General features: G+C 58.4%; 52 protein-coding genes (2 of these 52 only partly in view). 30 read left to right on the top strand and 22 right to left on the bottom strand.

Annotated elements, in window-relative coordinates; translation table 11 throughout:
- The 3 genes in view from edd to pgi are tightly spaced (at most 11 nt apart) and all read left to right on the top strand, a layout consistent with a single transcriptional unit that may run on beyond the window.
- Positions 1-1,679 carry the 3' portion of a phosphogluconate dehydratase gene (gene edd, locus EK369_RS11420; RefSeq protein WP_127114366.1) on the top strand. It extends 124 nt beyond the left edge of the window, so the window shows 1,679 of its 1,803 coding nt (coding positions 125-1,803); its start codon lies beyond the left edge, outside the window; it ends in the stop codon at positions 1,677-1,679.
- An 11-nt stretch (positions 1,680-1,690) separates the two neighbouring features.
- Complete coding sequence (eda, locus tag EK369_RS11415) at positions 1,691-2,338, top strand: bifunctional 4-hydroxy-2-oxoglutarate aldolase/2-dehydro-3-deoxy-phosphogluconate aldolase (RefSeq protein WP_127114365.1); 648 nt, start codon at positions 1,691-1,693, stop codon at positions 2,336-2,338.
- Positions 2,339-2,342: 4 nt separating this feature from the next.
- A complete protein-coding gene (gene pgi, locus EK369_RS11410; RefSeq protein ID WP_127114364.1) occupies positions 2,343-3,950 on the top strand; it encodes a glucose-6-phosphate isomerase in 1,608 nt (535 codons plus the stop codon).
- Between the two features lie 15 nt (positions 3,951-3,965).
- Here the strand turns inward: pgi and EK369_RS11405 are convergent, their stop codons facing one another.
- Positions 3,966-4,580 (bottom strand): TetR/AcrR family transcriptional regulator, encoded by a 615-nt coding sequence (locus tag EK369_RS11405; protein ID WP_127114363.1) that lies wholly within the window; start codon positions 4,578-4,580, stop codon positions 3,966-3,968.
- 101 nt (positions 4,581-4,681) lie between these two features.
- Between EK369_RS11405 and EK369_RS11400 the strand changes: the two genes are divergently transcribed.
- Genes EK369_RS11400 through EK369_RS11385 form a run of 4 tightly spaced genes read left to right on the top strand, consistent with a single transcriptional unit; the run spans position 4,682 to position 11,010 of the window.
- Complete coding sequence (locus EK369_RS11400) at positions 4,682-6,247, top strand: trimethylamine methyltransferase family protein (protein WP_127114362.1); 1,566 nt, start codon at positions 4,682-4,684, stop codon at positions 6,245-6,247.
- A 10-nt stretch (positions 6,248-6,257) separates the two neighbouring features.
- Positions 6,258-8,303: an NADH:flavin oxidoreductase gene (locus EK369_RS11395; protein ID WP_127114361.1), complete on the top strand. Its 2,046-nt coding sequence runs from the start codon at positions 6,258-6,260 to the stop codon at positions 8,301-8,303.
- Entirely contained in the window at positions 8,303-9,034 is a 732-nt protein-coding gene (locus EK369_RS11390; protein WP_127114360.1) for an NAD(P)-binding domain-containing protein, read from the top strand. The genes EK369_RS11395 and EK369_RS11390 overlap by 1 nt, the downstream gene beginning before the upstream one ends.
- Complete coding sequence (locus EK369_RS11385) at positions 9,031-11,010, top strand: oxidoreductase (RefSeq protein WP_127114359.1); 1,980 nt, start codon at positions 9,031-9,033, stop codon at positions 11,008-11,010. The genes EK369_RS11390 and EK369_RS11385 overlap by 4 nt, the downstream gene beginning before the upstream one ends.
- Here the strand turns inward: EK369_RS11385 and EK369_RS11380 are convergent.
- Positions 11,007-12,221, bottom strand: coding sequence for an acyl-CoA dehydrogenase (locus EK369_RS11380; RefSeq protein WP_127114358.1), 1,215 nt, complete (start codon positions 12,219-12,221; stop codon positions 11,007-11,009). The two genes, EK369_RS11385 and EK369_RS11380, sit on opposite strands and share 4 nt — an antisense overlap.
- A gap of 237 nt (positions 12,222-12,458) precedes the next feature.
- Between EK369_RS11380 and EK369_RS11375 the strand changes: the two genes are divergently transcribed.
- The 7 genes from EK369_RS11375 (at position 12,459) to EK369_RS11345 (ending at position 19,637) form a co-directional block, all read left to right on the top strand.
- Positions 12,459-13,301 carry a LysR family transcriptional regulator gene (locus EK369_RS11375; RefSeq protein ID WP_127114357.1) on the top strand — a complete coding sequence of 281 codons (843 nt, stop codon included), beginning with the start codon at positions 12,459-12,461 and terminating at the stop codon, positions 13,299-13,301.
- A gap of 129 nt (positions 13,302-13,430) precedes the next feature.
- Positions 13,431-14,243: an enoyl-CoA hydratase family protein gene (locus EK369_RS11370; RefSeq protein WP_268920611.1), complete on the top strand. Its 813-nt coding sequence runs from the start codon at positions 13,431-13,433 to the stop codon at positions 14,241-14,243.
- A 68-nt stretch (positions 14,244-14,311) separates the two neighbouring features.
- A complete protein-coding gene (locus EK369_RS11365; RefSeq protein WP_127114355.1) occupies positions 14,312-15,466 on the top strand; it encodes an acyl-CoA dehydrogenase family protein in 1,155 nt (384 codons plus the stop codon).
- 13 nt (positions 15,467-15,479) lie between these two features.
- Positions 15,480-17,099, top strand: a complete 1,620-nt coding sequence (locus tag EK369_RS11360) for an AMP-binding protein (protein WP_127114354.1) — start codon at positions 15,480-15,482, stop codon at positions 17,097-17,099.
- Complete coding sequence (locus EK369_RS11355; protein WP_127114353.1) at positions 17,096-17,935, top strand: tryptophan 2,3-dioxygenase; 840 nt, start codon at positions 17,096-17,098, stop codon at positions 17,933-17,935. The genes EK369_RS11360 and EK369_RS11355 overlap by 4 nt, the downstream gene beginning before the upstream one ends.
- A 73-nt stretch (positions 17,936-18,008) precedes the next feature.
- A complete protein-coding gene (locus tag EK369_RS11350; RefSeq protein ID WP_127114352.1) occupies positions 18,009-18,407 on the top strand; it encodes a RidA family protein in 399 nt (132 codons plus the stop codon).
- Between the two features lie 249 nt (positions 18,408-18,656).
- Positions 18,657-19,637: an AbrB family transcriptional regulator gene (locus EK369_RS11345; protein ID WP_164726967.1), complete on the top strand. Its 981-nt coding sequence runs from the start codon at positions 18,657-18,659 to the stop codon at positions 19,635-19,637.
- A 69-nt stretch (positions 19,638-19,706) separates the two neighbouring features.
- On the opposite strand, the gene EK369_RS11340 is transcribed toward EK369_RS11345, so the two are convergent.
- Positions 19,707-20,342: a TetR/AcrR family transcriptional regulator gene (locus EK369_RS11340; RefSeq protein ID WP_164726966.1), complete on the bottom strand. Its 636-nt coding sequence runs from the start codon at positions 20,340-20,342 to the stop codon at positions 19,707-19,709.
- Between the two features lie 150 nt (positions 20,343-20,492).
- On the opposite strand from EK369_RS11340, the gene EK369_RS11335 reads away from it, so the two are divergent.
- The 3 genes from EK369_RS11335 to EK369_RS11325 are packed head-to-tail and all read left to right on the top strand — an operon-like array spanning position 20,493 to position 25,821.
- Positions 20,493-22,052 (top strand): acyl-CoA carboxylase subunit beta, encoded by a 1,560-nt coding sequence (locus EK369_RS11335; protein WP_127114349.1) that lies wholly within the window; start codon positions 20,493-20,495, stop codon positions 22,050-22,052.
- A gap of 11 nt (positions 22,053-22,063) precedes the next feature.
- The gene (locus tag EK369_RS11330; RefSeq protein WP_306461211.1) at positions 22,064-23,995 is read left to right on the top strand and encodes an acetyl-CoA carboxylase biotin carboxylase subunit; all 1,932 of its coding nucleotides are present in this window, start codon (positions 22,064-22,066) and stop codon (positions 23,993-23,995) included.
- Complete coding sequence (locus EK369_RS11325; RefSeq protein ID WP_127114347.1) at positions 23,992-25,821, top strand: acyclic terpene utilization AtuA family protein; 1,830 nt, start codon at positions 23,992-23,994, stop codon at positions 25,819-25,821. Before EK369_RS11330 ends, EK369_RS11325 begins: the two co-directional genes overlap by 4 nt.
- Positions 25,822-25,935: 114 nt before the next feature.
- On the opposite strand, the gene EK369_RS11320 is transcribed toward EK369_RS11325, so the two are convergent.
- From EK369_RS11320 to EK369_RS11260, 13 genes are all read right to left on the bottom strand, one after another.
- Positions 25,936-26,178, bottom strand: coding sequence for a hypothetical protein (locus EK369_RS11320; RefSeq protein ID WP_127114346.1), 243 nt, complete (start codon positions 26,176-26,178; stop codon positions 25,936-25,938).
- Positions 26,175-26,918 (bottom strand): sirohydrochlorin chelatase, encoded by a 744-nt coding sequence (locus EK369_RS11315; protein ID WP_127114345.1) that lies wholly within the window; start codon positions 26,916-26,918, stop codon positions 26,175-26,177. The genes EK369_RS11320 and EK369_RS11315 overlap by 4 nt, the downstream gene beginning before the upstream one ends.
- Complete coding sequence (locus tag EK369_RS11310) at positions 26,875-28,437, bottom strand: cytochrome D1 domain-containing protein (RefSeq protein ID WP_127114344.1); 1,563 nt, start codon at positions 28,435-28,437, stop codon at positions 26,875-26,877. The genes EK369_RS11315 and EK369_RS11310 overlap by 44 nt, the downstream gene beginning before the upstream one ends.
- Entirely contained in the window at positions 28,412-29,626 is a 1,215-nt protein-coding gene (nirJ, locus tag EK369_RS11305) for a heme d1 biosynthesis radical SAM protein NirJ (protein ID WP_127114343.1), read from the bottom strand. The genes EK369_RS11310 and nirJ overlap by 26 nt, the downstream gene beginning before the upstream one ends.
- A gap of 4 nt (positions 29,627-29,630) precedes the next feature.
- The gene (gene ahbB, locus EK369_RS11300) at positions 29,631-30,116 is read right to left on the bottom strand and encodes a siroheme decarboxylase subunit beta (protein WP_127114342.1); all 486 of its coding nucleotides are present in this window, start codon (positions 30,114-30,116) and stop codon (positions 29,631-29,633) included.
- A complete protein-coding gene (locus EK369_RS11295) occupies positions 30,113-30,565 on the bottom strand; it encodes an Lrp/AsnC family transcriptional regulator (RefSeq protein ID WP_206198077.1) in 453 nt (150 codons plus the stop codon). Before EK369_RS11295 ends, ahbB (EK369_RS11300) begins: the two co-directional genes overlap by 4 nt.
- Complete coding sequence (gene ahbB, locus EK369_RS11290) at positions 30,562-31,560, bottom strand: siroheme decarboxylase subunit beta (RefSeq protein ID WP_127114341.1); 999 nt, start codon at positions 31,558-31,560, stop codon at positions 30,562-30,564. The genes EK369_RS11295 and ahbB (EK369_RS11290) overlap by 4 nt, the downstream gene beginning before the upstream one ends.
- 3 nt (positions 31,561-31,563) lie before the next feature.
- Positions 31,564-32,709, bottom strand: coding sequence for a cytochrome D1 domain-containing protein (locus tag EK369_RS11285; RefSeq protein WP_127114340.1), 1,146 nt, complete (start codon positions 32,707-32,709; stop codon positions 31,564-31,566).
- On the bottom strand, positions 32,706-33,041 hold the full coding sequence (locus EK369_RS11280; protein WP_127114339.1) for a c-type cytochrome: 336 nt from the start codon (positions 33,039-33,041) through the stop codon (positions 32,706-32,708). The genes EK369_RS11285 and EK369_RS11280 overlap by 4 nt, the downstream gene beginning before the upstream one ends.
- Positions 33,034-33,801, bottom strand: a complete 768-nt coding sequence (gene cobA, locus EK369_RS11275; RefSeq protein ID WP_127114338.1) for a uroporphyrinogen-III C-methyltransferase — start codon at positions 33,799-33,801, stop codon at positions 33,034-33,036. Before cobA ends, EK369_RS11280 begins: the two co-directional genes overlap by 8 nt.
- A gap of 229 nt (positions 33,802-34,030) precedes the next feature.
- Positions 34,031-34,447, bottom strand: a complete 417-nt coding sequence (locus EK369_RS11270; protein WP_127114337.1) for a cupredoxin domain-containing protein — start codon at positions 34,445-34,447, stop codon at positions 34,031-34,033.
- A gap of 71 nt (positions 34,448-34,518) precedes the next feature.
- On the bottom strand, positions 34,519-36,318 hold the full coding sequence (locus EK369_RS11265) for a NapC/NirT family cytochrome c (RefSeq protein ID WP_127114336.1): 1,800 nt from the start codon (positions 36,316-36,318) through the stop codon (positions 34,519-34,521).
- A 193-nt stretch (positions 36,319-36,511) separates the two neighbouring features.
- Positions 36,512-38,188 carry a cytochrome D1 domain-containing protein gene (locus EK369_RS11260; protein WP_127114335.1) on the bottom strand — a complete coding sequence of 559 codons (1,677 nt, stop codon included), beginning with the start codon at positions 38,186-38,188 and terminating at the stop codon, positions 36,512-36,514.
- Between the two features lie 256 nt (positions 38,189-38,444).
- Here EK369_RS11260 and EK369_RS11255 point away from each other — a divergent pair, with 256 nt between their 5' ends.
- From EK369_RS11255 to EK369_RS11225, 7 genes are all read left to right on the top strand, one after another.
- Positions 38,445-39,635: an NnrS family protein gene (locus EK369_RS11255; protein WP_206198076.1), complete on the top strand. Its 1,191-nt coding sequence runs from the start codon at positions 38,445-38,447 to the stop codon at positions 39,633-39,635.
- Between the two features lie 158 nt (positions 39,636-39,793).
- Positions 39,794-40,246 (top strand): c-type cytochrome, encoded by a 453-nt coding sequence (locus EK369_RS11250; protein ID WP_127114334.1) that lies wholly within the window; start codon positions 39,794-39,796, stop codon positions 40,244-40,246.
- Positions 40,247-40,259: 13 nt separating this feature from the next.
- The gene (locus EK369_RS11245) at positions 40,260-41,627 is read left to right on the top strand and encodes a cbb3-type cytochrome c oxidase subunit I (protein ID WP_127114333.1); all 1,368 of its coding nucleotides are present in this window, start codon (positions 40,260-40,262) and stop codon (positions 41,625-41,627) included.
- 5 nt (positions 41,628-41,632) lie between these two features.
- Positions 41,633-42,445, top strand: a complete 813-nt coding sequence (locus EK369_RS11240) for a CbbQ/NirQ/NorQ/GpvN family protein (RefSeq protein ID WP_235871407.1) — start codon at positions 41,633-41,635, stop codon at positions 42,443-42,445.
- 8 nt (positions 42,446-42,453) lie between these two features.
- Positions 42,454-44,391 carry a nitric oxide reductase activation protein NorD gene (locus tag EK369_RS11235; RefSeq protein ID WP_127114331.1) on the top strand — a complete coding sequence of 646 codons (1,938 nt, stop codon included), beginning with the start codon at positions 42,454-42,456 and terminating at the stop codon, positions 44,389-44,391.
- A complete protein-coding gene (locus tag EK369_RS11230; protein WP_235871406.1) occupies positions 44,388-44,939 on the top strand; it encodes a cytochrome c oxidase subunit 3 family protein in 552 nt (183 codons plus the stop codon). Before EK369_RS11235 ends, EK369_RS11230 begins: the two co-directional genes overlap by 4 nt.
- A 5-nt stretch (positions 44,940-44,944) precedes the next feature.
- Positions 44,945-45,211 (top strand): cytochrome C oxidase subunit IV family protein, encoded by a 267-nt coding sequence (locus EK369_RS11225; protein ID WP_127114330.1) that lies wholly within the window; start codon positions 44,945-44,947, stop codon positions 45,209-45,211.
- Here the strand turns inward: EK369_RS11225 and EK369_RS11220 are convergent.
- The 6 genes from EK369_RS11220 to ubiT all read right to left on the bottom strand — a co-directional run bounded on the left by EK369_RS11220 (position 45,201) and on the right by ubiT (position 49,585).
- Positions 45,201-45,764, bottom strand: a complete 564-nt coding sequence (locus EK369_RS11220; protein ID WP_127114329.1) for a DUF4202 domain-containing protein — start codon at positions 45,762-45,764, stop codon at positions 45,201-45,203. The two genes, EK369_RS11225 and EK369_RS11220, sit on opposite strands and share 11 nt — an antisense overlap.
- 9 nt (positions 45,765-45,773) lie before the next feature.
- On the bottom strand, positions 45,774-46,457 hold the full coding sequence (locus EK369_RS11215) for a Crp/Fnr family transcriptional regulator (protein WP_127114328.1): 684 nt from the start codon (positions 46,455-46,457) through the stop codon (positions 45,774-45,776).
- Between the two features lie 227 nt (positions 46,458-46,684).
- On the bottom strand, positions 46,685-47,200 hold the full coding sequence (locus tag EK369_RS11210) for a DUF2478 domain-containing protein (RefSeq protein ID WP_127114327.1): 516 nt from the start codon (positions 47,198-47,200) through the stop codon (positions 46,685-46,687).
- Positions 47,201-47,215: 15 nt separating this feature from the next.
- On the bottom strand, positions 47,216-48,115 hold the full coding sequence (gene ubiV, locus EK369_RS11205; RefSeq protein ID WP_127114326.1) for a ubiquinone anaerobic biosynthesis protein UbiV: 900 nt from the start codon (positions 48,113-48,115) through the stop codon (positions 47,216-47,218).
- Positions 48,116-48,119: 4 nt separating this feature from the next.
- Complete coding sequence (gene ubiU, locus EK369_RS11200; protein ID WP_127114494.1) at positions 48,120-49,097, bottom strand: ubiquinone anaerobic biosynthesis protein UbiU; 978 nt, start codon at positions 49,095-49,097, stop codon at positions 48,120-48,122.
- Complete coding sequence (gene ubiT, locus EK369_RS11195; protein WP_235871405.1) at positions 49,097-49,585, bottom strand: ubiquinone anaerobic biosynthesis accessory factor UbiT; 489 nt, start codon at positions 49,583-49,585, stop codon at positions 49,097-49,099. The genes ubiU and ubiT overlap by 1 nt, the downstream gene beginning before the upstream one ends.
- A gap of 197 nt (positions 49,586-49,782) precedes the next feature.
- On the opposite strand from ubiT, the gene EK369_RS11190 reads away from it, so the two are divergent.
- From EK369_RS11190 to EK369_RS11165, 6 genes are all read left to right on the top strand, one after another.
- A complete protein-coding gene (locus EK369_RS11190; protein ID WP_127114325.1) occupies positions 49,783-51,291 on the top strand; it encodes a UbiD family decarboxylase in 1,509 nt (502 codons plus the stop codon).
- Entirely contained in the window at positions 51,288-51,857 is a 570-nt protein-coding gene (locus EK369_RS11185; protein ID WP_127114324.1) for a UbiX family flavin prenyltransferase, read from the top strand. The genes EK369_RS11190 and EK369_RS11185 overlap by 4 nt, the downstream gene beginning before the upstream one ends.
- 212 nt (positions 51,858-52,069) lie before the next feature.
- Positions 52,070-52,468: a DUF2946 family protein gene (locus tag EK369_RS21990; protein ID WP_206198075.1), complete on the top strand. Its 399-nt coding sequence runs from the start codon at positions 52,070-52,072 to the stop codon at positions 52,466-52,468.
- Positions 52,469-52,503: 35 nt separating this feature from the next.
- On the top strand, positions 52,504-54,648 hold the full coding sequence (locus EK369_RS11175; protein WP_438672165.1) for a 4Fe-4S binding protein: 2,145 nt from the start codon (positions 52,504-52,506) through the stop codon (positions 54,646-54,648).
- A gap of 11 nt (positions 54,649-54,659) precedes the next feature.
- Positions 54,660-56,564, top strand: coding sequence for a TAT-dependent nitrous-oxide reductase (nosZ, locus tag EK369_RS11170; RefSeq protein ID WP_127114322.1), 1,905 nt, complete (start codon positions 54,660-54,662; stop codon positions 56,562-56,564).
- A gap of 10 nt (positions 56,565-56,574) precedes the next feature.
- A protein-coding gene (locus EK369_RS11165) for a nitrous oxide reductase family maturation protein NosD (protein WP_127114321.1) crosses the window boundary here: on the top strand, positions 56,575-57,671 show its 5' portion. It continues 160 nt past the right edge of the window; 1,097 of the gene's 1,257 nt are visible here — the first part of the coding sequence; its start codon is at positions 56,575-56,577; its stop codon lies beyond the right edge, outside the window.

Here is a 57,671-nt window from a genome sequence, read left to right as displayed (position 1 = left end):
TGTCCTGCAGCGGGCAGGCGCATGCCTATGCAGCTGCCGGGCAGGATCAATCAAGGTTGGCCGAGGGGACCAGTGGACATCTTGGCATCGTCACGGCCTACAATGACATGCTTTCTGCGCATCAACCTTATGAAAACTACCCTGGTATCATTCGCAATGCGGCCAGATTGGCAGGGGGATCTGCCCAGGTGGCAGGGGGCGTCCCTGCCATGTGCGATGGCGTGACCCAAGGCGAGGCTGGAATGGAGCTCAGCCTGTTTTCGCGTGATGTCATCGCGATGGCCACGGCTGTTGCGCTCAGCCACAACACGTTTGATGCCGCGTTGTTTCTCGGTGTCTGTGATAAGATCGTACCTGGACTGGTCATTGGCGCGCAAACCTTCGGGCATTTGCCGGCCTTGTTTGTCCCGGCTGGGCCGATGGCGAGCGGTCTTGGAAACGAAGACAAGGCGCGTGTGCGTCGACAATACGCACGCGGCGAAGTTGGGCGCGAGGAGCTTATGGCCGCTGAAATGTCAGCCTACCATGGCCCAGGTACCTGCACATTCTACGGCACCGCCAACACCAACCAGATGCTGATGGAGTTCATGGGGCTGCATTTGCCCGGAGCAAGTTTTGTGCCTCCGGATAGTGATCTCCGGGTCGCGATGACCCAAGAGGCGGCACGGCGTGCCCTCAGCCTGTCTGCATTGGGTGATGCCTATCTACCGGTTTGTGATGTTCTGGACGAGAAGGCCTTTGTGAATGGCATCGTAGGACTGAACGCAACCGGTGGGTCAACCAACCTTCTCATTCATCTGATTGCGATGGCCCGCGCCGGTGGCATTGTTCTGGACTGGCAGGACTTTTCTGACCTGTCCGATGTAACCCCGCTATTGGCGCGGGTTTATCCAAACGGGCTTGCCGACGTGAACATGTTCCATGCGGCGGGTGGTTTGGGCTTTTTGATCGCACAGTTGCTCGATGCGGGACTGCTGCACTCGGACACCCGAACTGTGGCCGGACAAGGCCTCGAAGCCTACACACGAGGTCCAGTTTGCGAGCAAGGCGCACTCACTTGGGGCGACCGCATTACTGAGAGCTTGAATCCGGCTATTCTGCGGAACTCCGAGAAACCGTTTCAACACACCGGCGGCTTGAAGCGCCTGCAAGGCGCGCTTGGTGATGCCGTGATAAAAATCTCCGCCGTCGATGAGAAACACCGGTTGATCGAGGCACCCGTGCGGGTGTTTGATGACCAAAACCAAGTAAAGGAAGCCTTTAAAGCGGGCGAGTTTACTGGTGATGTTATCGTCGTGGTCCGCTTCCAAGGACCACAAGCCAATGGAATGCCCGAGTTGCATAGCCTGACCCCGATTTTGTCAATTCTTCAGGGGCGCGGACAAAAAGTTGCGCTTGTGACTGACGGGCGTATGTCCGGAGCATCGGGCAAGGTGCCTGCGGCGATCCACGTTTGCCCTGAGGCGGCTGACGGCGGCGTAATAGCCCGGTTGCAGGACGGAGATGTGTTGCGCCTTGACGCAGAGGCGGGGCGATTGGATGTCTTGACAGAGGGCGTTGAAGGCCGCTTGGCCGCTGTCGATACCCGTGCAAAGAGCGCTGCCGGCTGTGGTCGAGAGTTGTTTGAGTTGTTTCGTCAAAATACGGGGCCGGCCAACACCGGTGCCTCAGTTTTCTAAGGGAGAAGGCCATGTCAATCACACCGCAAGTCGCAAGTCGCCAAGCCAGAGAGCTTTGCCAGCTTGCCCCGATTGTTCCTGTCCTTGTCATTGAAGACGCCGCTTCGGCTGAACCCCTTGCCGAAGCCTTGGTTTCTGGCGGTTTGCCGGTTCTGGAGGTTACGCTGCGGACACCTGCCGCGTTGGAAAGTATCCGCGCAATGGCCCGTGTACAGGGGGGGCATGTTGGGGCTGGCACGCTGGTTACGCCGGATGATGTCCGCGCTGCGAAAGAGGCGGGTGCTGCATTTGGTGTTTCGCCCGGAGCGACAGAAGCGCTGTTGCAGGCGTGTGAGGATGAAGGTCTGCCGCTCCTTGCCGGTGCCGCAACTGCAAGCGAAGCGATGAGATTGTTGGAGCGTGGCTACGATATGCTCAAGTTCTTTCCGGCCGAAGCATCCGGAGGCGTTCCGGCGCTTGCGGCAATTGGCGCACCCTTGCCGCAGATCAGTTTCTGCCCAACAGGTGGTGTTAGCCCGGCAAATGCTAAAGACTACCTGTCTTTGCCAAATGTGGTTTGTGCAGGTGGAAGCTGGGTTGCGCCGAAAGAGATGGTCCGGCAGGGTCGGTGGTATGAGATTGAAAGACTGGCCAGCGAGGCCGCGTTGTTGGGAAAATAGATAGATGACCGATGTTTGGGATCTGCTTGCGGCAAACCACTTTGCCGCTGAAGAGCGCCGTATCCTTTCTCTATTTGATGAACCGGATAGGTTTTCGGCATTTTCTGCCGAGGTAGATGGTATTCTGCTCGACTACTCAAAGACCAATATTGACGCCTCTGCGCGGGCGTTGTTGATCGACTTGGCACGCCAGTCAAGCGTTGAAGACCGACGCGACGACATGTTCTCAGGCTGCAAAATAAACGCGACCGAAGGGCGCGCGGTGCTGCACACGGCGCTCCGGGCCAATGACGAACAGGACCTTGTCGTCGACGGAGAGGATGTGCGGCCTGGTGTTGCTTCAACCCTTGAGCGCATGCGGGTTTTCTGTCAGGGCGTCCGTGGTGGCACCATTCGGACGCCTGCGGGCAAGGAATTCACCGACATTGTCAATATCGGGATTGGCGGGTCGGATCTTGGTCCCGCCATGGCGACTCTCGCACTGACACCGTACCATGACGGTCCACGCTGCCACTTTGTGTCCAACGTTGATGGTGCGCATGTCCATGATGTGCTCAAAAATCTTGACCCGACGACGACCATGATCTTGGTCGCATCAAAAACCTTCACGACCATCGAGACCATGACCAACGCTCGTAGTGCGATCATGTGGCTAAAGGCTGGGGTGGGGGCACAGACAACCGGTCACTTGGCCGCAATTTCCAGCGCCGTTGATCGTACCTCGGCAATGGGCATTGACCCGGATCGGGTATTCGGGTTCGAGGATTGGGTCGGAGGGCGCTATTCGCTTTGGGGACCAATCGGGTTGAGCATCATGCTGGCGATTGGACCGCAAGCTTTTGGCCAATTTCTAGCCGGTGCAAATGCCATGGACCGTCACTTTCAATCGACAGAACTCGGTCAAAACTTGCCCGTGCTTTTGGCATTGGTAGGCATTTGGCATCGCAATATCTGCGGTTATGGTTCGCGTGCAGTATTGCCTTATGATCAGCGGCTTAGCAGATTTCCAGCCTATCTCCAACAGCTGGATATGGAAAGCAATGGCAAACGGGTGACACTTCAGGGAGAACAGGTTGAGCGTCCCACAGGCCCCATTGTTTGGGGTGAACCTGGAACCAACGGGCAGCACGCGTTTTATCAATTGCTTCACCAGGGCACCGACATCATTCCGACCGAGTTTTTGATCGCGGCTGAGGGCCATGAAATAGACTTGCGAGAGCATCATGAGTTGCTCAAGTCGAACTGCTTGGCGCAGTCCGAGGCTTTGATGGTCGGGCGCAGTCAGGAACAGGCGCTGAAGATTTCCGCGAAGCTGGGGTTTACCGAAGAAGCGCTTCACAATCAGGCCGCGCATCGCACCTTCCCCGGTAATCGCCCCTCAGTGACCATAGCTTATCAAAAACTAACGCCCTTCAATCTGGGCGCGCTGATAGCTCTTTATGAGCATAGGGTGTTTGTGGAAGGCGTTGTTTGGGGGATCAACTCTTTCGACCAGTGGGGTGTTGAGTTGGGCAAAGAACTGGCGAATACGCTGTTGCCAATGGTGCGCCGAGGTCATGCTGACGACAAGGATTCATCCACCCAAGGGTTGGTTGCGTTTTTGAAATCCTGAGCGCAGGCCCCAAGGCTAAGTGACGAGATGGCGAGATGCGAACCTTTGGATATCGCTGTCGTGCGGCCTTAGACCAGTAAAAACCTCAACGTAGTCAGGCATGCGTCCAATTCTTGTTTGTGCGTCTTCTTTGACGTGCATCGAGAAGTATCCGATTTGCGTGTAGATCATGGTCATTGCGCGCACGTGGGATTGCCGGGCGTCGAACCCGTGACGGAGAAACATATCCCTCAGTGCACGGCAACGCTCGTCATCGGCCGCGTTCAACCTTTCTTGGAGGGCCATGTCGTTTCGCGCCCAATTGCGAATGGCCAATTCCAGTGGCGCGTCAAACAATGCGTTGTCCAACCAGCAATCAAACAGGTTGAACACAGATTCGACGATGCCTTCGGCATAGGCGGCGCTGCGTGCCACGAGATTGCCGGTGTTCTTTTCTTCCCAGCGGTGAACCATTGCTTCCAGCAGAGCGTCACGATCTTTGAAGTACCAATAAAACCCAGTTCGGGACACGCCCAGCTTTTTGGCCAGGGGCATAACCTTCACAGCCTCGACGCCATTTTCGGTCAGGATCTCATAGGCCGCTTCCAGCCAGGCGGTTTCAGGAACTTTTGGTTTTTGCGCGACTTCCATGGGGTGGGGTTAACATGCAAAGGGGAGGTGTACAAGAAACTTGACACATGTGTCGATTTATCGGACGCATATGTCGAGTGAATTGCAAAACAGGATTCGTGATGGACATCGGGCTGACAGAAAAACCCCGCCAACGTCGCCGCACAGGTCGCAAAGAACGCACGGCTCAGCCAGGGGGGAACCCTCATTTACGCGTGCCCTACATCACGCGTGGGGTGCCGACGTATGACTTGTTGGATGAAGGAAGTTTGATCCAGATCGAGGCCACAGCGGATCGTATTCTGGCCGAGATTGGTATCGAGTTGCGGGAAGACGCAGAGGCAATGCGGCTGTACAAAGAGGCAGGTGCTAAGGTCACGCCTCTCTCAGCCGAAGCTTGGAACATCCGGTTTGAACCCGGCATGGTGCGTGAGATCCTAAAAACAGCCCCGCCAAGTTTCACACAACACGCCCGTAACCCGGCAAATTCTGTGATCATAGGTCGTGACGCCATGGTCTTTGCGCCATCCTATGGGTCTCCATTTGTGATGGATCTGGACAAGGGCCGACGCTATGGCACGATCGAAGACTTCGAAAACCTTGTTAAGCTGGCACAATCCTCGCCGTGGTTACACCACTCGGGCGGTACAATTTGCGAGCCTACAGATGTCGCGGTGAACAAGCGGCACCTCGACATGGTCTACGCACATATGCGGTATTCGGATCGGGCCTTTTTGGGGTCGATCACCGCTCCTGAAAGGGCGGCAGACAGCATTGAGATGTGCCGCCTGTTGTTTGGCCGAGAGTTTGTTGACCAGAATTGCGTGATCATGGGCAACTTCAACACGACGTCTCCACTTGTTCTGGATGGTGTCACGACCTCTGGTATTCGAACCTACGCCGAAGCAGGGCAAGGATCGATCCACTTGCCGTTTCTGTTAGGAGGCGCCGTCGCGCCTCTGACCATGGCCGGAGCGATTGCGCAATGTCTGGCCGAATCCATGTCCTCGGCAGCGCTGACGCAGCTCGTTCGGCCCGGCGCACCCGTGATCTTGGCCGGTTTTTTGTCCTCGATGTCGTTGCGCACGGGGTCGCCAACATTCGGCACACCAGAACCTGCTCTGGGATCGCTTGTTATGGGACAACTGGCGCGGCGGTTGGATTTGCCGTTGCGCTGCGCGGGGAATTTCTCGACCTCAAAAGCGCCGGACGGGCAGGCAATGCAGCAGGCGATGATGTCGATGATGTCAGCGGTGCAGGGGGGGGCGAACTACATCCTGCACTCGGCGGGTTTCGTGGATGGTCTGTTGTCCATGTCCTACGAAAAGTTCGTCATGGACACGGACATGTGCGGCGCGCTTCATGCGTATCTGAAGGGCATTGAAGTCAATGAAGAGACTCTTGGATTTGGTGCTTTGGCTCAGAACGGTCCAGGCGAGCATTTGTTTGGCACCGATCACACATTGCGGCACTACGAGACCGCCTTTTGGGACAGCGCATTGAATGACGACCAGCCATTTGAAACCTGGTCTGAGCAAGGGAGTGTTGACTCGGCCAAGCGCGCGAACCAGCGTTGGAAGGACATGTTAAACACCTATGAGGCGCCTGCAATGGATGAGGGCACGGATGAGGCGCTGAAGGATTACATGGCGCGGAAAAAGGCGTCGATGCCGGACGCTTGGTACTAAGGAAATGACGATGTCGAACGATCCATTGCTGCAACCCTTTCAGCTGAAACATATGACGTTAAAAAACCGGATCATGACCACGAGCCATGAACCGGCCTATCCCGAACAGGGCATGCCGAAAGAGCGCTATGCGGCCTATCACGCAGAGCGGGCCAAGGCAGGTGTCGCGTTGGCGATGACGGCCGGGTCGGCGGCTGTCAGCAAAGACAGCCCGCCGGTGTTCAACAATATCCTCGCCTACAAGGATGAGGTGGTGCCGCATATCCAGCGGTTGACCGATGCCTGTCACGAGCATGGCTGCGCAGTGATGATCCAGCTGACTCATCTGGGGCGTCGCACAGGTTGGAACAAAGGCGATTGGCTACCTTCGGTGTCGTCGTCCAAGCACCGCGAGCCGGCGCACCGGTCGTTTCCCAAGCTGATCGAGGATTGGGATATCGAGCGGATCATCTCGGACTTTGCCGATGCCACGGAACGCATGAAGGCGGGTGGTATGGATGGGATCGAGCTGCAGGTTTATGGTCACTTGCTGGATCAGTTCTGGTCGCCGCTGACCAATGATCTGGAGGGGCCTTATGGCGGGCAGTCGCTGGAGAGCCGGTTGAAGTTTCCGATGGACGTGCTGAAAGCCATCCGTAAGCGGGTGGGTGACGAGTTCATCGTGGGCCTGCGCTATACGGCGGATGAGGCCGAGGCAGGGGGGATCTCGCCGGAAGAGGGGATCGAGATTTCCAAGCGGCTGGCAGACAGCGGCATGGTGGATTTCCTCAATGTCATTCGCGGGCGCATTCACACCGATCCCGCGATGACCGATGTGATCCCGGTGCAGGGTATGAAAAACGCGCCGCATTTGGATTTTGCCGGTGAGGTGAAGAAGGCGACGGGGATGCCGACCTTCCACGCGGCGAAAATCCCGGATGTGGCCACGGCGCGCCATGCGGTGCAGGTGGGGCTGTTGGACATGGTGGGCATGACGCGCGCCCATATGGCGGATCCGCATATCGTGAAAAAGATCGTCGAGGGACGTGAGGATGATATACGCCCTTGCGTCGGCGCAACCTATTGTCTCGACAGGATTTATCAGGCGGGTGAAGCCTTGTGTCTGCACAATGCGGCCACGGGGCGTGAGCTGACCATGCCGCATGAGATTGCACCTGCAGCTGAGCGCAAGAAGGTGGTGATTGTCGGTGCAGGGCCCGGTGGTCTGGAGGCGGCCCGTGTGGCAGCGGAGCGCGGCCATGACGTGACCGTGTTCGAAGCACAGCCCGATCCCGGCGGGCAAATCCGGCTGACGGCGCAGAACCCTCGGCGGCGGGAGATGATCAGCATCATCGACTGGCGCATGGCGCAATGTGCGGCGCGGGATGTGGAGTTCCGCTTTAATACCTGGGCCGAGGCCGGGGATGTGACTGCGCTAAACCCGGATGTGGTGATTGTAGCCACCGGAGGCATGCCGAATGTCGAGCTGTTCGAAAGCGGCACCGAAAGTGATCTGGTGGTCACGGCGTGGGATCTGATCTCGGGTGATGTCAAGCCGGGGCAGAACATCCTGATCTATGACGAAAGCGGTGATCATCCGGCACTGATGGCGGCGGAACTGGCGGCAGAGACAGGCGCCAAGGTGGAGGTGATGACACCCGACCGGGTTTTTGCTCCGGATATCATGGCGATGAACCTTGTGCCCTATATGAGGGCGCTGCAGGACAAAGATGTGACCTTTACTGTGACCCGCCGCTTGCTGGATGTGGCGCGGGAGGGGAACCTTTTGAATGCGACGATTGGCACGGATTACAGCGATTTCACCTCGCATAAGACCTATGATCAGGTGGTGGTGAACTATGGCACGCTGCCGCTGGATGATCTGTATTTTGATCTGAAACCCCTGTCGTCGAACGAAGGGGCGGTGGATTACGACGCGCTGATCGAGGGGCGCGGGCAAGGGATCGAACGCAACGCGGAAGGCGGCTTTCAGCTGTTCCGGATTGGCGATGCAGTGAGTGCGCGCAACACCCATGCGGCGATCTATGACGCCTTGCGCCTGGTAAAGGATATCTGATGCGGATTGGAGTTCTGGGAACCGGTACGATTGCCACGGCGGTTGTGCATGGCATAGCGGGAGATGGGCATCAGATCGTGGTATCGGAACGCAGCGTGGCGAATACGTCGTTGTTGGCGGCGGTCTATGACGAGGTCTCGGTTGCCGGGAACCAGGCCGTTTTGGATCAGAGCGATGTGGTGTTCCTGGGGCTGATGGCTGAGGTGGCTGAGGTGATGTTGCCGAGGCTGTCGTTTCGGGAGGATCAAAGAGTGATTTCCTTCATGGCAGGCGCTTCGAAGTCCGAGGCGGCGGCACTGGTGGCGCCTGCCACGTTGGAGGCCGTGGTGATGCCGTTTCCGGGGATTGCGGAAGGTGGCTCGCCGGTTTTGGCCTTGGGGGACGCGGAGCTGCTTGAGGAAATCTTTGGGGCACGGAACACCGTTTATGCGGTGCAGTCTGAAGCAGAACTCGCGGCGTACTTGAGTGCGCAGGCCGTGCTGTCTCCGGTGGCGCGGATGGTGGAAACGGCGGGCAATTGGTTGGCTGCGCGCGAGGCCGTGCCCGGCGTGGGCGAGGCGTTTTTGCGGCACCTGGTGGCGTCGAACTTGCAAGGAACCCCAAGCGCGGAGCTGATCGAGGCGTTGAACACGGAGGGCGGCTATAACCAGCGGTTGCGGTTGCACATGGAAGAGGGTGGCATGGTGCAGGATTTGCAGGGTGGCATGGATGCGTTGGAGCGTGGGGAATGAGCCTTCGCCACGTGTTCAATCCGGTTACGCTGCGGCACAAGACTCTGAAAAATCGCATCGTTTTTGGGGCGCATACCACGAATATGGCCGAGAATGGCCTGCCCGGAGATCAGCATCTCGCGTATTACAAGGAGCGGGCCGTGGGCGGGGCGGCGATGATCGTTGTCGAGCCGATGCCAGTTCATGCAGCGGCCATTCTGACCCGTGGCAATTTTCGCCAATCCAGCGATGAGGTGATCCCGCATTTCAAACGCATTACCGAGGCCTGTCAGGCCGAAGGCGCGGTGATGATCCAGCAGCTCTATCACGTGGGCGCGCATGGGGATTGGGACAACTCTTGGCATGCGAACTGGTCTCCGTCGGGTGGGCCGAGCTATCACGACAATGATGGCAGCCACGCGATGACAGTGGCAGAGATCGAAGAGACCATCGAAGGCTTTGTCGCGGCGGCGGTGCGCTGTCAGAAGGCGGGCTTTGATGGGGTTGAGGTTTGGGCGGCCTATCACTGCTTGCTGGATCAGTTCTGGACGCCGTTTTCGAACCTCCGCGAGGACGCATGGGGCGGTGATCTGGATGGGCGCACGCGGCTGTCCCGCGAGATCATGCGCCGTATTCGCGAGGCCTGTGGCGAGGACTTTATCATTGGTCTGGCGATCAATGACGACTCGGATCAGGAGGTTTGCCTGAGCCGGGATGAGATGGTTGAGGTCGTCGCGCGGCATGATCGTGACGGATTGATGGATTATGTCACGGTGGGGGCGGGGAGTTACTTTGACTTCTACAAGCTGTTGCCGAGTTTTCAGTATGCCGAGAACCTTGGGGCCGATCTGGCGTCGCGGTTGAAAGCGGCGGGACTGTCGGCGCTGGTGACGGCCGAGGCAAATATCCGAACGCCGGACAATGCCAATACCGTGTTGGGCGCGGGGCAGGCGGATTTGGTGTCGATTGTCCGGGGGCAGATTGCCGATCCGCATCTTGTGACAAAGGCGGCAGAGGATCGGGTCGAAGACATACGCGGGTGTCTGTCGTGTAACCAGCAGTGCTGGGGACGCCGGGGGCGGGATTACTACATCTCTTGTCTGGTGAACCCGTCGGCGGGGCATGAGTACTTGTGGGGTGGGGATCGGTTCACGGCAGCCGAGGACAAGCTGTCGGTGCTGGTGGTTGGGGCCGGGCCTGCGGGGCTTGAGGCAGCGCGGGTGGCAGCCGAGCGCGGGCACGGCGTGGTTTTGGTTGAGGCGGGGCCGAAGGTCGGCGGGCAGTTTAAGTTGGCGGGCTTGCAGCCGCGCCGGGCGCAAGTGACGGATTTGGTGGAGTGGTATGAGCGTCAGCTAGGGAAACTGGGCGTGGAGGTGCGGCTGAACACCTACTGGGATGAGGACGACATTGCGGACGGCGGATTTGGTCGGGTGATTGTTGCGACAGGGTCTTTGCCGGCGGGGACCGGGTTTCAGAAGGCGCTTCCGCATGTGGCGGAGATGCCGGGACTGACGCTGGGCAATGTCTGGTCGACCGAGGATGTGATGGGCCGCGCGGCGCGTCTGGGGCAACACGTTGTTGTGCTGGACGAAGGCGGCCATTGGAAGGGTATCGGCACGGCGTGGCACATGGCAGAGCAGGGGCACAGGGTGACCATTGTGACGCCGGATGCGATGGTGGCGAAAGAGCTGGTGCGCTCGGCCACGGATTTCCCGGCGCGTCAGACTTTGGCGCGGTTGGGGGTGGTGTTTGAGACCGAAGTGGCGCTTACGAAATGGTCAGCGGAGGGGGCTGAGGTACTGTCGTTGCTGACCGGTGCGGTGAAGCAGATCGCGGCGGACAGTTTGGTTCTGGCGACAGGGAATGTCGCTATGCCGGATCTGGCGGACGCTTTGCGGGCCAAAGGGATCGACCCGAAAGTGATTGGCGATGCCAATGCGCCGAGGCTGGCGGCGGCGGCCATCTATGAAGGCCGCCGCGCTGGTCTGGAGCTTTAGAAGAAAGCCTGAAGGCCGGTCTGTGCGCGGCCCAGGATCAGGGCGTGCACGTCGTGGGTGCCTTCGTAGGTGTTCACCGTCTCGAGGTTCACCATGTGGCGGATCACGCCGAAGGCTGTGCTGATGCCGTTGCCGCCGTGCATGTCACGCGCCATGCGTGCGATATCCAGCGCCTTGCCACAGTTGTTGCGCTTGATGATCGAGACCATCTCGGGCGCGGCACTGGCTTCGTCCATCAGACGACCGACGCGCAGGGCCGCTTGCAGGCCCAGCGAAATCTCGGTCTGCATATTGGCGAGCTTCAGCTGGAACAGCTGGGTGTTGGCCAGCGGGCGGCCGAATTGCTTGCGGTCGAGGCCGTATTGGCGGGCGGCGTGCCAGCAGTATTCGGCGGCCCCCATGGCGCCCCAGGCGATGCCGTAGCGGGCGCGGTTGAGACAGCCGAAGGGCCCTTTCAGACCGGCGACGTTGGGCAGGAGAGCGTCTTCGCTGACTTCGACGTTGTCCATGACGATTTCGCCGGTGATGGAGGCGCGCAGGGACATTTTGCCTTCGATCTTCGGGGCGCTCAGACCCTTCATGCCTTTTTCCAGAACGAAGCCTTTGATCTTGCCGTCATGGGCGTCGGATTTGGCCCACACCACGAAGACATCCGCAATTGGCGCGTTGGAAATCCACATCTTCGAGCCATTCAGGACGTAGCCGCCGTCGACCTTTTTGGCGGTGGTCTTCATCGAGCCGGGATCGGAACCCGCGTCGGGTTCGGTCAGGCCAAAGCAGCCAATCAGTTCGCCCGACGACAGACCCGGCAGGTATTTCTTGCGCTGCTCGTCGGTGCCGTAAGCATAGATCGGGTACATCACAAGGCTGGATTGCACCGACATCATCGAGCGGTAGCCAGAGTCGACGCGTTCAACCTCACGAGCCACGAGGCCATAGGTGACATAGCCAGCTCCAAGCCCACCGTATTCCTCAGGGATGGTGGTGCCGAGGAGGCCCATAGCGCCCATTTCGCGGAAAATCTCGGGGTCGGTCTCTTCCTTGTCGAAGGCTTCTGTTACCCGTGGTTGCAGCTTTTCCTGCGCATAGGCCATGGCCGAGTCGCGGATCATGCGTTCGTCTTCTTCGAGCTGGGTTTCCAGCAGGAACGGGTCTTCCCAGTTGAACGACGACAGGTCGGGGCGGGATTGCGGGGCGAGATCACGGGCCATGTTCAAGGTGTCCTTTCGGTGATTCTGGTCAGAGCCTTGTGAGTGTTACCACAAGGATGTGGTGTTTGCGGTGCATGCTTTGGTTGGTTCCAGTGATGTCGTGACGCTGTGAATTCCACCAAAGATGCGCTGTTGGCATTAACTAGCTTGCAAAACCACAGGAAAAAATCAAATTTTAGGCAACAAAACATTCTGAAAGGGAATGAATTGAAATCTACGCGCCGATTTACACCGCCAATGTCGACGTTAACGGCATTCGAAGCTGTGTCCCGTTTGGGGTCTGTTACAGCGGCTGCGGCAGAGTTGAACCTGACGCAGAGTGCAGTCAGTCGACAGATACAAAGGTTGGAAGAGCAGCTTGGCAGCGCCCTGTTCGAGCGTCAGCGCAAGCGGCTCATTCTGACGGCGCATGGGGCGCGTTATGCAGAGGAAATCCGGGCAGCACTTCACCAGATCAATAGCGCCACAGTTGCACTTCAGGCCAATCCCGATGGCGGGGCGTTGAACCTGGCGATCCTGCCCAGTTTTGGCACCCACTGGTTAGCGCCGAAGTTGCCGGGTTTTTTCGCGGGCAATCCGGGCGTGACGCTGAACATGTCGACGCGGCTGGAGCCATTTGATTTTGCATTCGAAAGCTTTCATGCGGCGATCCACTATGGGCGCAAGCGCTGGCCGGGGACGGAGAGCCTGCGATTGCTGGATGAACACATGGTTGCAGTGGCGTCGCCCGACCTCGCGCGAGATGAGGGGGTGCAGGGTTTGCCTCGTCTGTCGTTGCAAACGCGACCCTATGCCTGGGAGGAGTGGTCCAAGGTCAATGGATGGCCGGAAACGACGCGTCCGTCGATGATGTTTGATCAATTTGCCACGATGATGCGGGCGGCGCAGTCGGGGCTGGGGGTTGCCCTAATGCCTGATTACCTCGTCGATGTTGAGATCGCGCGTGGGACGCTGGTGGAGCTTGAAGGCGCGTGCCGCGTTGGCATGGGGGCCTATCTGCTGGTGTGGCCGGAAGGCGCAGGAGGCTATCCGCCGTTGGCTGCCTTGCGCCATTGGCTGGAAGGAACAATGGAGGCGTAATTCACGATCTCCAATAAAGCTTTATGCTTGAAGTTTTAAGCTTGAAATAAATATTGAGTCACTCTAGCATCAGGCTCAAACCTTCAGTGTATGATGAATGCCGATGTGGGCAGTGCGCATGCTGGCAATATGGAGACGAAGATGCGGAGCGACGTAGAGCATTTCAAATGTGAGATTTCGGAGGGGGTTGCAGTGGTCGCTTTGGACCGGCCCGAGCGAAAAAACCCGCTGACCTTCGACAGCTACGCCGAGCTGCGCGATTGGTTCCGGGATCTGCACTATGATGATGAGGTCAAAGCGGTGGTCTTTGCCTCAAACGGGGGGAACTTCAGCTCGGGTGGTGATGTTCATGACATCATCGGGCCGCTCACGAAGATGTCCATGAAAGAGCTGCTGACGTTCACACGAATGACGGGCGATCTGGTCAAGGCGATGGTGAACTGCGGCAAGCCGATAATCGCTGCTGTAGACGGTGTATGTGCCGGAGCCGGTGCCATTATCTCTATGGCCTCGGATCTGCGGGTGGCCACGCCAGAGGCGAAAACGGCTTTTCTTTTCAATCGTGTAGGTCTCGCGGGCTGTGACATGGGAGCCTGTGCCATTCTACCCCGGATCATCGGGCAGGGACGCGCTGCCGAGTTGCTCTACCTTGGGCGTGCGATGTCTGCGGATGAAGGGTATGCATGGGGTTACTTCAACCGCTTGGTTGATGCAGATGCCCTGATGGCCGAAGCCATGAAGCTGGCGCGGCGCATAGCTGATGGCCCAAACTTTGCAAACATGATGACCAAAACCATGCTGGCACAGGAATGGTGCATGTCGATCGAACAGGCCATCGAGGCGGAAGCTCAGGCGCAGGCGATCTGTATGCAGGGGCAGGATTTTCATCGCGCGTACCATGCCTTTGTTGCCAAAGAGAAACCGGTGTTTGAAGGCGACTAATTTGGATCGGGGGCCAGCCCCCGAACCCCCGGGATATTTTGGGCCAAAAGAAGCCTTGGGAGGGCAACATGGCGGATAAGACATTCCTGAATTGGCCGTTTTTTGAGGATCGGCATCGGGTGCTTTCAGAAGCGCTTGAAGAATGGTGCGCGGTGCATCTGGGCGTGGTTGACCACTCGGACACCGATACCGCCTGTCGTCAGTTGGTGGCGATGCTAGGCGAGTCCGGCTTCCTGACTCATTCGGCAGTGGACCCCGACGGCGGCGGCGGGTTGGATGTGCGATCACTGTGCCTGATCCGCGAAACGCTGGCGCGCCACGACGGGTTGGCGGATTTTGCTTTTGCCATGCAGGGGTTGGGGACCGGGGCGATTTCTCTCTTTGGTACTGATGCGCAAAAGCGGGAGTGGCTGAGCCTGACGCGGGCGGGCCGGGCGATCTCGGCTTTTGCGCTGACCGAGCCAGGGTCGGGCTCGGACGTGGCCAGCAATACGATGACTTCAACGCGCGACGGGGATGATTTTGTCCTGAACGGGGAAAAGACCTGGATCTCGAACGGCGGCATCGCGGACGTTTACACGGTGTTTGCCCGCACAGGCGAGGCACCGGGGGCTAAAGGCATGTCGGCCTTTATCGTGCCTGCGGGGCTGCCGGGGTTCGAGGTAGTTGAACGGTTGGAAACCATCGCGCCGCACCCGCTCGCGACGCTGAGGTTTAGCGATTGCCGGGTGCCGGCATCAGCGCTGTTGGGCGCGCCCGGCGCGGGGTTCAAGATAGCTATGTCGGTGCTGGATGTTTTCCGCTCGACCGTAGCGGCTGCGGCGCTGGGCTTTGCGCGGCGGGCGTTGGATGAGGCGTTGGCGCGGACAGTCGCGCGCAAGGTGCAAGGCGCGCCGCTGTTTGATTTGCAGATGGTGCAGGGGCACATTGCGGATATGGCGCTGGATGTGGATGCGGCGGCTTTGCTGGTCTACCGAGCGGCCTGGACCAAGGATTCCGGCGCGCCGAGGGTGACGCGCGAGGCGGCGATGGCAAAGCTGTTTGCCACGGATCAGGCCCAGCAAGTGATAGATAAAGCTGTGCAATTGCATGGCGGCGACGGGGTGAAGTCGGGCGAAGTTGTCGAGCGGCTCTATCGCGAGATACGCGCCTTGCGGATTTACGAAGGGGCCTCGGACGTACAACGCGTAGTGATCGCGCGACAGACCATGGGCGCCAGCTGAAGGGGGGCGGGACATGCTGAAACCGTCGGCACATACGGATACGTTTTCACGGGACAACCTGCCAGATGAGGCGACCTGGCCGGACCTGTTGCTGGCGGGGTTTGACTATCCCGATCGGTTGAACGCGGCGGTCGAGTTGACCGATGCAATGGTCGATAAGGGTTTTGGCGACCACACGGCGCTGATCGGCAACGGGCGGCGGCGGACCTATAAAGAGCTGACCGACTGGACCAACCGGCTGGCGCATGTGCTGGTTGAAGACCTCAAGGTCAAGCCCGGCAACCGCGTGCTGATCCGCTCGGCGAACAATCCGGCGATGGTGGCCTGTTGGTTGGCCGCAACCAAGGTTGGAGCAGTGGTGGTCAACACCATGCCGATGCTGCGCGCAGCAGAACTGGCGAAATACGTGGAAAAGGCCGAGATCAGCCATGCACTGTGTGACACGCGGCTGATGGACGAGATGATCGCCTGCGCCAAGGACAGCGACACATTGAATACAGTTGTGGGGTTTGACGGCTCGGCGAACCATGATGCCGAGCTGGACCGGCTGGCGCTGGAAAAGCCGGTAACCTTTGACGCGGTTGAGACTAGCCAGGATGACGTGGCGCTGACCGGGTTCACCAGTGGCAGCACGGGTGAACCGAAGGGGACGATGCACTTTCACCGTGACCTGCTGATCATTGCGGATGGCTATGCCAAAGAGGTGCTGGGGGTGACGCCTGAGGATGTCTTTATCGGTTCGCCACCATTGGCGTTCACTTTTGGGCTGGGTGGTCTGGCGATTTTCCCGCTGCGGTTTGGGGCGGCGGCGACGCTGCTGGAACAGGCCTCACCGCCAAACATGATCGAGATCATCGAGAAGTTCAAAGCGACCGTGTGTTTCACGGCGCCGACTGCCTATCGCGCCATGTTGGCTGCGATGGAAGAGGGGGCGGACTTGTCGTCGTTGCGGGCGGCGGTGTCGGCGGGCGAGACATTGCCTGCGCCGGTTTATGACCAGTGGATGGAAAAGACCGGCAAGCCGATGCTGGACGGGATCGGCGCGACAGAGATGCTGCATATCTTTATCACCAACCGGTTTACGGACCACCGACCGGCCTGCACGGGCAAGCCGGTCGCGGGCTATGAGGCCAAGATCGTGGATGAAGGCGGGCACGAGTTGCCGCGCGGTGAAGTTGGGCGTCTGGCGGTTCGGGGGCCGACGGGGTGCCGGTATCTTGGTGGGGAAAAGCAGGAGGCCTATGTGCTGAACGGCTGGAACCTGTCGGGAGATGCCTTTAGTCAGGATGATGACGGATACTTCCACTTTGCGGCGCGCAATGACGATATGATCATTTCGTCGGGCTACAACATCGCGGGCCCCGAAGTCGAAGCAGCGCTGTTGGCGCATGAAGCGGTTGCCGAATGTGCGGTCATTGGCGTTCCAGATGAGGCACGCGGTGCGATCGTTGAAGCGCATGTCGTTCTGAACGAAGGCCATGAAGCCAGTTCCGCTATGACCAAATTGCTTCAGGACCACGTCAAAGCGTCCATTGCCCCTTACAAGTATCCCCGATCTTTGGTGTTCGCTAAAGCCCTCCCCAAGACCGAGACCGGAAAGATTCAGCGTTTCAAACTCAGGACAGACACATGAGCGATCAGGCCTATGACCCCAGCCAGGAGGGCGCAAAGATGTCCTTCAAAGGCGCTATGTCTTATGGGGATTACTTGCACCTAGACGCGGTGTTGGAGCAACAGCATCCACAATCTGATGCACATGATGAATTGCTGTTCATCATCCAGCACCAGACCTCGGAGCTTTGGATGAAACTGGCTCTGCATGAATTGGGAGCGGCCCGTGAAGCTCTTATTGGGGGCGACATGGCGCATATGTTCAAGATGCTGGCGCGGGTCAGCCGGATCTTTGAGCAGTTGAATAACGCGTGGGATGTGCTGCGGACGATGACGCCCGCGGATTACACGCGGTTTCGCGATGCTCTGGGGCCGTCTTCGGGGTTTCAATCCTATCAGTACCGGATGATCGAATACGTTTTGGGCAACCGCAACCCAAACATGCTGAAGCCCCATGAACACGTGGCGAATGTACATCAGATGCTGGCAGGTGAGCTGGAGCGGCCGAGTTTCTACGACGAAGTTGTGCGGTTGCTGTTCAGGACGATTGACGGATCCGAAGACAACATGCCCGCGCCTCAGTTGACCACGCCGCATGCGCCAAATGCAGAGATTCAGACGCGTTGGAAGATGGTGTACGAAGACGTGGATGCCCACTGGCGACTGTATGAGCTGGGTGAGAAACTGGTGGATCTGGAAGACTATTTCCGGCGCTGGCGGTTCAACCATGTGACCACGGTAGAACGGGTGATCGGGTTCAAGCGCGGCACAGGGGGCACCTCGGGCGTGCAGTATCTGCGCCGGATGCTTGAGGTGGAGTTGTTTCCCGAGCTCTGGCACCTCAGAGGGGAATTGTGACGTCCTGGCGGGAGAGCTGAGACGATAAGGAATTGGGCCCCAAGATGCGGGCCAGAGAAGGAAAGGCAAAGTCATGAGCCTCAAGGAAATTCACCCCGAAGGTTGGGCGCCCGCGCTGGGCTATGCCAATGGCATGCTGGCCGAGGATGGTACGTTGCATGTCGGTGGGCAGATTGGCTGGAACGCGGATAAGGTATTCGAAACCCAAGACTTTGTCGGGCAGATGGAACAGGTGCTGCGCAATATCGTGGCGATTGTCGAAGCGGCAGGGGGTGAAGTATCGGATATTGCCCGTCTGACCTGGTTCGTGACCGACAAGAAGGAATACCTCGCACGGCAGCGGGATGTGGGGCAGGCCTATCGCCGTGTCATGGGGCGCCATTTTCCCGCGATGTCGATGCTGGTTATCAAGGAACTTATCGAGGACGAAGCTCTGGTCGAAATTGAAGCGACTGCACACATCAACCAGTAATTACGTCAGCCTTTGGTACTCAGAGTGCCTCTGACGCCGCACGCCTGGCCTTTTCTCTTGCCCGCTCTGCCGGAAAGTCCGAAAAGGTGTCATGTGCTTCACATGTGAAATGATTGCAGCTGGTGCGCCCTTTGTCAGAATGGTGGAGGCGCTGCGGTGCTAAAAAACATCACGAGTCTGGCGAGAAAGCTGACTATCGGCCTGATTGGCGGAGTTGCCGCATGGTGGCTTGGGCTGCCAATGCCGTTCATGATCGGATCGCTCCTGATCACAGCACTACTGATTGTTGGGGCAGGTGGAGCAAATGCAGGTGACATTCCGTTTCCACGTAGTGTTCGTCAGAGTTTCACCGCTGTAATTGGCGTCATGATCGGCCAGAACTTCTCGCCGGAACTGTTTGGCCTTTTGGACCGTTTGTGGCTGTCTCTGCTTATGGTCATTCCTTTTGTGATCGTCGCGCATGCTATTGGATTTGCCGTTTACCGCTACCTTGGCGGCTACGACCGTTTGACCGCGATTTTCGCGGCGGTTCCCGGGGGGTTGATAGAAGCCATCACATTTGCCGAACAGACTGGCGCGAGGATCGGGATTGTGACTGTTCAGCATTTCGCCAGGGTTATTCTGGTCATAACCATTGTGCCTATGCTGTTTTTCTTCTGGACTGGCGAGGTTGTCGGGAGCGCGTCTGGTGTGGAACTGGCCAAGCAGGGATATTCTTATATAGATATCCTCCTGACGCTGGCTGTTGCGGCTTTTGGCATGTTCTTAGGCAAAAAGCTTCGCCTTCCTGCATCTATCCTGATCGGCCCGCTGGTCCTTAGTGCAATCCTGCAACTCACCGGCCTGATGCCCGCGCACGCCCCAAGTTGGTTGCTCAACGTGGCGCAGTTGGTCATTGGCGTGGGATTGGGCTCTGAGTTTCAGGGCATCAGCCGCACACAGCTTGTGAAGTCACTGGGGCTGGGGTTGGTTACAATGGTGGCCTATCTGGTGTTGGGGTTGGGGCTTGCCGCGCTTCTGCAGCCATTCATTCCTGTCCCCTTCAGCGCACTTTTCCTTAGTTACGCACCGGGGGGAGTGACCGAGATGAGCCTTGTGGCCCTAAGCCTGAGTGTCGGCCCCATCATCGTGGCTGCACACCACGTATTCAGGATATCGGTCACGGTGGTCGTTATGACCCTCATCACCAAAAAACTTGAGGCCGAAGCCGGTTCAGGCGAAGGACGCTAAGCTCTGGTCTTTGTTATCAAAAAAAGCCTGATAGGGACGCTGTTGCGTGGGTAGCACCTCAAAGTGCTATCAGATCGAATTTTTAGTAAATCGGGTAAACGGCAATCGTGACATGATGAAACTGACGGCTTGCTCGTGATCCAGATTCTGATCCAGTTCCATGGCCCGAAACGCCCAGTGCTCGGCTGTTCCGAAAATCAGGTCTCGCAGCATGTCCAACGACCAGTCCTGCGAGAGCCTGTCTTCTGAGATCAGTTCTTCCAGACAGTCAAGAAAGATGCGCGAATAGCGGCGGTTGAGATCTCTAAAAACATGGGACATGTCCGTATTTGCGTATCTGCCGTAGTGCGCAAAAGCGCGAAGCTCCTGCCAGGACACTCTCATGTTCTGTAGATGAAAAGCGATAAGAGCTTTCAGGCGTACCTCAGGATCAGAGTGGGATGCGCTCAGGTTCTGAGCCCGCTCGGTTATCGCTGAATAGTGTTCTTGCATGATTGCGAGAAGCAGGCCCTGCTTGCTGCCAAAATGGGCAAAAACGGACCCTTCTGAGACATTTGAGCGCCGCGCAATATCATGGGTTGTCGTCCCTTCGAACCCGTTTTCCGAGACAGATGAGCGGGCGTGAGCCAGTATGCGCATCCTGGTTTCAGTCGCGCGAGCTTGTTTCGCACGTTTTCTTTCTTCTGACGGCTGGCTGGTCGACATGTGAGGTTTCATTTCCTTGTGACGCCACGGTGCATGTTGATTTTTTCACAAAATTGAGTGTTACTCAATATAGCAAAAAGGAGACTCGTGGTGTCGTTTTCCAGCAATGTGAGCAAGCGCGCTCCGGAATTTGAAAAAAACAGACAGGACATGCTGGCACTTGTCGAGCGGTTGCAAGAGCTAGAGCGTGCCGCCGAGGTTGCCTCGGAGAAAAGCAGAAGTCGGTTTGAAGCAAGACACCAGATTCTGCCGCGCGAGCGTGTCTCGCGCATTGTTGATCCCGGGTCGCGGTTTATCGAGCTGTGTAATTTGGCGGGATACAGTGACATTCCGAACGATCCCGAGGCCCAAATTCCCGGAGGATCGCAGATTGCGGGGATTGGCACGGTTTGTGGAACGCGTTGCGTCATCCTGGCCAATGACAGCGGCATAGCGGCAGGGGCTTTGAACCTGGCGGGATCGCGAAAAATTCTGAGGTGCCAAAAAATCGCCCTCGAAAACAAACTGCCATTCCTGCACCTCGTCGAGAGCGCCGGTGCCAACCTGATGCAATATCGGCTAGATCATTTTGTTGATGGCGGCGAAATGTTTGCCAATCTGGCCCGTCTCAGCGCGGCAGGTATCCCCGTTGTGACGATATTGCACGGATCCTCAACGGCGGGTGGGGCCTATATGCCCGGGCTGTCGGATCAGGTTGTGGCAGTGCGCGGCAATGCAAAAGCTTTCCTAGGTGGTCCACCATTGGTCAAGGCCGCCACCGGAGAAATTGCCATAGACGAAGAGCTGGGTGGGGCAGAAATGCACGCCAACGTTACGGGGCTGGTTGAGCATCTTGCCCAAGATGACAAAGACGCGATCAGTATCGCACGTGATGTGATCCGCCATCTCGACTGGGATCGCGATCAAAAGAACCCAGCGACCAACGGTGTGGTCGAACCTGCCTTTGACACTGAAGACTTGGCAGGGGTCGTCCCGGTGGATTATCGGCAGCCTTACGACGTTCTCGAGGTAATTGCGCGGCTGGTGGATGGCTCGGATTTCCTGAACTTCAAAAAATCCTACGGACCAGCAACCGTATGTGTACAAGGGAAAGTCAAAGGCAACAGCTGCGGTTTCATCGCCAACAATGGACCCATTGATACTGCTGGGGCAACCAAGGCGTCCCAGTTCATTCAAATGTGCTGCCAGACCGGGACACCCATTGTCTATCTGCAAAACACCACTGGCTACATGGTTGGCAAAGCCTATGAACAGGGCGGTATGATCAAACATGGCTCAAAGATGATACAGGCGGTGGCCACCGCTTCGGTGCCACAAATTACTTTCATGATTGGGGCCAGCTTTGGTGCGGGAAACTATGGTATGTGCGGTCGCGGATTGGGGCCAAGCTTTGTCTTCAGTTGGCCCAATGCCGAGATTGGTGTCATGGGGCCGGATCAAGCCGCAAAGACCATGACAATTGTAGCTGAGGACGCTGCTGCCAAACGTGGCAAAGCCGTTGATCGAGAAAGCCTGGCCGCCCAGGAAAAGCAGATTGCCAAGTTGTTTTCCATGCAAAGCAGCGCTTTCCACAATTCCGGAAAGCTGTTGGATGACGGGGTTATTGACCCGCGGGACACGCGCGAGGTGCTGGCTGAACTGCTCACGATCACCCGGGTGGCTCGAAAGCGTTCTCTCAATCCAATCAGCTTTGGCGTAGCACGACACTAAGGAGGCGGATGATGAGATTTGACACCGTTCTGGTTGCCAATCGTGGCGAAATCGCCGTGCGTATCCTGAAAACCTTGCGGAGCAGAGGCCTGCGCAGCGTTGCCGTTTTCTCAGAGGCAGACCGACATTCACCACATGTCACCCTTGCGGATCAGGCTGTTTGTCTCGGGTCTGGTGAGGCTTTGCACTCGTATCTTGCGATCGAAAAGATTATCTCGGCAGCGCGTGCGACAGGCGCCGGGGCAATCCATCCCGGTTATGGCTTTCTCAGTGAGAATGCTGATTTCGCCGAGGCGTGTTCTCAGGCGGGCTTGACCTTTATTGGTCCCTCACCAGAGGCCATTCGCGCCATGGGGGACAAGTCTCGCGCCAAACAAGTGATGGTCGCCGCGGGAGTGCCATGTGTTCCGGGTTATCATGGACAAGAGCAATCAGATGAAGTTCTGCGCCTTGAAGCCGACAAAGTTGGCTATCCAGTGATGCTCAAGGCGGCTGCCGGCGGTGGCGGCAAGGGAATGCGGCTGGTCAACAGGGCAGATGAATTCGAAGCCGGGCTTCAGATTGCCAGATCAGAGGCCAAGGCCGCCTTTGGCTCGGATCACATGTTGATTGAAAAGGCGTTGGTTCGACCCCGTCATATCGAGTTTCAGATCTTTGGAGATGAACAGGGCAACGTCATTCACTTAGGGGAAAGAGACTGCTCGGTTCAGCGTCGTCATCAAAAGATCCTGGAAGAAGCACCGGCGCCCTCGTTTCCCGAAAACCTGCGCGCCAGAATGGGAAAGGCTGCTGTCACTGCTGCCAAAGCCATTGGCTACGTCGGTGCGGGCACGGTTGAATTCCTGCTTGATGGCGCCAACGACTTTTACTTCCTTGAAATGAACACGCGGCTTCAGGTCGAACATCCCGTGACGGAACTGGTCACGGGCACGGACCTCGTAGATTGGCAAATCCGCATTGCTCAGGGTGAGGCGCTGCCATTGGCGCAGTCCGATCTGGCGATGAAGGGATCGGCAATCGAGGCGCGCCTTTATGCAGAAAGCCCGCGAAATGACTTCATGCCGTCTTCTGGTCGGATCCTGCAGGTCGAGTTTCCAGCCATGGAAGGTGTGCGGATCGATGCCGGTGTGCAGGACGGATCAGAGGTTTCGACATTCTACGATCCTATGTTGGCCAAACTGATTGCCCACGGGTCCACTCGAGAAATTGCACGACAACGGTTAATCTCTGCGTTGCGAGGGATGACCTTGTTCGGCCTCGAAACCAATCAAACCTACTTGGTGGACGCGCTCGAACATCCAACCTTTGTGCACGGACAGGCAACCACTGATTTTGTCGAGACGGTTGAACCAATGCGGGCAACACCCGACCTGTGCCCGGCTTTGGCCGCTGGTATTCTCTACATGTCACAAGCGTCGCACACGCGCCCGCGCTTAACGCGCCCGGCCTTCCTTGAGTTGCAAATTGACGGCCAAGTCATCTCTACCCAAATAGAGCGCCGCTTTGATGGCCTTCGTGTTGTTATTGAAAACAAAGAATATCTACTCGAAGATCCTGCATTCGATGGCAAAGTGTGGCGTGCGACCATCGGTGGTATTGTTTTGTCCGGCACCGCCATGGTCATTGGCACATCGGAAGTCTGGCTGAACTTCAACGGTCAAACCTTTTGTGTACGCGCCGCAAAATCTGGCGCGACAAACGCGGACCACACGCAAGGGCAACAACATATCGCAGCACCCATGCATGGAAGGGTTCTGAGCGTACCTGTGAGCGCCGGAGCGAGCGTCGAAGCAGGCACTGCGCTTGTCGTGCTGGAGGCCATGAAAATGCAACATACGCTCAAGGCATCGACGGACGGTGTCCTTAGAGCAGTTCACATCTGTGAAGGAGATCAGGTGGAAACCGGCCAGGTTCTGGTCGAGTTGGACGAGGCCATATCATGACACGCATCGTTTCAATCGCCGGTGCCTCTGGCATGTGGGGGGATTCAACGCTCTCAACGCCTCAGCTGCTTACTGATCCAGACCTCAACTACATCACGTACGAGTGCCTTGCCGAGATCACGATGGCCATCATGACGCGCGCGAAGCTGAAAGATCACAACGCAGGATATGCGACCGACGTCATCCAAGAAACAATCCCTGCGCATCTCTCGGAAATTGCTTCGAGGGGAATAAAGGTCATTACAAACGCAGGTGGCGTAAATCCCAAAGCTGCTGCAGAGGCCTTGCGAAGCAAGGTACATGACCTTGGGCTGTCCTTGAAGATCGCAACGGTTTTTGGTGATGACGCCATGCCCCATCTCGACACTTTACAGCAGGCGAAGGTCAAAGAGCTGGATCGAGATACCGCTTTCCCAAAGACACCCATTAGCGCCAATGCCTATTTGGGGGCGTTTCCAATCGCTGCTGCTTTGGATGCCGGGGCCGACATTGTTGTTACTGGCCGCGTCGTCGATAGCGCGCTGACGCTTGGGCCCTTGATTCACGAGTTCGGATGGACGGCAGACGACTATGACAAACTCTCCCAAGGGTCTTTGGCTGGCCACTTGATCGAATGTGGGCCACAGTCGACAGGTGGGCTCCTCACGGATTGGGATGAGGTTGAAAGCTGGGCAAACATCGGGTTTCCAATTGTGCGGGTCAGTCAGGACGGGGCTTTTGACTTGACCAAGCCGCCTCACACGGATGGCAGTGTCACGGTCAAGAGCGCAACCGAACAGATCCTTTATGAAATTGGCGATCCAGCGGCCTATTGCTTGCCTGACGTGACTTGTGACCTGCGCGACGTCCAACTGACCCAGACGTCCATGAACACGGTTCGGGTATCGGGTGCCAAGGGGCGCGCTCCGGGCCCAAATCTCAAACTCTGCGCTCAGGAAGCCCGAGGCTGGCGGTTGCAATGGATCGTGTCTGTGACGGGGCGCGATGCAGTGCTGCGTGCTGAGCGCACGGCACGAGATCTCGTGTCACGCCTCCGATCAATGCTGACGGCAAAAGAATTCGCAGATTTTGAGGATGTCTCGATTGAGGTTCTGGGCGGTGAACAGTCATATGGTCCCAGATCCAAGGCACGCGCATCGCGCGAAGTGGCTTTGAAACTCGCGTTCGCCCACGCTGATCGAAGCGCCTTGACTCTGGTGGCGCACGAAGTGCCTTCCATCGGTTTGGCTATGGCCCAAGGGCTGTCCGCGGGAGGCACCGGGCGCCCGCGTCCCGTGCCAATCATTCATTTGCATTCCTTCCTGGTTCCCCGAGATTTGTTTCTGCCTCAAATCGAAGTGGAGACAAATGCCGTACCTTACTCTGATCCGGTCTGCGTGTTTGAAGAACTGGAAGAGACAAACAACAGGGCGGCATTCGACCCGGTGTTCCCGGATGGGCCCACTGTAACCTTACCGCTCATGGCAATCGCATATGGCCGATCAGGCGACAAAGGCAACCGCGCCAATATTGGTGTTGCCGCGAGGCACAGGGATTTTTTGCCGCTTATCCGAGATCAGATCACCGCCGAAGTTGTGTTGGACTGGTTCAATCATTTGGTCTCCGGTCCTGTCACGCGGTTCACTCTGCCGGGTCTCATGGCGTATAACTTTCTGATCAAAGAAGCGCTTGGCGGTGGCGGAACAGCGTCGTTGCGATTTGATCCCCAGGGCAAAGCTTTTGGACAAATTCTCTTGGATGTGCCAGTTCAGGTGCCGATCCAGTTGCTGACGCATCCGTCTATGAAACAGATCGCCGAAGTCAGGAATGCTATACACGCCAATTGATAAGCCAGGCTTAGCGCGGTTGATGGGCGATGGAGATCATGTAGTGTCTGGGCCACCCAAAACTGTGCCAAGGTTTGGGTGGTCTCGTAGAACGCAGGGCTGGTGCCGACAGGATTACTTGCGACCGTCTGCTTCGTCCATCAGCCCGCGGATCCAACGCGCAGCCAGCCATGTTGCGGGAATTCCAAGCGGCAATGACCACAAGATCGCGTCAACGGGGGGCACAGCTGGCCATCCAATGGCCTGCCACATCAATCCCAAAAGGAACAGGTTGATGGCCACTGTCAAAGCACTGGCGGGGTAGAACCAAATCGCCAGCTTTGTAACCGACCATCTGTCTTCATCTTCTTCGGTCATGCGGCTTCTCGTTCTGTGTGTTTTTTTATCAGGGCAGTGGCGATCAGTTTAGGGATGCCTTTGGCCTGTCCAAGGGCAGGGAGAATGCCACCGGAAAATCCGGCGTGCACAAGGTCCTGTCGCACGTCCTGTTTCATGTGATCGCCGTCCATGGCGAAGAACGGCAGGCACAGGCACGGTGCCGCGATTTCCGACACCATATCGGGCAGAAATGGGGCTTGCTCAACAAAGCCGGGCGAGACCTGCAGTGTGGGGCGAATGTCTCTCAGGCGGTTGGCGAATGCGCGGGCCGAGTCCGCAGCCGCTTGCCCGTGTGCCGAGCCGTGCGCCGCGAGCAGTATGGCCGTCTCTTCCTGGGCTAGTCCTTGGGCGGCAAGGGCTCCGTCGATCATGTCGATGGCAAGCGCTGGCAAATCTGGGTCCATCCCGAGAGGCGCCAGAACTCGGCAAGGAAAATTATCAATCCTGCGGCGCAGTTCCGTACGTACGAACCAACCATTGGCCATGAACAACGGATAGACGAGCCCGTCGGGCCGCAAGGTTTTGAGGCCATGTTCAAACGCATCGCCGTTCGCCAGAGTTGCGGACTGCACTCGAAGTTCCGGTAGATAGGCCTGCACGCGCAGTGTCAGTTCTGCCAGAGCAGCCTCGGCCGGTTCCGGATCCGAAGGTTGCCCGTGGGCGACGATCAGCGCGTCAGTGGCTGGTGCCTTCGGAAAATGTGATCTTGTTCCAGACATTGTACTTTCCTGACGGTTTGCGCATGGGCAGTCGTTTCACGATTTCCAGGCTTTCTGCATCGTAAACTAGAACTTCGCCGTCATCTTCCCAGACTGAGACCAGCGCATAGCGCCCGTCCTTGGTAAATTCGACGTGAGCGACGGTCTTGCCCACCGCAGGCTGTAGCGTCTTGACGATTTCCAGGCTTTGCTTGTCGATGACATGCATCAGATCGCGGTTTGGACCAAAGAAGACATCTGCCCAGATGTAGCGCGAGTTTTCGTGGCTGCGCACAAAGAACCCCGGTCCCATGGCTTCGATTTTCTTGATGGTTTTCCAGGTCGACATGTCGATCACTGAAACCACGCCTCCGCGCATGTGCGGGGTTGCCATGACGGTGGTGCCATTGCGTTCCCATGTGGTGCCCGAACTCAGGTGCGGCATGCCGGGCAGGTCGAGGTCAGCAATCTTGTGACCGATCACCAGATCCACCACTTGGCCACCGGTTCCCTCGGCCCCGTCGCGCGAGGCACCCATGATGTATTCATAGGTCTGGTCGAAGAAGAAATCATCGAGATAGTCGGGAAGGGTGATTTTGCGCACTGGGAAAGGAATGTCGGTATGCGCCAGACCTTCGTCGCGCCAGTCATGAGCAAAGCCGAACTGGGGCGGGTTGGCGCCATAGAAGATCTCCCAGATTTCCGGCACGTCCTTAAGAGCCAGCACAAAGCTTTCTCGGGGTGGCACCTGATAGACGGCAGATACCCGGCTCGGCGTGCCATCCTTGCCTTTGACCATTTGCACTTTGCCGACGGTCAGGTCTTCGGTCGACAGGATGGTCAGCATGTTGGGCAGATAGCTGGCCACGGCAAGCCATTTGCCGTCACTGGACATGGCAATGTTGCGGCTGTTCAGACCTGCACGGACCTGACCAACGGTCTGAAGTGCATAGATGTCATACTTCTGCACCCAGCCGTCACGCGACATGATGAACAAATACCGTCCAGTGGGGTCGTATTTTGGGCCACCATGCACGGCAAAGGGCGTCGGGAAGCGATCCAGAACCTCAAAGGTGTCACCATTCAATACGCTCACGTGGTGGTCTCCGGTTTCCACCGCCACTGTAATGTTCATGGGATCAGCGTCCCAAACCGGGGCCTCTACGGCTACGTAGTCGGGGTTCATGTCGCGGCTGGCGTTGATCTGTTCCTCGCCCCAGGGCGGCAGCACCTCAAGCGGCGTTTTCAGAAGCCCGACAATGGCATCAGCGCCATCCTGATCGAGATACTCGCTAAACCCCGGCATCTGCGTGGCGACACGCCCCTTCAAAATAACCTCGGATAGGTTCGGGCCGCGGATCTTACGCAGAGTTTCAGGGATCAGCGCAGGGCCAGAACCGCCAAGTCGATCTTCGCCATGACAAGAGGCGCAGTGTTCCTGATAATCCTCCTGTGGTCCGGCAAAGGCCAGGCCACCGGAAAACAGAACTGCTGCTGCCGCAAGTTTCAGAATGTTAGAAAAACTTGTGTTGCGGGTCATGGCTTTTGCCTCGAAACGGTGTGACGTGCAGGCGGTCGGCCTCGTCAATGCCGATCTCTGCGTTGCTAAGGTAGCAGGCCGGATCTTCGGCCCAGGGGTTTCCGGTGAGCTGCAGGGCGCGGATGCGGGTGTTGCCGCCGCAGACATCTTTGAATTTGCAGGCACCACAGCGCCCTTCCAGCGGGCGGGGACGGGTGCGCAGGGTGGCGAGCATCGGGTCGTCGCCGGTCCAAAGCTCTGAAAATGGATCTTTTTTGACGTTTCCGACAGTGTAGTCAGACCAGTATGTGTCTGGATGCACATCGCCAAGAAAGTCGATGTTGGCGACGCCAAGGCCGGAAGAGTTGCCGCCCCATGCCGCCAGATGTTCACGCACATGAGCCACTTTTTCACTGTCAAAGTTGCGACGGATCCAATCCAGGAAGTAAACCGCATCGGCATCATTGTTGCCTGTGACGATTTCAAGCGGGTGGCCACCGTTCACAGATTGCCAAGAACGCTCCAACAGCATGTCCAGTCCGGCACGGGTACGCTTGTGCTCAGAGTCTTCGCCACGGTTCTTGTCGCCACGTCCGGCATATACCAGATGCGAGAGGTAGAATTTGTCGACGCCTTCGTCGTCGCAAAGCTTCAAGAGTTCGGGCAGATTGTGTTGCGTCCCTTCGGTCAGGCAAAACCGCAGCCCAACCTTGACGCCACGCTTTTTCAACTCGCGCACGCCACGAACAGCATCGTTAAAGGCGCCGTCAACGCCGCGGAACCAGTCATTTGTGGCCCCGATCCCGTCAATCGAGATACCCACATAGTCGTATCCGATCTCGGCCACCTCATCAGCGACGGCACCGTGAATCTTGGTCCCGTTTGTGGACAGCGCCAGTACGCGCACCAGTTCGCGGGCACGTTTGGCCAGCGGTGTCAGATACCGGCAATCCAGAGGCTCCCCACCCGAGAGGATCAGGGCCGGGACGCGAAAACGGCCCAGATCCTCAAGGGTTTCCATGGCTTGCTCGTGGCTGAGCTCGCCGGGGAAGTCGACATCCGCCGATACAGTGTAGCAATGCCGACATTTCAGGTTGCAGCGGCGTGTGAGGTTCCAGATCACGACAGGTTTGGTCGGGCCTGTGCCCCGCCGGACCCGTACAGGGGTCGGGTTCACGAGCTGGTGCATGTATTCGGTGAGGCGGAACATGGGTTTACCCCCGCTTGCGGAGCCGCAGCCCCGTCTTTTTCAGGATGCGTGTCGAGACCAGAACATCGCTGGCGCGCAGGGCGTCGCCGAGGATGTCCTTGATCCGTGCGCGTTTTTCCTCGACCTCTTCACGGGATGATCCGTGGACCATGGCAAACAGGTTATAGGGCCATTCAGGCAATGCGCGTGGACGCTCGTAGCAATGTGTGACAAAGGGCAGGGCACCGATCAGGGCACCCAGTTCGGTGATCTGATCGTCAGCGACGTCCCAGACGGTCATGCCATTCGCGGTCATGCCAAGCTTGTAGTGATTGGGTGCGGCGGCAATCCGGCGAACAACGCCAGATGCCTTCATCGCTGCGAGCCGTTCCGTAAGTTGGTCCTCGGCAATCCCAAGCTGTTCGGCAACAGCCGCGTAAGGCGTAGACACCAGCGGCAAGCCCCCTTGCAAGGCTTCGATGATTTGGCGATCTGTGGCGTCCAGTGTCATGCTGCGACCCGAAATCCGATATAGAACTCTTGCAGTTTGGGAAAGCAGTGGACCGTGATCCCTGTTTCCCGCTCAATTGCGCGGGCTGTATCCGTGATGCCTTCGGGCGTTTCCGTTGCCAGAACAAACCACATGTTCAGCCTGTGCGCGCGTTCATAATTATGCGCAACCTCGGCGTGGGCATTGACTTTGGTTAGGACAGCTTCGAATTCTTCTGCCGGCACTGCCATGGCGCAGAGACAAAAGGCGCCGCCCATGGCTGCTGCGTCGAAGAAGGGGCCAAAGCGGGTCAGGTAGCCGTTTTCTTTCAACACCTTGACGCGTTCGAGAACTTCGTCTTCGCTAAGGCCGATCTTTTGTGCGACGGCCTGAAAGGGGCGATGCTCCAGCCCCAGATCATCCTGCAACGTGTTGATGAGATCTCTGTTAATCCGATCCAAATCAATCATGCCGCCACCTCGGTCTTCGCGGAGATCATCGCGCCGGTCTGCTTGAAACAGCGGGTCGAAAACAACGCCTTGTGAGGCACGCCCTTGAGTTCCGGCAGGCTTGCAGCGTTGGCAAGATGCTTCAGCGCCTCAAGACGGCTGCGGGCGTGGATCATGGAGTACAGGCGATAGGGCCAATGACCTTCTACGGGCGTACGTTCGTAGCAGAGAGTAACACCAGGCTGCTCGGACAAAACCGGGCCCGCGGTGGTGATCTGCTCCGAGGGGAGGTCCCAAACCACCATCGCATTGGCACGCCAACCAAGAGCGCGGTGACGCACGATGACGCCAAAGCGAGAGATGATCCCGGCACCAGTCAGGGCGTTGATCCGCTCCAGAACATCCATCTCTTCGCGCGCCAGTTTCGTGGCCAGAGCGGCAAATGGGGCTTTGACGATGGGCAGGCCTTGGGTCAAAGCCTGCAGGAGTTCGCTATCCCCAGACTGCAGGACTTCGAGGTTTACGTTGCGCGGCGCTGGCGGGCGTCCTGGAGCGTCGCCACCAATCAGACGGAAGCCGAGGTCGACGTTGAAGGGGCGCACCAAGCGCAGGTCCATAACACGCAGGCCGCTGTGTTGCTGGATGCGCGCGAGGGTGGCATTGACAAAGGCGCGGTCGGGGCCGGTGGCGACGAACCAGAGGTTCCAATGATCTTCGCGTTCGTAGGAGTGGTTTACACCCACCTGATTGCCGATGATGGCGGCGACCTCTTCAAGCCGTTCCGGCGGTGCGGCCACGGCGGCCAGCGTGCTTGCCGAGACGGTGTTGGGTGCACAGGTGGCGCCGACGCGAGTGATACGGCCATTTTTACGCATCTTTTCGAGGCGCGCGATGACGTCTTCTTCTTCGGTGCTCAGGCCGTCCGCCAGTTCCGCAAAGGGACGCGCGGTGATGGGAAAATCCCGTTGCCAGCGGTCCAGAAGCTGGCGGTCAATCGGGTCGGCGATGTTTTTCATGGCTCAGAGTCCCGTTCTGTGGGCACGTGCAGTGAAGAAGATGCCCGAGGGGCTGTCCGCGTCGATTTCACGAAGCTTTTCAAAGGTGTGGGTGTCGTAGATCATGACCTTTCCAGCGTCGCGGACGCTGATCCAAATCTCGTGACCACGCGGCGTGAACTCCATGTGCAGCACGGCAGGGCCGGGTTTGAACTCGTGCACCACCTCTTTGGATACGCTGTCGATCACTTGGATCGTGTCATTCAGGGGGTGGGCAAAGTTGACCCAGACCTGACGGCCATCGGGGCGCGCCATGGCAAAGACCGGCTGGCCATAGGTTTTGGTGCGACCGGTTTCCGTGAGGGTGCTGCCGTTGACCCAGAGCACCTCGTGGTGGCCCACGGCGGGCAGGACAAATTCGTCGCCGGTATGGGCCCAGCCCTCGAGGTGGGGCATCTTGTAGACCGGCATTTCCTTTTGCCCGCGCCCGTAATTTGGCAGCACGCGGATGGGTTCGGGATTTTCATCCCAAAGGTCGAGCGCGGTCAGGCCGTCTTCGCCGAAGAGGCCGGTGATATAGGTGCGGCCATTGGCGGTGATCAGCGCGTCATAGGGGTTGGTGCCCATGTCGGTGATCTTGGTGATTTCCGGCTCTTCGCCGGACATGTCGGCGATCCAGGTTTCGCCCGTGTCCCACATGGTAAAGACAAAGCGGCGACCGGGGGCATCGACAAGGCCGATGGTTTTGCTGTCGGTGGGGATGTCGAGCACCATGTCCAGCGTGTCGGCGTCAAAGATGCGCACGCCGCCGGGTTCATAGTTCGACACGGCAACCAGTTTGCCGTCATCAGAGATGGCACCACCGATGGCATTTCCCGCCTGCACGACGCGATTTGCAATGCTGCGGGTCACAATATCGACCTTGGTCAGACCGCCATCACGACCAAAGACATAGGCGAAGCGCTCATCCGGGCTGTAGACCAGCGACGCGTGGCTAAGGTCGCCAAGGCCTTCGATACGGGCCAGCGAGGCACGTTCGGATTGATCGACCAATAGCACAGAGCCATTGGCGCGTTCGATGACAAGGCCAAGGTCGCCGGTGGCAGTGGGTTCTGTGAAAGCCGTTGTCGCGAACAGGGCTGCCGCCAGTGAAATAGCGAACAATTTCATTGCACTTCCTCCGGGTTCAGAAGGTAACGCGCGACCCAATCGGCCTCTTCCTCGCTCATGAGGGGGCGCCAGGGGGGCATGGCGGTGTCGGGGATGCCGTCGAGGATGACACCCTTGAGGATGTCGACCTCGTAATGGCTGATGTTCTCTGCGCGCAGGTCGGGGCCAAGGCCACCTTTGAGCGTCAGGCCATGGCACGAGCCGCAGTCCTGATGCACGAGGCGTTTCAGGAGTTGCGGATCAAGGGTTTCCGAGGCCAGAGCGGCAGTTGCCGCGAAGAGGGCGGTTGCGAACACCGCCCGGCTTATCAGGGTTTTCTTGAGGTCAGCCATTTGCACTCACCGCTTCCACGGCAAGGTCCTGGGGCTTTTCGGCATAAAGCGAAACGACCTTGCCAATGATGAATAGGGTTGGGGCCTGCAGCCCGGCCTCGCGCGAGTCCTGAGCCACGGTGCCGAGGGTGGATACCATGCGCTCTTCCTCTGCCGAGGTCGCTCGCGATACGGCCATGACAGGGGTGGAGGCGGCGAGACCTTCGGTCATCAGGCCCACGGCGATCTGTCCGATATTGGCGACGCCCATGTAAACGACGACCGTGGTGTCGGGATCAGCGAGGCGTTTCCAGTCAAGATCCAGCACCTTGTCGGCCTGACGGTGGCCGGTGACATATTGCACGCCCGTGGCCAAGCCACGGTGGGTGAGGGGTACGCCGGTTGAACAAGACGCGCCCTGGGCGGCGGTGATGCCGGGGGCATATTCGACCTCGACGCCGCGCTCCATGAGATAGGCCGCCTCTTCCGAGCCACGTCCGAAAATCATCGGATCACCGCCCTTGAGGCGCGCGACCTTGCGGCCTGCCAGCGCCTGTTCATGCAGGATTTCGTTGATCCGCTCTTGGGGCACAAGATGGTTCTTGGGGCATTTTCCGACGGCAATCAGCTCGGCACCTTCGGGGCACAAGTCCATGATTTCCGCTGAGACCAGACGGTCATATACCACGACGTCGGCGCGTTGCAGCATGTTGAGAGCGCGCATTGTCAGCAGATCGGGGTCACCGGGGCCTGCGCCGATCAAAAATACTTTACCGGTCATGGGAAATCTCGCTTGCTTTTGTGATTGCCTTGGGCCGGACGCCATCACGGTCCAACAGCATGCCCGCGTCTCGCGTGGGGCAGCACCTGTCGGGTGAAAACCGTGCTGGGGAATCCTGGCGTCTCATGCGGGCAATCTGGCGTTTTGACCGGACTGTTGCCTTGACAAAAGTTAAGGCCCGTCAAGAAAAACGGGCCTAGTTTAGAATGCTTCTAAAGAGTGGGAGGAATCATGGCTCGACAGTGACCATGCCGATCATTTCCTGCGTTTCCCAGTGCGGACCGCAGAGATATTGCGCCGCGCCCGGTTCCAGAAATGTGAATTCGATGCTTTCCTCGGGAAAGGCGCGGTCAGATTCCGGCATTCCGGCATCCGGAGACAAAACACTGTGACTGGTGCGTTTGTCGACATTCACCCAGCGTACGGTCGTCCCCACGGGAACGGTGATTTCAGCGGGGCAGAAGTTGTATTTGTACATGGTGACCACTGTCACGCCTGCTTCTTCGGAAGAAGGGTAGCCAAAGAGTTCGACAAATCGGTCTTCGGCCGTGGCGCAGAGTTCCGCCTTGTCATCATCGCCCGCCAGGACGGGCAGGGCAGTCAACGCAGAGATCATGGTCGCTGAGATAATGGAAAACGTCTTCATGTGGGTATCCTTCTGTACAAAAGATAAACGGCGGCCGAGAGTATCGGCCGCCGCTTTGATGTCATAGCGATTTACTGGCCGACAATGTTGAGTTGTACATCGGCATTGTCGAGCGCCATCGTCGTGTTCAGCGTCACGTGGTGGAAGCGTGCCGCGGCAAAGTCGTCGTGGATCGCAAAGCCAACCGTATAGGTTTTACCCGGCTCAAGCGCGACGTCACCCACCGCGCCTGCGAGCGGCCTCGAGAACACGACGGTCCACATACCTGCCGACAGGCTGGCCTGGGATGCGAAGGTGCCTTGGTTGTTGACCCGGTTCTCCAGCAAGTAGCCGTTTTCACCACTGCCATCTGCATAAACACGCATCAGATCCATGAACGTGCCATCTGCGAGGAACTGATCGATCTCTTCAGAGGCTTTCAGTTGATCCCAGCCACCTTGTGCTTTGCCACGGCGACCTTTGATCTCGATCTTGCTGCGGCTTTCGCTCAGGTACTTGGTGATGGTGCCTTCGGCTTGCAGACGGCTTGCCACGTCTCCGTTTGCGGCAATCGCCTCGGCGCCCGGATCAAATGGCATATAGGTGTTGTCTGCGTGGCAGGTTGCCCAACAGCCAGCCTGTTCGCCGATCTCGATACCGGTTCCGGTGATCATCATGGCGACCTTGATCTGGTTCTCAGGGTCCATCTTGCCACCGTCGACAAACGGGGCAGGAGCATGAGGGGCATCCGGCCATTGCATGCGCACATAGAGGTTTTCACCATCGTGTGCCGCTTGCACGGTTGCGTTGATGATCCCGCGTTTGCCCGGAATGGGCGTGGGCTCAAGCTCATCTTCCTTGCCGCCAGCGCCAGCAACAATCTTGTTACCGATGGCTTCCAGTTCGGCTGCGTGGCAGGTGGTGCAGGCGTCGCCGCCTTTGGTCAACGGACGTGCGCCGCCGTGTTGCTTGCCGTTTTGCACCCACTCGAACGACGCCTGACCCGGATAGAACAGGGTCAGATCGGCCCCATTCACGGCGGCCCAGTCTACATCGGCTGCGACTGTTCCACCTGCTGCACTGGCAGCGGTGGCATTGCCTGCGGCCTTGGCCTGCTCTTCGGCGACTGCTGCTTCGACTGCAGAGGCAATCTGCGCCTGAACGGCGTCACGTGCAGCCTTGTCAGCAGCTTTCTTGGCCGCGGCCTCTTCTGCTTCTTTGGCTTCGATGAAGGCCAGACTGTCAAGATAGGCCTGCGGGATGTCACGCTTGAACTTGGGGTTCGGCGTTTCCAGGGCTTCCAGATACTCGTCTTCCGCGCGGCTGCGGGCATCCGAGTGGGCAATCCCCTTGTGACAGTCGATACAGGTCTGACCCGTTTCCATGGCGTTCAGGTGTTGCTTCCGCGCGCGTGGTTTCTGGAACTCGGGCATCATCGATTCAAAATCGTGACAGTTCCGGCATTCGCGCGAGTCATTCTTCTTCATCCGCTCCCATTCGTTCATCGCCAGCTGCAGCCGGTGATGTTCAAACTTTTCGCGGGTGCTGATCTTGCCCGTCATCTTGCCCCACAGCTCTTTCGAGGCCTTGATCTTGCGGATCATCTTGTGGGTCCAGTCCTTGGGCACGTGACAGTCGGAACACACGGCCCCGACGCCCGACCGGTTCACATCGTGAATCGTGCCTTTGTATTCCTGATAGACAAAATCATTCATCTCGTGACAGGAGATACAAAAATCCTTGGTGTTTGTGGCTTCCATGGCGGTGTTGAAACCACCCCAGAAGACGATACCGGCGACAAAGGCCACCAGAACGCCCCCGATCGGCATGCCCAACAGGACATAGCGCCGCCAGAGGGGCTTTTTCTTTTCCGCTTCGTTGGTCTGGGTCATCTCCAGGCTCCGTTTGGCTTATTTCAGGCCCTTTTTGTCAGGGCTTTGAGGTCTTTGGATTGTGAGGAGCGGGGGGCAATATCCGGGTCTTTTTCGTTGGCCGGGATGTCCCCCGGTCGCCACAATCCGGCACCGCTATGAGAAGAAGGGCGGGCGCTTGGCCCGCCCTTCCAGAGGTCTATGGTGTCAAACCTTAGGTGACGTGGTTCGAACGGTTGTAGACGTTGAACTTACCGGTCGGAGCATAGAGCCCTTTGACGCGACCGATTTCTTCCAGCGTCTTGGCGTCGTAGATCACCATTTCACCATTCGGTTCTTTCGAAGTCGCACGGTTCCACTTGGATACCCAAACTTCGGTGCCGTCTTTGTTGAATTCGAAGTGAACAGCAACGTTGCCTTCTTCTTCAGTGATCTGGATCGTTTTCACGATTTCGCCGGTCTCTTTCGAGATGACTTGGACAGATTGCTGAACTTCAACTTCCGGGTGCTTGGTTTGGTCAGCCCAGTAGTAGTCCGAATTCGGGTGAGTCCGGATGAACAGGCCGGCGCCGTCGGTCTCGACTTCGTAGCAGGTTTTCCAGGCTTGATCCGGGTGACCTTCGGGGTCGTTGCCCCAGACAGTCACAGTACCTTCACCAAGGTGAGTTGTACCGGCAACGGGACCACAGTTCGGATCGTTCCAGTTGGCGCCGGGGCCGGGGTGCGGCAGCGGAGCAGTGTCGATCATCGCCTCAAGCTTGCGCTCTTTGGTGTCGACAACAACCATTTTGTTCGATGCGTTCGCAGCGATCTGGAAGTAACGACCTGTCGGGTCAAAGAACCCATCGTGCAGGAACTTGGCCGAGTTGATCTTGTCGATCCGCAGGTTGTCGAGATCCGAGTAGTCAACTTGCCACAGCTGGCCAAGTTCTTTCACGGCTACGATCCAGCTGGTCTCATTGGGTGTGGTGTAGATGGCGGCCACACGGGCTTCTTCTACATAGTCACCGTCAACGTTCACACCGCGTGTCGAAACAACTTTCAGTGGTTCCATGGTCATCGCGTCAACGATGGCGAAGTGTGGAGGCCAGTATGCGCCACCGATGACATATTTGCCGTCGCCGGATACCGCCACGTCGCGGGCGTCATAGCCAATCGAGACTTCCGAAACCAGCATCTTGTCCGGGGTCTGCCAGAGGTCGATCTTGGTCATCTTGCCGTCGCGGCCCATGGTGTACCAGAAGCGGCCAGGGTTCTCAGGCTCGGTGACTTTGTGGTGCTCGGACGCTTTCAGAACGTGCACAGCATAACCGGTAGGAATGTGTGCCAGAACTTCTTTGGTGTCGCCGTCGATGACAGCCACTTTACCTACGTCACGCTCGATGACGACAAAGAAGTTTTCCCAGTTGCGGCCGTGCAGAGGCTCGGTCGGGTAGTCAGCTTCTTCAACATAGACCTTGCGGGTCTCTTTCATCTGAGCCAGCGACATTTCTGGCGGTTTTGGCGGATCCATCTGGATGTAGGTCGCCATGTCTTTGATTTCTTGCTCGGTCATAATGTCCGAGAAGTTGTTCATTCCGCCTTCGGTACCCCAGGCGATGATTTTTTCAAGGCGTTCCTGACCCAGTTTCAGGGTGCCAGATTCGGTTACGGTACCGTCAGCGTTCTTTTTCTTAACGACAGGCTCAAGGCTTTTGCCGGTTGCGCCTTTACGCAGAACGCCGTGGCAACCTGCGCAGCGCTCAAAGTAAAGCTGTTTGGACGCTTCAAAGGCTTCCTCGCTCAATGAGGGCCCTTCCGCGAGCGCGGGTGCGGCTGCCGAGCCAAGCAGGAGTGCGAATCCGACTCCCAGTGCCCGACGAGATTTTTTGTAGGTGATTCCAAGCGACATGATCACTCTCCGTTTGCTGGTGAGGCAGGTCGGAATAGATGCGCTTTCCCGATTCTGATCCTTGACTTTCGTTAACTGTTCTCCTGATTTCGCCCCCCAATCTCCGGAATTTCCTGTGCCAGATTTGACATATGTTAAGTGCCTGACGACTTCCGACCCTATTCTGCGATCTGGGAGTGGATCTTGTCAGAGCGCCACAGCTCATGCCGTATCCACCAACACGAACTCAAAGACATCCCAGACCAGGGGGCGCATCTTGCAGACACTCAAAACGATTCTAGGAGAGGGGTTTCGCATCTTTTTCCTGAGCGCAGGCCTCTACGGCGTCTTCACGGGCGTGGCTTGGGCACTGTGGCTATTGGCCCAGGATGGAACCGGTTGGAGCCCACTGAACGTAGACGTGCCGCAAATGTGGCATGCCCATGAGATGATCTTTGGCTACGCCACGGCGGCGCTGGGCGGCTTTTTCCTGACGGCAGTGCCAAACTGGACCAATACCCCTGCGGCGCGGAGGAGTTTCCTGACAGTTGCGGCCTCTCTTTGGTTGCTGGGCCGTGTCGCGATGTGGTTTTCGGGAACCTTGCCTGCGGGCGTCGTCGCGATCTGTGATCTGGCCTTTATCCCGATTCTGGGTCTCAAGATCGCGACACAGCTCGTGAAACGTCCCAAGCCGCAAAACCTCATGTTCCTGGCGATTCTGTTCCTGCTGTGGGTTTCAAACCTGATGGAGCATCTCGACTGGATGGATGTGATCAAAGACGGCGAGGCTCGGGGTCTGCGTGCCGGGCTGTTCGCCTTGTGCGCCATGATCGTGATCCTTGGCGGGCGCATCACACCGGCTTTTACGCGTAATGCCATGAAGCGGGACGGTGCCCCCGAGGAACAATGGCCAAAGTCCAATGCCCTGGTCGAGAAGGCAACCGTTGTCACATCTCTGGCGTTGCCGGTGCTTGTTCTGTTGGACCTGGACGCATGGCTCCCGGCTCTGGTCGCGATCTTGCTTGGTCTTCTGCAGGGGCTGCGGCTTTTGACATGGCGCGGCACCTGGGCCTGGAGGCAACCTATCCTGTTTGCCCTGCACCTGGGGATCGGCATGTTGGGGCTGGGTCTCGTCCTTTGGGGGCTTGCTGAGCTGGGGATCGGAGATGAGATCGCTGCGTTGCACTTTGTTGGAATCGGCGGCGTTGGGGGTATGACCCTCGCCGTGATGAGTCGCGCGTCTCTGGGGCACGCAGGCAAGCCGCTTGTTGCGCCCAGACTGGTAACGGTCGGGTATGGCCTCGTTGCGCTCACCGCGATCTTGCGGTGGTGGGCCGCCGGGCTGGAGGGGGATGGATACTTGCCCTTTATGGCCCTGATCTCCCTGCTCTGGGCCCTTGTTTTTATGCTCTATCTGATTGCCTTGTGGCCCACATGGCTCAAGCCGCGCGCATCTTCCAATTCCTAAAGCATAGCACCGGATCACACCCAAAACCGCCTCTGCACCGGGGCGGTTTTTTTTAACCCTTTTGGCTTTCACTTCATTTGCTTGACTTTGGTTAAGGCAGATAAGCGGACCTCCGCCGATAACAGGTCTACTATCAACCAGGCGCAAAGGAGAGCCCAATGCGCGAAGTCATGACCAAAAGCATGGCCCGGAATATCTTTTACGGGGGGTCACTGTTTTTCATCATCATCTTCTTGGGACTATCGTTCCATTCACATCGCTACATCGTCACGACTTCTACAAACGTTGAGACCCTTACGCACGGCGTTGCCGCGGGGAAGAAAGTTTGGGAAGACAAGGCATGTATTAACTGCCACACGCTGCTGGGCGAGGGTGCCTACTTTGCGCCTGAAATCGCCAATGTCCTTACCCGTTGGGGCGTAGCGGACGACCCGGAAGGGGCCTTTGAGGCCGTCAAGGGTTGGATGGAGTCACAGCCGACAGGCATCGAGGGTCGTCGTCAGATGCCCCAATTCAACTTGTCGGACGAAGAGATTCAAAACCTGACCGAATGGCTGCTGTGGGTCGAGACCATCGACACTCAGAACTGGCCACCGAACGAAGCAGGCTAAGGAGATCTTATCCATGAAATATCAATCTCAAAAAATCGCTCTGGTCTACTTTGCAGTTGCAATGGGCCTGTTCGCGATCCAGGTTCTGGGCGGCCTCTTGGCTGGCTGGATCTACGTGTCTCCGAACACGTTGTCGGAGCTTCTGCCGTTCAACATCGTTCGGATGCTTCATACCAACTCGCTGATCGTCTGGCTCTTGCTGGGCTTCTTCGGTGCGGCTTACTTCCTGATACCGGAAGAATCCGAACGCGAAATCTACAGCGAAAAACTCGCCTATCTCCAACTTGCCATTCTGGTGCTGGGGACCCTCGGCGTGGTTGTCACCTATGTGTTCAACCTGTTCGAAGGTCACTGGCTTTTGGGCAAAGAGGGCCGCGAGTTCATCGAACAGCCCAAATGGGTCAAGGCAGGCATCGTCGTTGCCGCGCTGATCTTCCTCTACAACGTCACCATGACGGTTCTGCAGGGTAAGAAAACCGCGATCACCAACATTCTGCTTCTGGGTCTCTGGGGGCTGGCTCTGCTGTTCCTCTTCAGCTTCTACAACCCGCACAACCTGGCGCTCGACAAAATGTACTGGTGGTACATCGTGCACCTCTGGGTGGAAGGTGTCTGGGAACTGATCATGGCCTCAATCCTGGCCTATCTGATGCTCAAACTGACCGGTGTTGACCGCGAGGTCGTTGAGAAATGGCTTTATGTCATCGTCGCGGCTGCCCTGTTCTCGGGTATCCTCGGCACTGGCCACCACTACTACTGGATCGGGACCCCCGGTTACTGGCAGTGGATCGGCTCGGTCTTCTCGTCGCTCGAAGTTATTCCGTTCTTTGCCATGATGGCCTTTGCCTTTGTCATGGTCTGGAAAGGTCGTCGCGATCACCCCAACAAAGCTGCCCTCCTGTGGTCGCTTGGTTGTGGTACGCTGGCCTTCTTCGGCGCGGGCGTCTGGGGCTTTCTGCACACGCTCCACGGTGTGAACTATTACACCCACGGCACGCAGATCACCGCAGCCCACGGTCACCTTGCCTTTTACGGCGCCTATGTCTGCCTGAACTTGGCGATCATCAGCTATGCACTGCCGGTGCTACGCAATCGTGATCCCTATAACCAGGTTCTCAACATGGCCTCGTTCTGGATGATGACCTCGGGCATGGTGTTCATGACCTTCGTTCTGACATTTGCAGGGACTGTACAGACCCACATGCAACGCGTTCTGGGCGAATACTTCATGGACGTTCAGGACTCGGTCGCAATCTTCTACTGGATGCGTTTCGGATCCGGTGTGGTTGTGGTCCTTGGTGCGATCCTGTTCATCTACGCGATGGCAGTTCCGCGCAAAGAGATCATCGAAGCCGGCTCGGCTGAGACACCTGCGGAGTGATGAAAATGGACGGTTCAATGAACCCCGAACTGAAGGGGGCGGCAGACGCCCCCTTCTACCTCGCCCAAAGCGACGAATGCGACGTATTCGAAGCTGCCTCATCCAACAACTTGCCGGTGCTTCTCAAGGGACCAACCGGCTGCGGTAAAACCCGCTTTGTATCCCACATGGCTGCAAAACTGGGCCGCCCTCTTTACACGGTTGCCTGTCACGATGACCTGGCCGCCGCCGACCTGATCGGTCGGTATCTGCTGAAAGGCGGAGAAACTGTCTGGGTCGACGGACCGCTGACCCGCGCCGTGCGCGAAGGCGCGATCTGCTATCTCGACGAAGTGGTCGAGGCACGCAAGGACGTGACCGTGGTGCTGCACCCGCTCACCGATGATCGGCGCATCCTGCCCATCGACCGCACCGGCGAAGAACTCGAAGCTGCACCCGGCTTCATGCTCGTCGCGTCGTACAACCCGGGCTATCAGAATATCCTCAAAACGCTGAAACCTTCGACACGTCAGCGTTTCATCTCGGTCGAATTCGACTTCCCCGCACCCAACCTCGAGGAACAGGTCGTGGCCGAGGAAAGCGGCTTGGACATGGCGCGGGTTAAACCGCTCGTGCGTCTGGCCAACAAGCTGCGCGGCCTCAAGGGGCAGGATCTGGAAGAGGGGGTTTCGACCCGCCTCGTGGTCTATGCCGCCACCCTGATCGCGCAAGGCATGACCGTGGACCGCGCTGTGCGCGCGGCGATGGTCGAACCGCTGACTGATGACGAGGACATCAAACGCGGCCTCTTCGATCTTGTCACTGCTGTCTTTGGGTGAGGCCGGCAATGACCAAGATCGAGTTTGAGCCATGGGAACCCGAAGAAACGGTCGGGAAACTGTGGCACAGCTTTGCCAGTCGCCTTGATGCGCCCGAGGCGCACGATGAGGCCGGAGTCGACCTTTCTGAGGTTGGCGGGCGACTGGCAGTCTTATTCAGGGGATTGGGGGGCAGTTCGAGCGTCGAGCTGCGCCCCGTCTCCGACGAAGTTTCCCACCACCGCCTGAGCTGGAAGCGCCGCCTTGCGACCGAGGTCGAAGCCATGCCGCGCACCAGCTTTGACGGTGAAGTTCTGCGCCTGCCGTCGCGCCTGGCCGTATTGCCATCGCGCGAGGCCAATGGCGCCATGTATGTCTGGCTGGCGGCCGCGGCAGCCCATGCGCCGGATCGTGTTGACGAAGAGGATGCCCTGCGCGCGGACCTGCGTGCACTGGCGGCGTCCCGCGCCATGGTTGCGGAAACGCTGGAAGATGCGCCCGGAATGGGCGAGTTATACTTTGCCCTGTGTCAGGGCATTCTGCACTACCGCCCCGAGTTGGATCTGCCCGAGGATGAGGCCGCGGTCGAAGCCATCGTGCGGCACTTGCTGGGGGAAGATTTGCCGTCCTTTGCCAAACCCTATTGGGAGGCGATGGAAAGCGGCGAGTTGGATCGTTTTGAGGCCTCGCGCCGGTATCAGACCTATCGCCCGGTGCCGCTCTGGCCCGAGCTGCGTCCGGTGCAGTTCTCCGAAGGCCACGAGGTCGAGAACCGCGAAACCGAAGGCACGCCGGAAGAGGGCGACACCAACGAAAAGACCCACCGCGCCCGCCGCCGCAAATCGGATCAGGCCGAACGCACCGACAGTTTCATCCTGCACAAGTTCGAGGCGATCCTCAGCTGGGCTGAGTTCCTGAACCTCAACCGCCGTGTTGATGACGATGACCCCGACAACGCAAAAAAGGCCGCTGACGATCAGGACGAGATCGGGCTGGGGCAAATCTCCAAGGCGCCACCGACCAAGTTGAAGCTGCACCTTGATCTGGCGCCGGAGGACGTTGATCGCGAACGCCTGTCCGGCAAAATCATGTATCCTGAATGGGATGTACGCTCAGGCCAGTATCTGCAGGATCACGTCTGTGTTCTGACCAGCGATGCCGAGGCCAGGGAAGAAAATCAGGCCTACGCCCAGGACCCTGCCGCCGCGCGTCGCATCCGTGCCGTGAAAAAGCAATTCGAGGCCCTGCGCCCCGGCCGCGTGACCACACGCGGGCATCTTGACGGCGATGCGCTGGACATGGATGCCGCCGTGCGATCGCAAGTGGACCGGATCGCCGACGGCGAAGGCACCGATCGGATCTGGCTGCAATCCCGCCCCGAGGCGCGGGATCTGGCGGTGTCGATCCTGTTGGACGTCAGCCGCTCAACCGAAAGCGCCATCACAGGCCGTGCTGTCATCGACATCGAGCGCGAGGCGCTGGATGCCTTGGCCTGGGGGCTGAATGCCTGTGGCGACGACTTTGCCATCCATGCGTTTTCATCGCTTAAGCGGGATCGCGTCTACATCCAGAAATGCAAGAGCTTTGGCGAACCCATGAGTGCGCTTGTTGAACAGCGTATCGGGTCACTGCGCCCCGGTTTCTACACACGCCTTGGCGCGGCCATCCGGCATGCCTCGGCAGATCTCTCGGAACAGACCCGCAAACGCCGCCTGCTTTTGGTGATCACCGATGGCAAACCCAACGACCTGGACCACTACGAAGGCCGCCACGGCATCGAAGACACCGCCATGGCGGTGCGCGAAGCACGGCGGGCGGGGCATTCCGTTTATGGCGTGACCGTGGACCGGGATGGCAAGTCATGGTTCGCGCGCATGTTCGGGCAAGGTGGGTTCTCGATTATCCCTGATCCGGACAAGTTGATCTACGCATTGCCACAAATCTACAGGCAGCTGGTTACGGGATGAATTCAGAACCTTCTTTGCTGGACGAAGTGCCCGGCGAACTGATGATGTGGGTTCTCATCATCAGTGAACTCCTCGTGTTCGGGGCCGGTCTTGCCGTGTTTCTCAGCATCCGCCTCACGGACCCGGTTCTGTTTGCGGAGTCACAAGATCACCTGCATCGCACAGGTGCGGCGCTTAATACGATTGTTCTGGTGACCAGCGGCTTTCTTGCGGCGCGCGCGCTCGGTTGGCGCCGGGCTGCAGAGCGAACAAAAGCAAGGCTCGCTTTGATTGGCGCCGCCACACTCGGCGTGGTGTTCCTGATCATCAAGGGGTTCGAATATGCCGACAAGGCCGACTTGGGCATCGGGCCTGAAACCAATGTCTTTTTTACGTTCTACTACCTGCTCACAGGGTTTCACGCCGCGCATGTCGTCGCAGGGGTTCTGATATTGCTTCTGGTGGCCTGGAAAGACGACGCGCGCAACATCGAGACAGGGGCCCAGTTCTGGCACATGGTCGATCTCGTCTGGGTGATCCTGTTCCCGGTTGTCTATCTGTTGGGGTGACACACATGCACACTCTCACGAAAGCCTGGTTCTGGCTCATTGCCCTGAGCGGCGGCTCTGCAGTTGTGGCGATGCTGGTCGGGCAGGGGATGGACCGGCGACTTGCCGGGGCGGCCATCATGGCCCTCGCCCTGATGAAGTCCCGAACGATCCTGTCACGATACCTGGACCTGGCCGAGGCCCCATCGTTGCGGCGGGGTTTCAACCTTGTGCTGTCGTTTTACTTCGTACTTCTGCTGGTGCTGTACCTGGCTGGCAGCGCTAGGCTGTAAACGCCGCGGCAAGGGCCTCGGGCAGGTCGAATTCTGTCATAACCCGCGCGCGTGCCTGTGCCGACATTTTCCGCGCGGTTTTCTCGACGATGCGTTCGATTTTCTCCGGGCTGTGCTTGGCCGCAAAAGGCGCAAAGTACCATGTGAGGAAGGTGAAGCAGATCACGTCTTCCAAAGCCTGAACAAGGTCATCGCGTTTGATCCCCTGTTTGCGCAGCATGCGATCCACCTGATCAATCGTGTCGCCATCATAACCGTTGTCCGCCATGATCTCACCCACCCGCGTGGCGTGATGCGTCGCCAGATCACGCCGCCAGCTGAGATATCCGGTGCGCCCCTCGGGATAATCGGCCCGTTTCAGCACCCAGCGTTCGATATGCTGACCCCGTGCCGCAATGCGCAGCATATCGTCCGCTTCCGGAAAAAGACGATCACACTGTTCGCTCATCCTTTGCCCGTACAGCAGCGCTTCTGGTTGGCCATCGTCCAGCCGGGGGTCCCGGCTATTGGCGGCGTCAATCGCGGACAGGACGTTTTCGAGTTGTTCCGTCATCTGCAGCACTCACGCATCGTCTTCTACATAGGCCCGAAGGCTGGAGATATCCTTGATGACCGCGTGGTTCTTTTCGATTTTGACGCCCAGCTGCTTCAGGCGTGAAAACGCGCGGCTCAGGCTTTCGGGCTTCATGCCCAGACGCCCGGCAATCAGAACCTTGTCATAGGGCATCGTCACCGTACAGCCCCCGCTCTCACAATCGCTGAGATCCAAAAGGAATTCAGCAACCCGCTGCGCCCCGGTCTGCGCCTTTAATTGCTCCAGCTGCGCCACGAGAGAGTGCAGGTGGTTGAAGGTTGAAGACAGGATCGACAGCCCCACCTCGGCGTCGCGTTTGATAAGATCGATCAGCACCGACGATGGAATGTGCATCACCTCGCTTGCCGTCGCGCTTTCACCGGACACGGGATAGGGCATGTTCCGCAGCGCCACGGCTTCGCCAAAGCTCTCGCCACGCGTGAACACACTCACGACAGCCTCACTGCCACTTGGCGTCATGCGATAGAGCTTGACCCAACCGTCCAGCACAATGTGGATTGCGGTGGCCTCTTCGTCCTGCAGGAACAAGGTCTCACCACGATCATAGTGTTTCCAGATCGCCTTGCTCACCAGCAGGTCGACATGCGGTTCAGGCAAAGAGCGCATCAAAACGGAATTGCGCGCAATCGCCTTGTGAATTTCATGTGGCACGTGACTTCCCCAACAACTCGCGTGGCTCGTTTGCAGGCCCAGGATCGGTGTCCTGGGCGCTAACTACTAACTCCTAAGCCAATCTCGGGGCGACGTCCATGACCTCAGCACAATTGAAGAGTTTCAGAAAATTGAATATTTCCCGCTGCTTGCCGGCGGTTTTACCTGCTTCCAACGAGTCATTGGGGCACCGGCGCACCGGGCATATTCTGTCGAAAACGATAGGATCAGGCCTGTTTCATCGCGTCTCTGCACCACGCAAGAATATCGGCCTTGTCTGCGGCAAGCACTTCACCCACATCTGCCGTAAAGGCATCAAAAGCAGGCCGCGTGCCCGGCGTCACCCCAACGAGAACCGGCACGCCGGTCTCCAGCGCCTGTGCAATGGCACTTCGAAAGCCGCGTCCTTCGGCCTCGACGGGCCCGAATTTGTTCAAGACAAACAGATCTGTTTGGGCCGCAGCCCCGCGTTCCACGGCGGCAACGGCTTCGGTTATCGCAGTCGGGTTCAACCGGCACCCGGCGGATCCATCGCCCAGGGACTGGGTGATCCTGATGGTCTCGTCTCCGGGTAACACCCGAACACTCATATCGCAGTGATGGCTGCCCTCAGGCTGAACCTCATCCAGAACCTTGACGATCCCGGACAGCGTTGCCCCCTCGGCCACCAAGGTGCTCGCGGTTTCCGAGATCAACCGATCTGTTTCGCCACGCCCCTCGGCGCTGACAATTCCTATTTTCATTGCGTTCTCCATAGCTTACGCGGCCTTGCCCGACCAATCAGCGCCGCGCTCACCAGTCAGGAAACCATCTGAAAGGCGCATGCCACCGGACACTTTTACCAGCTCATCCGAGAGGGTATCCGCATCAATCTCACCATTCAGGCGCCGACGGTAAAGGCCGCAGGTTTCGACAAACCCCACCGACTGGGGCGACAGGCGCAGGGCGGAGACGCCAATGTCACGCAGGGTCTCGATCTGGTAGGCCATGCTTGCGCAACTGTCCGACAGGGTCTGCACGCCGTTCATCGACAAAAACGGCTTGCCGTCTGTGGTATCCACTTCCAGCCCGTCCGGATCATCCTCGCAGGCGAACAGGCAGTTGTCCTTGATCCGCCCGTGCAGACGCGCGTGATAACAGCGGCCGGAAATGGCCAGTGGCACACGCCCATGCCCCCAGACCTCGACAGCCAACCCCATCTCCTGGCCCGCCCTGACCAGTGTTTCTACCGAAGCCAGCGGGAGTTCAGGTGGCAGACACACGCGTTTCGCACCTTTGGTGGCCAGCCACGCCAAAGTGCCCTCGTTGTAGACATTCACCAGCGGACCAACGGCAAATCGCGCGCCCTCCGGCAGGTGTGCCAATGCCGTAAGGTCATTGATCTCAACCTCCACGCCGGCCTCGGCCAGTTCCGCCGTCATCTTGCGTTCACGCTTGAGCGTCACAAGCGCGAGCGAGGTGAGCAATACCTCTTTGCCCGCATCCACCAGGGTTTCCAAGGCGGGCAAAATGGCGTTCTGATAAAACGGCAGGCGCTTTGAACACACCAACTCCCCCAAAACCAAGCGCTCCACGGGCGCAGTGGCAAGGTCTTGATAGAGCGCCCCCCATTCTTCGGCTTTCCAGAAAAACTGGTTTGGTCCAACAGTCAGCTCCATCGGCTCACCTCCAGGTCTTTTTGTAGGCACCGGTTGTAACCGCCTGGCCTTCGCTTAGCCGCGCCAGCATGCCTTCCGGCAACGCGCGCCCCTGATCCACGGCTTCCACGGCCGCGCGGAAGTTCTTAACCACCTGCGCCACGTAAGAACGCGAGCGCTGGCGGCCTTCGATTTTCAGAGCGGTCACACCGGCCTTGGCCAATTGCGGAATCAAATGTTCTGCGTTCAGGCTCACGGGGTCTTCGAACAGGTGCGCGGTTTTTTCGCCCGCCGTGAAACAGCCTTTGCACAGGGTCGGGTAGGGGGCAGGTTCGTCCGCTCCAACAGCGTGAATGGTATACCCCCCCAGTTTCGCAGACAGCGCCCCTGCGTCCTCGACATAGTCGACATGGCTGGCGGGTGAACAGACACCATTCATGTTGGGCGACAGGCCAGTGGCGTAGGAGGACAGCGAACAGCGCCCCTCGGCCATGACGCAAAGCCCCCCAAAAACAAACACTTCCGTCTCGATCTCGGTTTCCTTGTTGATCGCCGCGATCTCTGGCACCGACAATACTCTGGGCAGCACCACCCGTTTTACGCCAAACTCGGCGCCATAGAAATTGATGATATCCGCATTTGCGGCGGCAGCCTGAACCGACAGGTGGCGGCGCAGGTTTGGGTGGTTGCCAGCGGCATAGGCCAACAGCCCGAGATCAGCCAGGATCACCGCATCCGCACCGGCAGTTTCGGCGTCCGCTACAGCGGCGTGCCACAGGCTTTCGTCGCCAGCGCGGGGATAGGTGTTGATCGCCACCAACACCTTGGCCCCTCGCGCATGGGCAAAAGCGATGCCCTCGGCCATTTCCGCGCGGGAAAAATTCAGGCCGGGAAAGTTTCGCGCGTTGGTTTCATCTGCAAAACCACAATAAATCGTGTGTGCGCCCGCTTTCACAGCAGCGCGCAACGCGGCGGGGGTGCCTGCCGGGCAGACAATTTCCATTACCACAAAAAATCCTCCTCGTGGCGTGTGAGCGCGACGCCGGTGCGGCGTTCGGCCAATTCAATCAGTTTGTGCAGAGGCTGTGCAAAGGGGCCTGAAAGGGCTTCGACCTCGGCCGACAGATCCAGTTCCGCGTCGTCCACAGCGTTGCGCAGCGCAAGCGCCGCCGCCGTATCGCCTTCAATCACCAGATCACGTGAGAAAAACAGGGCATCCCCGTCATAAGCCCCGTGAACCAACCCGATCAGCGCCGCCAGTGGCCCGGCGATCCGGGCATCTGCGGCGGGCGGGTGTCTGTGCAGTGATACCTTGGGATGCCCCCCACGCGGCTCAAGACACAAGGTCACCGGAAGATCTGTCGGATCCAACAGAAAGCAGGCGTGATCATGCGCGCCAAGACGGCGGAACATTGCAGCATTCTGCTTTGCCATGTTTTGCGTCAGCCGCGTCAGCGCCAAGGACACCGGGGCCAAGGGCAAATAGCGCAAAGTGCGGGCAAGCAGTGAGGGAAAGCGCGGGATTGTCAAAGCGTCTTGGTGTTCCAAAAACAGGGACTCGTCTTGTTGAGAGGCGCGCGTCTGCCCCGAGTTCTAATCCCCCTTGCGGACCCGCAACTTGACCTTGGTCAAGCAGGCCCCGGCATTTGGGTGTTAGAGCCGCATTGACCCAAAAAATGAGGACGCCCATGCGCGACCTTCCCGTTTTTCCCGATCTCCGAGCCTTCCTAGGGTGGTGCGACACGCGTGGCGATCTGGCAACGATCAATGACCCCGTGTCGCTGAAACACGCGATGACGGCGGTCCATCGTCAGGTCTTGGAACGCGCAGGGCCGGTCCTGAAGTTCGCCAACCCTGTTGACGGTGAAGCAAATGGCGCGCCCATTCCCGTCATCGCTAACCTGTTTGGGACATCGGAACGCGTCTGTGCGGGTCTTGGCATGGCCCCGGAAAATCTGGATGACCTGGGGGCTTTCCTGGCGTCTCTGCGCGCACCGGAACCGCCCGAAGGGGCCAAGGACGTGCTCTCACGCTGGCCGATGCTCAAGGCAGCGCTCGCCACGCGCCCAAAGGTCGTGAAACGTGCCGCGAGCCAGTCTGAGTGCTTTGAGGGCGCAGATGTCGACCTCGGGCGCATCCCTGTGCAGACCCACTGGCCGGGGGACGCCGGACCGCTGATCACCTGGCCGGTCGTGTTGACCCGCCATCATGGCTCAGACGCAGGCGCGGTCAACCATTACAATGCAGGCGTCTACCGGGCGCAAGTTATAGGCCGTGACCGTCTGATCATGCGCTGGCTCGAACATCGCGGCGGCGCGGCCCATATGCGGTCGTGGCATAAGGCGGGTGAGCCGATGCCTGTGGCCATTGCTTTGGGAGCGGATCCGGCAACCCTACTCTCTGCCGCACTTCCGCTGCCGGAAACGATCTCGGAACTCACCTTTGCCGGGGCCCTCGCCGGGCAACGCCCGCGCGTTGTGGCAGCCAAATCCGTGCCCATGATGGTGCCCGCCAACGCCGAGATCATCATCGAAGGATGGGTCCATCCCGGCGACGTGGCCCCCGAAGGGCCGTTTGGCGATCACACCGGATACTACAACGCGGTCGAAGATTTTCCGGTCATGCGGGTCTCGGCCATAACGCACCGCAAGGACCCACTCTATCTGTCCACCTTTACCGGGCGCCCACCCGATGAACCCTCTGTCATCGGAGAGGTGTTTAACCGCCTCAGCCTGCCGGTTATCAAGGCGCAGATCCCCGAAATCCGCGACCTCTGGCTTCCTCCCGCGGCCTGCAGCTATCGAATGGCGGTGATCTCGATCGACAAAAGCTATCCGGGTCAGGCACGGCGGGTGATGATGGGACTCTGGGGGATGCTGCCGCAGTTCAGCTATACCAAGATGATCGTTGTTGTGGACGATGACATCAACCCGCGAAACTGGGATGACATCGCCTGGGCATTGGCCACGCGTATGGACCCGGCCCGAGACGTCATGCTGCTCGACCGCACCCCCATGGACTATCTCGATTTTGCCTCGCCCGAGGCCGGTCTCGCCGGTAAAATCGGCATTGATGCCACCAACAAGATTGGATCAGAAACAACCCGGGAATGGGGAGAGGTCATGCAGACCGCCCCCGCCGACACGGCCTTTGCTGCCGATCTGATTGCGCGCTGCCTGCCAGGGTTAAGCCCATGACCTCACGTGTTGTTCTTGGTGTTGCCGGTGCTTCTGGCGCGGCCTTGGCCCTTGCCACCGCCCGGTGCCTGCGTTCGCTCGAGGCCGAGGTTGATCTCGTGGTCAGCAAGGCCGCCATTCGCACCTTGTCCGAGGAATGCGAGGATGGCGCCTATGCGACCTTGCGCAAACTCGCGACCCGTGAACACGACATCGCAAATATCGGCGCTGCCATCGCCTCTGGTTCAGTGCCGGTTGCGGGTATGATCGTCGCGCCCTGTTCCATGCGCAGCCTCGCGGCGATTGCCCATGGGCTCGACGACAACCTCCTGACGCGAGCGGCTGGTGTGCAGCTGAAAGAACGGCGCAAACTGGTGCTGATGACCCGCGAAGCCCCCCTGACGCTTGCCCATTTACGCAATATGACCGCCGTGACCGAGATGGGCGGAATCATTTTGCCGCCTGTGCCCGCCTTTTACCTGAAACCCCGGAATCTCGATTCCGTGGTTGCAGAAATCGCCGCCCGAGCCGTTAACCTGTTGGGTTTTTCCTCCCCCATTGGTGAAGCGTGGAGCGAGAATTTGTAAGCAATTTGAAAGCCTTGCAAAAAACCTTCTGAAACACTCAGAAACCCTCTCGCCGCTTAACAATAGTCAAGTCGTTCCTGCTCTCACCTCATTAAACCTTTGGACATACTGCAACCTCGGAGTCGCGTATGCCCGTCCAACGGACACCCCGATCACAAAGTAAGAGGAATGCGCATCTGCGCAAACCTCTGTTGCGTCACTTTGCGGGGATCATGGCCGTCCTGTCGTTGATGTTCCAATTGCTGGCTCCGTCCCTTGCCAGCGCATCACAAGGCGACTGGATCGAGATCTGTTCGGAATACGGGACAATTCTGAAGCAGGTGGACCTGTCCAAAGGAGAGCGCCCCCCAGCCTCAGGGCATACCGAGTGCGAGGATTGTACGTTTTGCGCGTTTGCTGCGCCAATGAGCCCGCCCATCGGGCCGGAATTCGACCTGCCCAATGCGTCTTTGGGTACGGGTGTCCGGTGGGCGGAGCTGATTTTTGTGCGTGAACTGCGCCATCAGTGGCCCGCAAGCCGGGGACCCCCGGTCTGGCCCCAAGATAAACATGCGATGCGCGGATCTCGCGCGTCTACAGCGTTAACCTATATTCAAGGAGGTGCGCTGTGAACGCAAAGCGCGCAATCTTTTCCTGGCTGAGTGCAGTGGTTTTCATCCTCGCGGCAATTGTCGCCGCAGAGACACGTGCAGACAGCCTTGCCAGTTTCCTTCAAGACCTCGAACCTTCCGAGTTGGCCCCGGGCGCAGATGCCTTTGGGCCGGTGCGCGACGACGTCAAAGTCGCGCCTGTGCTCAAGGGCGGTGATACCGTTGCCTGGGCCTTCCTGACCTCAGATTTTGTCGGCACCACAGGCTATTCCGGCAAACCGATCCATGTGGTTGCGGCGATTGACGCGGATGCGATCCTGACCGGCGTTCGGCTGGTCAAACACTCAGAACCCATTGTTCTGATCGGCATTCCCAATTCCAAAATGGTCGCGCTGACCGAAAGCTACGCAGGCCTCGACCTAAAGATCGAAGCCGCGACCGGCGGCGAAGGTCACGATCTCGATATCATCTCTGGCGCAACCGTGACCATCATGGTGATCGACGACAGCCTTGTTCGTGGCGGCATCAAGGTCAGCCGCGCGCTGGGCCTCGGGGGCCTGTCACCTGTACAAACCGGTCCGAAACGCGAAGTCGATATGGCCATCGACACGATCAAGGATTGGGAAACTCTGGCCGGAGACGGGTCCATCCGCCGCATGACGCTGGACGTTGGCCAGGTGAACGATGCCTTCGCCGAAACCGGGGATGCTCGCGCCATCGCCCGCCCTGAGCGGGGAGAGCCGGGTGACACCTTTATCGATATGCATATGGCGCTTGTCTCGGTGCCCTCCATCGGCCGCTCGCTTCTGGGCGATGCAGAATATGAAAACCTTGTCGAATGGCTGGAACCGGGCGAACAGGCAATCCTCGTTCTGGGGCGTGGCGCCTATAGTTTCAAGGGCTCCGGCTATGTCCGCGGCGGTATCTTCGACCGTATCCAGCTGATCCAGGGCGACAACAGCGTGCGCTACTTCGACAAGGATCAGCGCCGCCTTGGTATCGTCGCCGCCGAAGGTGCCCCGTCATTTTCCGAACTGGACCTGTTCCGGATCAAGGCCGATACCGAGTTTGACCCCGCCGAACCCTTCCGCCTGCAGCTTCTCGTACAGCGCGCTGTTGGCGCCCTGGACCGTGTCTTCCTGACCTGGGATCTTGGCTACAAACTGCCCGAGAAGTACCTGCTGCCCATGCAGCCGGTCAGTGTCGTCGACGACGCCACCAGCGAAGCCGCCGCCAAATCGGCCCTGTGGAAACGTATCTGGAAAGACAAAACCGTCGAGATCGGCGTGCTGGGCGGCATGCTGCTGCTGCTGACCGGCGTGTTCTTCTTCCAGTTCCACGCCACGGCCAATCCGCGCACCTTCTACTGGTTCCGCGTCGGTTTCCTGACCATGTCGCTGTTCTTCCTCGGCTGGTACACCAATGCGCAGCTCTCGGTCGTGAACCTGATGGCGCTGGCAGGGTCCTTGCGCTCGGGTTTCAGCTGGGATGCCTTCCTGATGGATCCTCTGGTCTTTATCCAGTGGTTTGCCATCGCTGCCGCTCTCCTGTTCTGGGGTCGTGGTGCGTACTGCGGCTGGCTCTGCCCCTTTGGCGCGCTGCAAGAGTTGCTGAACAAGGTCGCGCGCGCCCTCAAAGTGCCGCAGTGGACCTTGCCTTGGGGTCTGCACGAACGCTTGTGGCCACTGAAGTACATGATCTTCCTCGGGCTGTTCGGTCTCTCGATGGTGTCGATCCCACTGGCCGAAACCTATGCTGAAATCGAACCATTCAAAACAGCGATCATCCTCAAGTTCGTGCGCGAGTGGCCCTTCGTGGTCTTTGCCGTGATCCTCTTGCTGGCAGGCCTCTTCATTGAGCGTTTCTACTGCCGCTACCTTTGCCCGCTTGGCGCAGCCCTGGCGATCCCGGCGCGTATCCGTATGTTCGACTGGCTGCGTCGCTACAAGGAATGCGGCAGCCCCTGTCAGACCTGTGCCAACGAGTGCCCGGTTCAGGCGATCCACCCCACGGGTGAGATCAACCCCAATGAATGCGTAAACTGTCTGCACTGTCAGGTTCTCTATCAGTCAGACACCAAATGTCCGGTCGTCATCCGCCAACTCAAGCGGCGGGAGAAAACCGGCTCGGCGGACATCAAGATACCGTCCAAAGCTCCGCCGAAAAACCACCCGAACTCCAAAACTTCAACGGCTTCTTAAAGGAGGAAACCATGACAGATGAAACCAAAAAAGGCCTGTCCATGACACGCAGAGGCGTGCTCGGGACTGCAGCAACCGGGGCCATCGCGGCCACGGCAGGTGTTGGCTCGACCATGATGGGCGCAACCCAGGCGCAAGCCTCAGGCAAATTCGCCCTCGAACCAGGTGAACTGGACGAGTATTACGGCTTCTGGTCGTCGGGCCAGACCGGTGAACTTCGTATCCTCGGCGTGCCGTCCATGCGCGAGTTTATGCGGATCCCCGTGTTCAACCGTTGTTCGGCAACCGGTTGGGGTCAAACCAACGAGTCGCTGAAAATTCTGACCGAAAACCTGCTGCCCGAGACCAAAGAGTTCCTCGCGGCAAACGGCAAGGTCACCTATGACAACGGCGACCTGCACCACCCACACATGTCGTTCACAGATGGTACCTACGACGGTCGCTTCCTGTTCATGAACGACAAGGCCAACACCCGTGTTGCCCGTGTGCGTTGTGACGTGATGAAGTGCGACAAGATCATCGAGATCCCCAACGCGCACGACATCCACGGCCTGCGTCCGCAGAAGTTCCCGCGCACCGGTTATGTCTTTGCCAACGGTGAGCACGAAGCGCCGCTGGTCAATGACGGTTCGGTTCTGGATGATCCGTCGCAATATGTGAACATCTTCACCGCGATTGACGGCGACACCATGGAAGTTGCATGGCAGGTGATCGTGTCGGGCAACCTCGACAACACCGACTGTGACTATCAGGGCAACTACGCCTTCTCGACCTCGTACAACTCGGAAATGGGTGTGAACCTCTCCGAGATGACCGAGAACGAGGTGGACCACGTTGTGGTGTTCGACCTGAAAGCCATCGAGGCCGCAGTGGCCGCTGGCAACTATCAAGAGCTCAAGGGCGTCAAAGTTGTCGATGGTCGCAAAGGTTCGGACCTGAATGTCACCAAGTACATCCCGATCCCCAACTCGCCACACGGTGTGAACGCTTGCCCCGACAAGAAACACATCATGATCAACGGCAAGCTGTCGCCCACCGTTTCGGTGATCGACGTGACCAAGCTGCCTGACGTCTTTGGGGGTGCTGATCCGCGCTCGGCCGTTGTTGCCGAACCGCAGCTGGGCCTTGGCCCGCTCCACACCGCGTTCGACAACCGTGGCCATGCCTATACCACGCTGTTCCTCGACAGCCAGGTTGTGAAATGGGACATCGCCAAAGCGATCGAAGCTTATGGTGGTGCCGACGTTGATCCGATCGTTGACAAGGTCGACGTTCAGTATCAGCCGGGTCACAACTCGACCTCGATGGGTGAAACCGCAGAGGCAGACGGCAAGTGGCTGATTTCGATGAACAAGTTCTCGAAAGACCGCTTCCTGAACGTGGGTCCGCTGAAACCGGAAAACGAGCAGCTGATCGATATCTCGGGTGACAAGATGGTCGTGGTCCACGACGGTCCGACATTTGCCGAGCCCCACGACTCGATCATCGTTCACCGGTCCAAAGTGTCACCGGCGGAAACCTGGCAGCGTAACGACCCGATGTGGGCCGATGCACGCGCCCAGGCCGAGGCCGATGGCGTTGATCTGGACGACTATCAGGACACCATCATCCGTGATGGCAACAAGGTGCGCGTCTACATGTCGAGCCAGGCACCGAGCTTCTCGCTTGAGCAGTTCACCGTCCAGCAAGGCGACGAGGTCACCGTCATTGTCACCAACCTGGATGACATCGACGACCTGACCCACGGCTTCTGCATGGCGAACTTTGGTGTCGCAATGGAGATCGGGCCGCAGGCAACTGCCTCGGTCACCTTCATTGCCGAACGTCCCGGTGTACATTGGTACTATTGCCAGTGGTTCTGCCACGCGCTGCACATGGAAATGCGCGGCCGTATGCTGGTCGAGCCCCGCGCGTAAAGGAAGTCTCATGAAACGGTTCCTGTCCCTCCTGCTGATCTTTTCTGCTGCCTCTCTCCATGCGGCGGAATGGGACGTGCCGGTGCGGGCAGGGGCCATTTCTGAAACACTGGCCCAGGCGGCGGATGGAGACACCCTTCGCCTGGGTTCTGGCACCTACTTTGAAAATGTGGTGCTGGATCGTCCCGTGATCCTTGACGGACAGGGACATGCCACCATCGACGCCCAAGGCGCAGGTACGGTTGTCACCGTGACCAGCCCCGGCGCTGTCGTGCAAGGGCTCACCGTGATCGGGTCGGGGTCATCCCACGATACGATCGACAGCGGTATCAAACTCACCAAAACCGCGACGGGCGCGCAGGCGCTCGACAACGTGGTGTTGGGCAATCTTTATGGCATCGACATTCACGGGGCCAAGGAGTCAACGGTTGCGGGCAATCGCATCGAAGGCCGACTGGATCACCGCATGAACGACCGCGGCAACGGCGTCTATGTTTGGAATGCCCCCGGTGCTGTCGTTCAGGGCAATGACGTCCGCTATGGCCGTGACGGCATATTCGTCAATTCCAGCCGCAAGAACATCTTCCGCGACAACGTCTTTCGCGAGCTGCGCTTTGCGGTGCACTTCATGTACGCCAATGGCTCGACCGTCTCGGGCAATGTCTCGATCGGCAACGACCTTGGCTATGCCATCATGTTCACCAAGAACGTCGCAGTGCTGAACAACGTCTCAATCGACGACCGCGAACATGGCATCGCCTTCAACTACACCAACAGCTCGGACATCCGGGACAACTACGTCCGCAGCGCGCAGCAGAAATGCGCCTTCCTCTACAACAGTCACAAGAATGATTTCTCCGGCAACTGGTTCGAAGGATGCGGTATCGGCATCCACTTTACCGGATCGGACCGGAACCGCATCGTCGGCAACAGCTTCATCGCCAACCGCACCCAGGTCAAACTGGTCACCACAAACTGGTACGAGTGGTCCGAGGACGGTGAAGGCAACTTTTACAGCGACAATGCCGCCTATGACGTGAATGGCGACGGCATCTCGGATGCCCCCTACAGACCCAATGACAGCATGGATCACGTGCTGTGGACACA

The organism is Shimia sediminis, from assembly GCF_003990645.1.
Taxonomy (GTDB): domain Bacteria; phylum Pseudomonadota; class Alphaproteobacteria; order Rhodobacterales; family Rhodobacteraceae; genus Shimia; species Shimia sediminis.
This window is presented reverse-complemented; position numbering and strand designations above follow the sequence as displayed.

Coding starts and splice junctions, on each gene's coding strand:
- eda (WP_127114365.1), top strand. CDS start 1,691: ATGTCAATCACACCGCAAGTCGCAAGTCGCCAAGCCAGAGAGCTTTGC.
- pgi (WP_127114364.1), top strand. CDS start 2,343: ATGACCGATGTTTGGGATCTGCTTGCGGCAAACCACTTTGCCGCTGAA.
- EK369_RS11405 (WP_127114363.1), bottom strand. CDS start 4,580: ATGGAAGTCGCGCAAAAACCAAAAGTTCCTGAAACCGCCTGGCTGGAA.
- EK369_RS11400 (WP_127114362.1), top strand. CDS start 4,682: ATGGACATCGGGCTGACAGAAAAACCCCGCCAACGTCGCCGCACAGGT.
- EK369_RS11395 (WP_127114361.1), top strand. CDS start 6,258: ATGTCGAACGATCCATTGCTGCAACCCTTTCAGCTGAAACATATGACG.
- EK369_RS11390 (WP_127114360.1), top strand. CDS start 8,303: ATGCGGATTGGAGTTCTGGGAACCGGTACGATTGCCACGGCGGTTGTG.
- EK369_RS11385 (WP_127114359.1), top strand. CDS start 9,031: ATGAGCCTTCGCCACGTGTTCAATCCGGTTACGCTGCGGCACAAGACT.
- EK369_RS11380 (WP_127114358.1), bottom strand. CDS start 12,221: ATGGCCCGTGATCTCGCCCCGCAATCCCGCCCCGACCTGTCGTCGTTC.
- EK369_RS11375 (WP_127114357.1), top strand. CDS start 12,459: ATGTCGACGTTAACGGCATTCGAAGCTGTGTCCCGTTTGGGGTCTGTT.
- EK369_RS11370 (WP_268920611.1), top strand. CDS start 13,431: ATGGAGACGAAGATGCGGAGCGACGTAGAGCATTTCAAATGTGAGATT.
- EK369_RS11365 (WP_127114355.1), top strand. CDS start 14,312: ATGGCGGATAAGACATTCCTGAATTGGCCGTTTTTTGAGGATCGGCAT.
- EK369_RS11360 (WP_127114354.1), top strand. CDS start 15,480: ATGCTGAAACCGTCGGCACATACGGATACGTTTTCACGGGACAACCTG.
- EK369_RS11355 (WP_127114353.1), top strand. CDS start 17,096: ATGAGCGATCAGGCCTATGACCCCAGCCAGGAGGGCGCAAAGATGTCC.
- EK369_RS11350 (WP_127114352.1), top strand. CDS start 18,009: ATGAGCCTCAAGGAAATTCACCCCGAAGGTTGGGCGCCCGCGCTGGGC.
- EK369_RS11345 (WP_164726967.1), top strand. CDS start 18,657: ATGATCGGATCGCTCCTGATCACAGCACTACTGATTGTTGGGGCAGGT.
- EK369_RS11340 (WP_164726966.1), bottom strand. CDS start 20,342: ATGTCGACCAGCCAGCCGTCAGAAGAAAGAAAACGTGCGAAACAAGCT.
- EK369_RS11335 (WP_127114349.1), top strand. CDS start 20,493: ATGCTGGCACTTGTCGAGCGGTTGCAAGAGCTAGAGCGTGCCGCCGAG.
- EK369_RS11330 (WP_306461211.1), top strand. CDS start 22,064: ATGAGATTTGACACCGTTCTGGTTGCCAATCGTGGCGAAATCGCCGTG.
- EK369_RS11325 (WP_127114347.1), top strand. CDS start 23,992: ATGACACGCATCGTTTCAATCGCCGGTGCCTCTGGCATGTGGGGGGAT.
- EK369_RS11320 (WP_127114346.1), bottom strand. CDS start 26,178: ATGACCGAAGAAGATGAAGACAGATGGTCGGTTACAAAGCTGGCGATT.
- EK369_RS11315 (WP_127114345.1), bottom strand. CDS start 26,918: ATGTCTGGAACAAGATCACATTTTCCGAAGGCACCAGCCACTGACGCG.
- EK369_RS11310 (WP_127114344.1), bottom strand. CDS start 28,437: ATGACCCGCAACACAAGTTTTTCTAACATTCTGAAACTTGCGGCAGCA.
- nirJ (WP_127114343.1), bottom strand. CDS start 29,626: ATGTTCCGCCTCACCGAATACATGCACCAGCTCGTGAACCCGACCCCT.
- ahbB (WP_127114342.1), bottom strand. CDS start 30,116: ATGACACTGGACGCCACAGATCGCCAAATCATCGAAGCCTTGCAAGGG.
- EK369_RS11295 (WP_206198077.1), bottom strand. CDS start 30,565: ATGATTGATTTGGATCGGATTAACAGAGATCTCATCAACACGTTGCAG.
- ahbB (WP_127114341.1), bottom strand. CDS start 31,560: ATGAAAAACATCGCCGACCCGATTGACCGCCAGCTTCTGGACCGCTGG.
- EK369_RS11285 (WP_127114340.1), bottom strand. CDS start 32,709: ATGAAATTGTTCGCTATTTCACTGGCGGCAGCCCTGTTCGCGACAACG.
- EK369_RS11280 (WP_127114339.1), bottom strand. CDS start 33,041: ATGGCTGACCTCAAGAAAACCCTGATAAGCCGGGCGGTGTTCGCAACC.
- cobA (WP_127114338.1), bottom strand. CDS start 33,801: ATGACCGGTAAAGTATTTTTGATCGGCGCAGGCCCCGGTGACCCCGAT.
- EK369_RS11270 (WP_127114337.1), bottom strand. CDS start 34,447: ATGAAGACGTTTTCCATTATCTCAGCGACCATGATCTCTGCGTTGACT.
- EK369_RS11265 (WP_127114336.1), bottom strand. CDS start 36,318: ATGACCCAGACCAACGAAGCGGAAAAGAAAAAGCCCCTCTGGCGGCGC.
- EK369_RS11260 (WP_127114335.1), bottom strand. CDS start 38,188: ATGTCGCTTGGAATCACCTACAAAAAATCTCGTCGGGCACTGGGAGTC.
- EK369_RS11250 (WP_127114334.1), top strand. CDS start 39,794: ATGCGCGAAGTCATGACCAAAAGCATGGCCCGGAATATCTTTTACGGG.
- EK369_RS11245 (WP_127114333.1), top strand. CDS start 40,260: ATGAAATATCAATCTCAAAAAATCGCTCTGGTCTACTTTGCAGTTGCA.
- EK369_RS11240 (WP_235871407.1), top strand. CDS start 41,633: ATGGACGGTTCAATGAACCCCGAACTGAAGGGGGCGGCAGACGCCCCC.
- EK369_RS11235 (WP_127114331.1), top strand. CDS start 42,454: ATGACCAAGATCGAGTTTGAGCCATGGGAACCCGAAGAAACGGTCGGG.
- EK369_RS11230 (WP_235871406.1), top strand. CDS start 44,388: ATGAATTCAGAACCTTCTTTGCTGGACGAAGTGCCCGGCGAACTGATG.
- EK369_RS11225 (WP_127114330.1), top strand. CDS start 44,945: ATGCACACTCTCACGAAAGCCTGGTTCTGGCTCATTGCCCTGAGCGGC.
- EK369_RS11220 (WP_127114329.1), bottom strand. CDS start 45,764: ATGACGGAACAACTCGAAAACGTCCTGTCCGCGATTGACGCCGCCAAT.
- EK369_RS11210 (WP_127114327.1), bottom strand. CDS start 47,200: ATGAAAATAGGAATTGTCAGCGCCGAGGGGCGTGGCGAAACAGATCGG.
- ubiV (WP_127114326.1), bottom strand. CDS start 48,115: ATGGAGCTGACTGTTGGACCAAACCAGTTTTTCTGGAAAGCCGAAGAA.
- ubiU (WP_127114494.1), bottom strand. CDS start 49,097: ATGGAAATTGTCTGCCCGGCAGGCACCCCCGCCGCGTTGCGCGCTGCT.
- EK369_RS11190 (WP_127114325.1), top strand. CDS start 49,783: ATGCGCGACCTTCCCGTTTTTCCCGATCTCCGAGCCTTCCTAGGGTGG.
- EK369_RS11185 (WP_127114324.1), top strand. CDS start 51,288: ATGACCTCACGTGTTGTTCTTGGTGTTGCCGGTGCTTCTGGCGCGGCC.
- EK369_RS21990 (WP_206198075.1), top strand. CDS start 52,070: ATGGCCGTCCTGTCGTTGATGTTCCAATTGCTGGCTCCGTCCCTTGCC.
- nosZ (WP_127114322.1), top strand. CDS start 54,660: ATGACAGATGAAACCAAAAAAGGCCTGTCCATGACACGCAGAGGCGTG.